The organism is Arcicella rosea, assembly GCF_014204325.1.
Classification (GTDB): domain Bacteria; phylum Bacteroidota; class Bacteroidia; order Cytophagales; family Spirosomataceae; genus Arcicella; species Arcicella rosea_A.
In genome coordinates, this window is sequence record NZ_JACHKT010000040.1 from 1 (window position 1) to 43147 (window position 43147).

Below are 43147 nucleotides of genomic sequence, written 5' to 3' on the forward strand. Positions count from 1 at the left end.
GCAACCTCTCCTTCAAGAATAGCAAATATAAAAATAATTATAATCAAATAATAGGATTTTAAGACAGTACCTCAAAGCTCATAACTCACAGCTAAAAAACTAAGCTGGCATCGTTGGGCGAACTTCTATTTTACTTGGTAAAGTTCTTGCAGGCATTTTAATTAAATCTGCTACAATCTGACCAATATCTTCTGGCTGAATCTTCCAAGCATCTTTTTCTGAAGGAGAATGTCCGTTGAAATTTGTTGCTACCGAACCCGGCATAACCGTTGTTACTTTGATTCCGTCTTTTCTTAAATCCATCATGATGGCTTGCGAGAAACCTACCACACCAAATTTACTAGCATTATATGCTCCACCATTTGGGAAAAAGTTAGTTCCAGCCAAACTCGAAATCGTGATAAAATATCCCTGAGTTTCTTTCAAAGCCAAGTAAGAAGCCTTAATACTATTGAAAGTACCAGTTAAGTTAATGTCAATCGTTTCTTGCCATTGTTCAGCAGTTAAATCTTGAATCGCTGCAAAATGTCCTACTCCAGCATTAGCAATTACGTAATCTAATCTTCCCCAAGTAGCAATAATCGTATCTACAGCACTTTGTTGAGAAGCTAAATTTCTTACATCCGATTCAATCCCAATGGCAAAATCTTCTTTGATTTTATTCAATTCTAATGCCGCTTCGTCTGCACTACTTTGCGAACGGCTTGTGATAGCCACTTTAATTCCTTCTTTGATTAATACTTCGGCAATGCCATATCCGATTCCTTTAGAACCTCCAGTAATAAGAGCAATTTTTGTCATGTTGATTGATTTTGAAATAAGTTTATATCACGGATTTTCAATCCGTCAGTAATAAATAAACGGATTGGAAATCCGTTATACTGTTCTTGTTCAACCTTTGAAAATATAAAAAAGTTTCTGAATGATGTTATCAGTACTTTATTGCTTGGAAATAGCGTAAATCATATTTCAATTCCATAATGATACAATTATATGAATAAAAAAACAGGTCAGAAGTTTTACGTCTGACCTGCTTAACTGTTTTTCTAAGGATTGGAAATCCGTTGTACTGTTTTTATGCTTTCTTTTTCCATAAATAGAAAACAGGAATTCCTAAAGCTACAATACCGACACCTGCCCAAGATGGAATAGGTTTGTAAATCAATAAATTCACACAAAGAGCAACGGCAAATAAAAGATAAATCGCAGGAATAACTGGATAGCCAAAAGCTTTGTATGGACGTGGTGTATTAGGTTGTTTTTTACGCAAAACGAATACTCCAACGATTGTCAAGATATAAAATACCAAAATGGCAAAAACGGTATAATCTAATAAATCCCCATAAGTACCTGTTAAACACAACAAACAAGCCCAGCCACATTGAATCCATAATGAAAAAGCAGGAACGCCTTTAGTGTTTAATTCGCCAGCCTTTCTAAAGAAAAGTCCATCTTTTGCCATGGCGTAATAGACTCTCGCCCCCGATAAAATAATCCCATTATTACAACCAAAAGTAGAAATCATGATAAAAATCGCCATAATGATAGTAGCAGGATTTCCGAAAATCATTTCAGCGGCAGCCGTCCCTACTCTATCATTCGTTGCAAACATAATTCCTCTTGAAAGCGTATCGGTAGCATTGGGATGTCCTTGTACTGGTAAAAGCATCAAGTAAGCAATATTTGCCAAAATGTACAAAGCACTTACGGTTAACGTTCCGTACAATAAACTTAATGGAATATCACGTTTAGGATTTTTCATTTCTCCAGCGGTATAAGTAACATTATTCCAAGCAGAAGACGAAAACAATGGCCCAATTAATGCTAAACCCATAGCCGACCATAAACCAATACCCGACAAATACTCATAATCTATGATTTTACCATTTTCCCAAATGATTTTCACTGGACTCCAGAAATCAATTGAGTTGATAGCCCACATTCCTTTTTTAGGATCAGAACCTACTATGATTCCGACGACAGCCAAGCCCAATAAAGCACCAATTTTAGTAACGGTAAAGATTAGTTGCACCAATTTAGCATTCTTTACGCCCTGAACATTTACGAAAGTCAGGAGTAAAATAAGAGCAATCGCTAAAAGTTGCTGCGTGTCAAAAAGAAGAAATTTATGTTCAGTACCGATATAATCAGGAAGGAGTACGCCAGTATATTTGGCAAAAGCAACTGCAACAGCTGCAATCGTACCGGTTTCGATAACCAAAAAGGTAGTCCAGCCAAAAAGGAAACCCGTTAAAGAATTATAAGCTTCTCTGAGATAAACGTATTGTCCGCCAGCGTTTGGCATCATACCCGCCAATTCGCCATAAGAAAGCGCTGAAATCAACGTAATTATACCTGTGATAATCCAAGCCAGTAATAAATAACCAGGAGAACCCAAGTTACGAGTAACATCTGCTGAAACGATGAAGATACCAGAGCCAATCATCGAACCAATCACAATCATGGTTGCATCAGTCAGGCTTAGTTCTTTTTTTAGTTCTTGTGAAGTAGTGGGAGAAGTATTTTTTTCCATCAAGGATTTATTGGTTAGTTTTGTTGATTAACAAACTTAACGAAAGACGGCTTGATTTCAAAATTTGGGGATTTATGATTAAGGCTGAATGTGTATGTGTAGTACTATTTCAATTCCATAATTGGTACGATTAGCATGTAGTCATTAAGTCTTCAAATCTTAAAGTCATTTAAAAAAAAATCCCCACAGCGTATAAATCACTGTGGGGATTTTTTTAAAAAACATTCTATAAGCCGGATTCTGTCGATTGAATTTTTCTTTGCAGAAATTTCCAAAAGTCTTATCATTTATCTCGAATAGTAGTCACCTACTACCTCTATCAACCTACCCACTGACACGAACGAGCCGTCCTTTACTTTGTTGTTGCCAACGCCGCTTGCCAGCCTATTTGGTCTTTCAACTCATGAGGTTTACCGATGCCTCGTTTGTCACCAACCGAGCGGTAGTCTCTTACGCTACCTTTTCACCCTTACCCTTGCGGGCGGTAATTTTCTGTGGCACTTGCTGTTACGGTTTCGTCTCCAAAACCGTACCTTCCCGTTAGGAAGCATGATGCTCTGTGTTGTCCAGACTTTCCTCCCCTGCTTTCACAAAGGCGATAAGACGAATGCTTTCTGGCACAAAGTTAGCTTTTAGTTTTTATAAACCATCTACTTTTATATCTAACTTTCCATTCGCATGGATTACCGCAATGATAGAATTTGGAGTTAGATATACTTTATCAGGTGTTAATTCACTAATATTTCCGTTCAAAGTAATGCCTTTCGCTACTTTATTATTGGTCAAGTTCGCTTGCATTTGCTTTTTCATTTCATCAATTTGTCCACCGATTTTAAACGTCAAAGCGTCTTTCATATTCTTGGCAAATTTTCCTTGAAAAAACCAGTTAGCAGTTCCTATCAATAAGTTTTTGGTTTTTAAATCATAATCAAAATTCTCTAAATAAACCGATTTTGTTGTTGGGTCGTAAGCTGGAACACCTTTATAATAAATACTTCCGTTGATACTTCCCTTCAAACCTGCTTTGATGACCATTTTTTCTTGGTCACCGTAAATATCAATTTCTGTTACTCCAACATTATACTTACCATCTTTAAAAGAAAAATTTTGTCCGATTAAAGTATCAGCTGTCAACTTTGCTGCTTCACGCAAAGGAATTTCAGCAATGATTCCCACTTTAAAATCATCTGCAATTTGATTAACCAATTTTAAATCTGGTACTGTATTAACTGCTTGGAAAGTTGGTTTTGTACCTGTTATCGTTTCAGTATAAGCCTGTATACCAATGGTTGCTTTTACTTTGTTGTTTACGGTAGTAAGCGGTGTCATTTGCAAACCAACTGGTGTTATTTTCAGCCAAGTACGGTATTTTTCAGAAAGTAAATAAGGTTGCATGGCTGTATTCCAAGCTTGTAACACATATTTTTTAATTTCTACATTTTTCTTTACAGCATCATCAACCGATTTCAATAAAACAGCTTGTTGTGAATTCAAAGCTCTTTCTACCAAACCTGTTACTGGTATTTCATAACCACCTAAACGCAAGGTTGGCTTTTTAATCCATTCATAACCCATCGGAAAACTCTGTACTGAAGCCGTCCAATTCGGAGAAATAGAGAATTTTGTGCCAAATTTCAGGTTGAAATCAAAAGATAATTCTTGTGGCGGAATAGAAATACCCATTACTTTATAACCCGCTCTTACCCATACTTTTAGTGGAACACTGAATAAAAAGGCTTCGTCTTTGGTCGTAACAGTAATGTTATCACGCTTGTTTACTTTACACATGAAGTTATCAAAATTGTTATCTTCCATGCTATTGTCTTCGTAAATCAAGTCTTTGATATTGGCATTGATTTGTCTTTCTACATCGCCCATTGTAATTTCAAAAGGGATTCCAATCGTCGAAAGACTTTTCTCTACTTGTTTTCCATTATACATATACGATTCTTTGGGTGCTTCAGGATTAGCAGTAGTATTTGTATTTTTTGAACTAGAACAGCCTTGAAGCAACATAAAAGCTATGAAGGCAAAAAGTATTTTTTTCATTTATGGTTATTTAAGTTATTAGCTTGTAGCTATGAGTTATGAGCTATGAGCTTTTAGCGTTTAGTTGTTATTTGAACAAAGAGCAAATTGCTAAAAACTCATAGCTCACAGCTGATAGCCTTTACAGCCATTATTTAGAATGTTTTTTACTTGAGAAAAGCAATTTGCTAAAAACTCGTAGCTCACAGCTCAAGGCTCACAGCTGAAAACTGAAAGCTGAGAACTATTTAATCTTCACATTAGTAGCTCCATAACCAAACTTTTCTTTCTGAGCATCTTCAAAGTATTTTACATTTTTATGTCCAGAAAGTTTTTTGTGAATGGCATCTCTGAGTACTCCATTTCCAACACCATGAATAAAAGTAATTTCATCCATTCCGTTAGCGATAGCTGCTTCAAACTGTTTATCGAAAGTAGTAATTTGCAAAGCTAACATTTCACGATTCGACATCGCCCATGAATCTGCTGATAATTTTTCGATGTGTAAATCAATCGAAACAGCTGGTTTTGACGGCAAAATGATAGTTGGTTCAGGTGCTTGCTTTTCAAACATTTGTTCCTTCAATTTTTCTACATCAATTTTTGTTGGAACAGGATTAACGGCATCTTCTGAATCCAATTGAAACAAATGTGCATCTTGATTAATAATCGGAGCTTTTTGTTTACTCTTGAAAAAAGTATTAACTCTAAATTTCAAACGTCTTACCAAAGGTTCTGGCAATTTCATAAATGCCAAACGATAGAAAAAAGCTTGAAACACAAATGTTCCCCATTCTTCAAAATCCTTTACCAAAACGTTTTGTACTTTGATAGAAGTTTTTGGTTTCAATGTTCCTGCTGCCAAACCTTTATGGTGTGGGTCTGAACCAACTGAAAGCATAAAAGGTAATTCCCAATCGGTATTATTGATAAGGTGTTGCGAAAGTTCACGGTCGTTTACAGGCACAAAAGCCATGTAAATACCTTTGTTTGCCAATATTTCTGGCGTTGTTGGTTGGCGACGCTCAATACTTCCTTGTGGTTCAAATGAACGAGAAGGTGCAACAGGTTTAAATGTTTTTTGTTCTAATTCATCAATAATTACTGCATCCGAACGCTTTACTGGAATGGTAAAACCGTCTTCAATTTCTATTTCAATAATATTATTCGACAAAATTTTGGTAACGATTCCTTCTTCTTTCCCACGTAATAGTCTTACTCTATCTCCTATATTCATTTTCTTAATTGTTAATTTGTTCGCAATTTAGGGCTTTGCTGTCGGTTATCAGTTATTTGGAATCTCTTATCTGGAAAAACTGTTATGCTTTTTTCAATCTTTTATCAAGAGAACTTAAAAAAGTTAAGACAAAGTTCAAAACATAATTTGTTTCAAAAATCATTTCCCCCTTTTGTAAGACCTTACTTTTCTTGTCTTGATACAAGAAAAGTAACAAAAGAAAATCAAGAAATTCCGAAACTCGCTTCGCTCAAACAGCGGAATTTCATTAAATGCTGACGCACGATTAATTAAAATAAAAGCTTACAGCTACTTAAACGCCACAACATTTTTTATATTTCTTTCCACTTCCACAAATACAAGAGTCGTTTCTGTTGATAAGTACTTCTGGTGAAGCATTTTTAGGATTAATAATTCCTTTTACATAAAACCATTTTCCATTTTCTTTTACAAAAGTGGAATGTTCATGATGAATTGACGTTTGTCCATGAGCGTTGTTAAAATAAGCTTTAAAAGTTACTTCTCCATTCACATCATTTACTTGTCCATTTTTAGTGTTTAGTATTTCTAATTTCTGCCATTGATTTTCGCTTGCCCAATCTGCTAAATCTTGTTTGCTAAACTTAGCACGTTCTGTAAAATACGTACTTAATAGTAAATAATCAGGTGCAACAGAGGCATAAGCTGAATATCTCGAACGCATCAATGACTCCGCAGTAAGTGCTTCTTTTTTTCCTAAAATAATTGGTTCACAACATTCGCTAAAAGCTAAGTTTGAACCACAATAACATTGTACTGACATCATAAAGTTTGGAGTTGTGAATTGCGAGTTATGTAGTGATTAGTAAAGATTGATTGGCGATTAGCATTATAGCAATATAATTAATTGAGTATATAAACCTATAAGGGTTTGAGGTTAAAACACTTATTATTAATCAATTATATAAATCCTTATAGGTATAATAAAATACTTCTGAATATTTAATATTTATATTTTGGCAACACGCAAAATCTTCTCCATTTTTCTACCTTTTGCCAATTCATCTACTAATTTGTCTAAATATCTTACTTGTTTTGTCAAAGTATTTTCTATTTCTTCTATTCTATAGCCACAAATTACACCTGTAATAAGCGACGCATTATGATTGAGATTAGCTTTCTGAAAAAATGTTTCAAACGTCACTTTTTCATCAATCAATTCATCTAGTTTTTTATCATCAAACCCCGTCAACCACGTAATTACTTGATGCAATTCCGCTTTTGTTCTGCCTTTACTTTCCACTTTTGTAAAATAGTGCGGATATACCGATGCAAAAGTCATTTTTGCTATTCGTTCATTGTGTTCAGTTGTTACTTTCATCATAATATTTTAAGGGAACACTTTTAACTATTTTCAAAGTAGATACAAATATAAATATAATTCCACATCTATAAAAAATCAGCAACACACTGATTTACAAATATATAAATACAATTCAACAGAAGAACACGCTCTTATTTTGATTGTATTCTGCATATTTCTATAAGGATACAAAGCTGTCCCATCCTAAAAAAGCTTGACAGCATAATATCACTTTGCTACCGCACATGCACAAATCACTACTGCATTTTACCAAGTAACTACAGGCTTTGCACAAATCACTACTGCACTTTACCAAGTAACTACAGGCTTTGCACAAATCACTACTGCATTTTATCAAGTAACGACAGGCTTTGCACAAATCACTACTGCACTTTACCAAGTAACGACAAGCTTTGCACAAATCACTACTGCATTTAATCAAGTAACTACAAGCTTTGCACAAATCACTACTGTGTCTCATCCTAAAAAAACAACTCAGTATTCATGCAAAATTAGTTGTTGTTTAGAGATGATTTATTTGAATGAAATATGGGCAAAATCATTGAATTCTCTCATTTATTCTCTCAACAAAAAACACATTCTCATCTATCTGTCGCCAAAATAACTTTTCACTCTTTCCTAAAATATTTACATACAAAGAGTAGGCGATTTTAAAGGTAATTTAAGTGCATGAATTAGCCAATCATAATACAGTTTTTATCATTATTCTTGTTGAATCTAAGTCCTTCTTAAATACCCCCATAAAAATACCTATATAAAACCACGAAGCAGTGCTTTATATCCGATTTCAAAAAGGGTTATTTTTCCTCTTACACAGTCCTCTTTCTTGTAGCAAATTTGTGTTATCAATAGCTTTTGAAAAGTGGAGTTCAGCTACCACTAAAAAAACGGGCTTACTTACCGAGGCATTTACGATAAGGGTGAAATCTGAAAAACCATAAGAGTAGGAGCATTTAAAAAACTAATTTTATGGCTAGTACAGACTTAATGACGTATCTAAACTACATGGCTACTTGGGATTCAGAAAGCGATGAAAATATTGGTAACATTATTACAGAGCAAAACCTTTTCTTGCAAGTAGATGATTATGATTCAGACCGTGTTGTGAATGATGAGTTTAACACCCTTTATGATTTGGCTTGCGAAGTTAGAAATCTGACAATAGCCGCCGATGCCACCCAAATAGCCGCCGATGCCGCTGCCATAGCAGCCATTTGGTCTTTTGGCTTAGGGATGGCGGCATTTGCTGCACTAGAAGCAGCCGAGATTATTGAGAAAAAAGTTATTTCTGACAAATCAAAAAAACTAAATAATAAGCTCACAACAGTAGATACCGATATTTCAGCCAATATCAATGATAATGTAAAAAATTACGTAGCCAAATATAAGTTAAATAACAATTTAATTGCCTCCAAAGCCCCAGTGGGCTTAGATACACGAACTTGTCGAGCATATCTAATGCAATTTACGGCTGAGGTGCAACGAAAAGCTGGAAAATTAGATGCACCCACTTTTAAACAATATGCAGAATCGGCAAGGCTTCTTTTTAATTGTGATGAAATCAACGGAGTATATGATGCCCTTGATGAACTAAACATGAGTGCCAAAACTGATGCTGATGTTAAAAAATTCATGAATGTTCTTGTGGGCTTTCAGCCACCTGAAGGTGTTGTAATTGCTAAAGATATTTTAATGGGGGCATCGATAACAATCATGTTCCGAAAGCTTAAAATAGCCAATGAAACTATTAGAACGATGGCTAGAGAAGCAGGTATCCCTGTTGAAGAAGTTAATACTAGCGCTTTCCAAGCGATGGATGCTGTTGGAAAGTTTGTAACTGTTGTGGCGGTTGTGATATCTGTGGTAGATATTATATTTAACATTCTTGACATTGTAAATGTAGTTGAACAATGTAATAAAATGTGCGACGAGCTACAAGGTCCAATAAAACAAAGTTATTTAGATTATTTTAATGGAATAAAAGAAGCTTCAAAACAATATAAGGCTGCCATAACGCCAAGTAAAATTGGGTGATGAAACCAAATGTTGCAGAATTTGAAGGTGCACCATGGGACAACCATATTATATCAACTTATTCAACAACTGTAGAGGCAGCCAAAAAATACGCAGAAGAGCATTCAAATATCACTTTTTTCTTCTATTGTAGAGAACACATGACTTTTGAACCTGAACCTCATCGTACTTTTGACCCTGGAACGGCTGTATTCTTTAGTGGTAAGCCATGGTACGGTACAGCACCCCAATGCGATGCTTATGAAAAGAATAAATAATAAAAATCTGCTCTTCGAGGTGTACGATACTTTAATTCACTTCAATTATTCTAGAAAATAGTAACTGTATAAATTTAACCCGTCAGTTTTTTAACTTGACGGTTTTTTTTGTGCTGTTCTCTCAACCAGTACCCATTATCTTCTCTTCATCATCAAAATTAGTTTTTCCAAAATAATATTGAAAAACTAACATCCAATTGTGTGATTAAGTAATTTTATACATAAATTATAAACAAGAATTAACTAATTTGTGGTTGGACTTGTCCGAAAACTAGCCACTGGTTAGCAACACAACTATAATATCAAACTTATCAACAAACCAAAATAATCAAATGAAAGAAAATAACAAACTCGCTGATTTAACATTAGAAGAACTACTAGTAAAACAAAAAAAGGCAAAAGCTGCTGTTATAGGACTCGGCATCGTGATGGCAATTGCTTTAATTATCCTAATTTATCTTGCCTTAAAAAATAAAAATTATGCCTTACTTGGTGTTGCAGGTGGTAGTGCTATCACGCTTTTACCAAGTTTTATTGCTCTAAAACAAATAGAAACTGAAATAAAATCACGAAAAAGCTAGATAGTATATTTTTCATTGCCTCATTGCTGTTGGTCGTATCTCAACAAAAAACCATTGTCTTTGTTTGTATCACTACGAACAATTTGATTAATTATTTACGAAGACACAAACAATGGCAATGGATAATTTTAAACATCATGAAACGATACAATAAAATACTTTTAGTATCTTTTTTATCCATTTTTTCACTAGTTGCAAAAGCACAAGCAGGCAAAACAAAACAGTCTCATAAATTTACCATTTATCAGCAACCTACAAAAACTATAATTGATTTCTTAAAATGGTATCGTAATAACTTAGGAATACAAGGAAATCTGTTGAAAACAAATCCTAATTTGCCAAAAGATACAGTAGCATATTATTCGGTTAATTTTTTGGAAACAGAGAAGTATTTATCAAAATTACAAAGTACAGGTTTCATCTCTGATAAATACATAAACAAATGGCGAGTATATTTTAAAAAGTGCGAGCAAAACTTGAAAGAAAATCCTCAACCCAATGATGGTCCAGCAGATGGCTTTGATTTCGACTTTATTATGTTAGGTCAAGAATATAATGATGACTTAGATATAATAGAAAAAGCCAAAATAAAATCATTAATTATTTCAAATAAGAATGCCATCATAAAATTATATTTTTCATTTGGAAATGAAATTATCTATAATCTTACACAATACGGCGATAAGTGGCAAATAGATGATATAACGAGAAAGCATCTTCCATCTACATTAAAATAGTCAATTGCAATAACTCTATTACCTTTATTTGTATCACTACGAACAATCAAATGAATTATTTGTAAAACACAAACAATGGCTATAAGCTTCTGTATTTTATAACCAACAAAAAAGCTAAACAAACTCCAAACCCTATTTAATGAAATTCTCAGAAAGCTTACAAAAGATACTTCCATTTGGTTATCTATTTCTTGTGGTAATGGGCATCTTGAAAGAGAGTGTCTTCTATTACCAAATCGGAATAAATATTTTGAAATACTCCACCATTATGGACATTTTGATAAGTCCGATTGCTACACTTACTGCACATCCAATCATATTAATAGCCCTAATCTTAGTAATTGTTTTTGCTTATGCTTTACCCACATTCTTGTCTAAACAAAGTCATAAAAGTTGGGTTCAAAAAATATCTGGAATAAAAAGTAAAGATGAAGTAAGTAGTGAAGAGCTTAGTGAAAACCTTACCAATTTATTTATCAAATATCTTACCATTGGCTTATTGGCGTTCTTTCTTGGAATAGGAATTGGTGAAGGCATCGGTTTATCTAAGAAAATAAAAAGCAATAATCTAGTTTATAAACACAAACTGAATTATAGTAGCGGAGATTCAGAGCAGGTTTACCTCATAAACACAAATAGTGTATATTATTTTTATCTAGCAAAAGGAAACAAAGCCATCAAAATTGCGCCAATCGGTGCAATAAAGAGCATTGAACTTACCGATAATAAAATGTTGAAATAAAATACTGCTATCAATCAGTAATGTAGCCCAATTAAACAAAAAATATAAATTGTATTTTCCTGATAAATCTCAACAATGACATTAACGATTAAACGCTATGGCTCTTTATCAGTTTGCTCCAAGCCCAAGTTTAACCGAATTTGTTCGGGTGTATAGAGTTGTTCATTTTGTTTTTGAAGATATTACAAACATTCCTTACAAACCTTATCCGCCTAAGCCTGAACATTGTCTTAGCTTTTATCCTCGTGATACCGAAACCGTTCAATTTGCTAACAAAGGAACGAAAATCAATAACCTAAAAACAGTTTTGATTGGGCAACAAAGTGAAGTAACCAATAGATTTGTCGGAAAAGATTTTTTGGTTTTCCAAGTAGTGTTTAGTCCTGGTGGTTTGTTTCGTTTGACGGGGATTCCCGCCCAAGAACTCAACAATTGTTACATTGATGCCGAAACTATTTTCGGGAATGCCCTCAGAGAAGTAAATGATAAATTGAACGACGCTCTTAATTTCACGCAAATGGTTCAAGTAGTTGAATCATTTTTATGGAAACAAGTAAATAGCGGCGTGAAAGACTTTCATCGACTAGACCACGTGAGTAATCTAATCCTGAAATCAGAAAAAGGCTTGAATATAGAATGGCTTGCCAATGAATCATGTCTTAGTTTACGCCAATATGAACGAAAATTCATCGAACGCATGGGTATTTCGCCACGATATTTCAGTAAAATTGCTCGCTTCGAAAATGCCTTTAGAATTAAAAATAAAGAACCTCATTTAGATTGGCTTTCTATTGCCATGCGTTGTGGTTACTACGATTATCAGCACTTGGTAAAAGACTACAAAGAGTTTACCAACCAAACACCTACTGGTTTTCACTTGTTGGATAGTGGCTCTCCCGAAAGAAAATTTGGAGAATCCGACACCTATTAAAATGTCGTTTTTTTACCACCAAGCTCTTGGCTGTTCTTGTGAGATTTGTATGGTTAATTAAACAATACAAACATGAAAAGAAAGCAATTTTTATTAACAAGTGCTGCGGCAATCCCTACCATCTTGATGAACAACAATGTACTTGCTCAAAAAGTAGAACGTCCCCAAAAAGGTTTCGTCGTAAAGGCAAACGAAAGTAGATTTGGCGAAAAAACATTAGTCGGTGGTAAAAGTCCAAACAATATCAAGGTATCTCAAAAAGATACAAACAACGACTTAACGGTTTTTGAGTATATCGGAAACGAAAAAGGTGGTCCTCCGCTTCATGTACATCCTAATCAAGACGAAATATTTTTTATTGTAGCAGGAGAATACCTCTTTCAAGTTGGGGAAGATAAGCATACTTTAAAAGCAGGCGATACCATATTTTTACCAAGAACTATCCCTCATACTTTTGCACAGCTCTCAGAAACTGGTAAAATGTTCTTTCTTTTTCAGCCATCGGGCAAAATGGAAGATTTTTTCAGAGCACTCGGAAATTTAACTGCTCCACCCAGCCCAGAACAGGGAGCAAAAATATTTGCAGCACACGATATGCAAGTGGTTGGGCCGCCATTACAATACTAATATCCCCTCCCATTTCGCTTCTTACACAAAATGAGGCTGAACCCAAACACAGCACCACTAAATCGCTTTTAGGAGGCTAATATTTTAGGTTCAGCCTCATCGCTACAGCATAATATCACTTTGCAACCACCTTTACACAAATCACTACTGCATTTTATCTATTAACTACCACCTTTACACAAATCACTACAGCATTTTATCACGTAACTACAGCATTTGCACAAATCACTACAGCATTTTACCAAGTAACTACCACCTTTACACAAATCTCTACAGCATTTTATCACGTAACTACAGCATTTGCACAAATCACTACAGCATTTTATCAAGTAACTACAGCATTTACACAAATCACTACAGCACTTTATCAAGTAACTACCGCCTTTGGACAAATCACTACAGCACTTTATCAAGTAACTACCGCATTTGCACAAATCACTACAGCATTTTATCTATTAACTACCACCTTTGCACAAATCACTACAGCATTTTATCAATTAACTACAGGCTTTGAACAAATCACTACTGCATTTTATCAAGTAACTACCGCCTTTGCACAAATCACTACAGCACTTTATCAAGTAACTACCGCCTTTGCACAAACCACTACAGCATTTTATCTATTAACTACAGCATTTGCACAAACCACTACAGCATTTTATCTAGTAACTACCACCTTTGCACAAATCACTACAGCACTTTATCAAGTAACTACAGCATTTGCACAAATCACTACAGCACTTTGTCAAGTAACTACAGCATTTTTACAAATCACTACAGCACTTTATCAAGTAACTACAGCATTTGCACAAATCACTATAGCATTTTATCTAGTAACTACAGCATTTGCACAAATCACTACAGCATTTTATCACTTTGCTACCGCCTTTGCGCAAATCACTGTTATCTATGTAAAATTGGCAACTAATTAAAGTTGATGTTTTTTTTGAATTGAAGAAAAGACAAACCCTATCGTATTTTTATTATACGGTAGGGTTTGTTTAGAGAACTAAAGAGACAGGGATAATTATTCCACTAAAGTCAAAGTCAATTAAAATGAATTTATTTTTTTCCGATTTCTCATAAAAAGTCAATAAAGTGGTTTTTAAAATAGGGTCGGTTACTTTATTAATAAAACTTTTCAATTGATCTGTAGTTTGAAATAATTCATTTATAAAACCCCCAAATCTGTATTTACCATTGTATTTAACAATATTTTTTTCAAAAAAGCCTATTATATCATGCTCCAAAGCAAAACTCTTTACTAACTCATTCACTCTTTCATCACAAAAATCTCGCCCATGCTCGTTTACAAATATACATAATTTGTATAAGTCCCAAAGCTCTTTATTGAAAACGAAGTTGGCATTACAAAAGTCATTAAAGAAATAAAAAAGTAAATCTAAAATATTTTGTTCGTCTATAGGGAAATTGTAACTCTGCCCCTCAGCTTTCATCACAACATGAAGGAACTCCGCTTTGAAAATTGAGTTATATTCATCATCCTCAAAAATTCTTAAGATTATTTTATTGTACTCATGTTTTGCAGTCAGTTCATCATTTTGATAAAATTCAACAATATTTTTGAAATTATTTTGTAGTTTATTGCGAAGGACTTGATACAAATGAAATCTATCAAATTTTTCTAGTAAAAAAAGGTGTTGCCCAAGCTCTAACATTCCTTTTATAATTAGTTCAAAATCTTCAAGGCTATCATAAAGATTGGTTATCTCGAATTTTAAAATCAACTCATCAATTAGATTTTTATCAATCCAATTCTTTATGGCTATTTTAAAGTCATTAATATTTTCCGATTTCCTAACATTTTTAAAATCTCTTTCACTTAAGACTCCTTCTGTTAGTCTCATTGAGGAATAAATATAAAAGTTTGAAGGACGTCTTATTGATTGAATATTTTCAGTATTGATTAATTCATCATTTTCAAAATAGAAAGTTAAAGGTGTTTTTTTAGGTTGGAAAAAAATTTTTGAAACCAATGAGTTTATTTCTTCAATATTATCTGTTGTAATCTTTAATTTAGACGCATTTGATTTTAAATACTCTTTAAATTTAGTCTCATCAAGATATAGAAAATTTAATTTAGAGTTATTGTTGCTTAAAACATTGGACTTATAAATTGAGAGAAAATACTTATTTTCTTCAAACAATACAGTGTAAATGGTATGATATTTCAATTTAATTAGTTCCACATTAAAAAAATCTGCAAAAAGGACATCTTCAGCTACTTGTTCAAAATTTATACAAAAAGGATTTGTAAAAATAGTAACATCACGTAATGTATGAATGCATCTCTCAAAAATTTCTAAATGTGATATATCGGAGAAATATTTATCTATCTCAATGTGATAATTATTATTAAGTTTACTTTTCAATTTTTCAATCATTATACTTCTAAATCGATTTTTTTCAAAAGTTGGCAAGGGAAATTCTGCTTGAAATATTTTTTCAAGAAACCTTTCTTTTTCGTGTGGATTGATTTCTGCAATAGCATTTATAACATATCCTTTATCAAAAGCTACTACAAAAACAGTATTTTTAAAGTTGGCAGAAATACGAATGAGTTTAATGATTTCAATAATTTCCTTGTTATCTAATCTGTCTAAATCATCAATAAATATCACTATTTGCTTATTAAGCCTTTTGATACTAGCGTTAATACGGTCAAAAATCTCTTGCGTTGATTGTGTTCCAAAAATAGTTTTCTGTAAAAAATCTATGGTTTTAAAATAGATGTTATCATCAACTGCTGTGAGTTGTTTTACATAAAGATTAATATGTTGTGATACACTTCCATCATTCAGTTCTGCTTTTAGTAAATCAAAAAAATCTGTAATTAGATTCTTTGTCTCATGACTATGCCAAGCATTAAAATCAACTATAATTGTATTTCCGTTTAGCTTCTTTTTGATAAGATGTAAAAAAGAAGTCTTCCCAGAACCCCATTTTCCAGTAATGCCAATAGCAAAAGATTCTTTAGGAAAGGAGTCATTAATTTGCTCTGCTATTTTTTGAGCATAATTACCTCTACCAAGTTTTTCATCACTTAATTCTTCAATTGGTTTATCTGTCTGAAAGCCTTTTTTTGTGTCTTCTTGATTTTCCGCTTGTTTTTGCAAAGTGCATCTTTTGATACAAAAGAAAATATGAGCGAGAGGTACAATAAGAAATATATCTAAATAAGATAAGATTGGCATAAACCAAAATCTACTATAATGCCATCCACCACTACAGCGATAAATAAAATACCAAAAGCCTATAACAATTACTAATGAGCTATCAAAAGAAGAAAAGTAGTGGTCATTTTTATATTTATAGCGATAGTAAAAAAAAAGAAGAATGGAGATAACTAAAAAGATAATATCGGAAAAGTAACTACTTTCAAGATTTTGAAAAATAGGTTTGCCAATGTACTCATTTAAAATACTTTCAAAGTATTTATTGAAAAGTATAGGTAATATAGCGACAGCACTCAGAAATATAATCTTTCTGTTACTTATAACTTCAAATAGGTATTTTTGGATAATGTCTTTTTTAAACTGAGGAAAAATCATTCTAAGTAGATTTTAAATTTCTTTTAAATATAGAACTTTTATTATTATTTCAATTGCCTTATGATAAAACTGATACTTAAACCTTAAAGATTGAGAAGCTTCACCAATTCAAACCCTCAATCAACCCTAGGCAAAGAAATATTCTTTTTTACAGCTAATAATCGGATTCCGACGATGATGAGAATGGTTAAAATGTCAACCAATTCATTGGGGAAGGTCAACTGTTTCATCAAGAAATACCCTAAACCTCCTACAATACAGGCAGTAGCATAAATTTCTTTTTTGAAAAGCGTCGGAATTTCATTCAATAAAGTATCTCGAATTACTCCTCCAAAACAAGCGGTAATTGTTCCTAAAATAACACAAGCAGCAATATCCAAATCAATCACCAAGCCTTCCTGAATGCCTCTTAAAGTAAAGAAACCCAAACCAAGCGAATCAAAAAGAGTAAGTGTTTTATCTAATTTGTCGATATGGTTTTTTAAGAAGATTGTCAGGATAGAAGTACCTGTAATTAAGAAAATGACCGAAGAATCTAACAGCCATCGCACTGGCAAATGACCAATCAACATATCACGAATCGTTCCTCCGCCAATGGAAGTAACAAAAGCGATAACCAGTAAACCAAAAATATCTAATTGTTTACGAATGCCTGCCAAAGTACCTGAAATGGCAAAAGCTACGGTTCCGCCTATATTGATGATTGTGAAAAATTCCATTTGAATAACGTAGTGATTAGTAAATAGTGATTGGCGATTAGTATTATAAAAGATTAACTATCAATTTGTTGCAAAAATGACTTGACGATTACTTATAAAAGTATTCATCAAGTCATTTTAAATATTGCTACAAAATTAAGCTATTTTGCTGGCACTTCGTGGAGTAATTCTAAGCCAACTGATGAACGTGGCGGAAAACCTGTCCAATTCTTTTCGTTGGAATTAGGTTGAAGCAATAAGTATTTACCAAAATCTTGATGCTTGAGTTGTATTCCTAAAAAGGCTGTAACAAAATGTTGATTGATATTATTGATATGGCGTTCGTTCCATGCAGGTTCTGAATAATGAGCATAATCTCTGGCACGTTCTGGTTTATAAGCTTCTGCTGGCGGAGGATTCGGCGCTACATTATGGCGAGCATTCAAATAAGTCAATAAATAACGCTCGCTATTGATAGTTCCTTTATAGATTGCTTTAATACCATCTTCATATCCAGAAATATCATCTTGGTTACCCGCTACAAAAAAAGTAGGCACTTTCAAACCTTTTAATCCTTCGGCATCCCAAACCCCACGTTGCATTCCCCATGGAGCAAAAGCTACAACTGCTTTAATACGATTGTCCTGCGAAGCGATATATTCAGGATTTCCTGCTGTTCGTACTTCAATGGCTTTACTTCCACCCGTCATGGTCGCAAATAAGCTTGCTGCTAGCTGACTATAACCAGCACCTGCGGCATTCAAAACACCATAACCACCCATCGAATAGCCTATCAAAGCAGTATTATTGGCATCTGCCAAACCTTCCAGAAAACTCTTACTCTTTGGTTTTGCCAGTTCAGCCATTTGATTGAGGACAAATAAAATATCTTTACCACGATTCAATAAAGTACTTTGAAAAGGTGAAGCATCACGATAAGTAGATTCCGTATGGTCTATTGCCACCACCACGTAACCTTTTGAAGCAAGGTTCTCTGTCAAATAAGTCATTAATAATCTAGAACCCAAATACCCATGTGAAACCACAATCAAAGGAAATGTACCAACACCTGTTTTGGGTTTGGCATCACGAGCAGCTCTTCCTGAAAACTGAAATGGAATCAAAGGTCGTTTTGGGTCGTTTGATACGCCAAATACTTGGTCATACGCAACGATTTCTTTTTCATTATCAGCTAAATTAGCAGGATACCAAACTTCTACTTTTAGCGGTCTGTCATAAATAGCATCTACGCCACCTTTAGATTTAAGCACATCTACTTGTCCTTTATGAACAAATTCAAGCGTCCTTACTCCTACTTTATATTCTCCTCGGGCTGATAATTCAGGAGCATCAGGTAGTGCATCGCCAAAAATATATGAATCAGGAAACTGAGCTTGTGAGTTGGTTTTGAAGACAAATAAAACCAATAACATTAATACAGCTGTTTTTAGCCGTTGAGGAGTAAATTTTTTCATAGTTTTTTAAGATGAATTGTTTTCAAAGATTGCATAAAAAAAATAAATTCAGCCCGACGTTGACTGAATTTATTATACATTTAATATCCTCCTAAATACTTTCGCATTACCCACTCTGCCGTGAGAAGCGTCAGAATTAAGAAAAATATCCAACGGAGATTTATCATTTCTTTTAGGTCTTCTGTAGCTTCTATTTTATCGGGTACTTCATGACTTAAAATCTTTTGTTTCAGCTTTTCAAAATCATTCTTTTGAACAAATAAAGCACCTGTTTTATTGGATAATTGTCGGAGTACATCAAAATCAGCGGTGAGGTTAATGTTCTCAATTTGTAAATCTTGAATCACAAATTCACCCGTTGATTGTTCCGATTTTCCCAACACAGTAGCACTCGCATTAAAAAGATATACACCAGCGGGTAAGCCACTGATTTCAAATTTTGTATTATCTGCCGAAGTGGAATAAGTATAATTTCTAGTAAAGCCTTTTTCGTCTTTGATAGTCAGTTTAATTGGCAAATTATACAGTTTCTCGTAAATGGCATTGTAGATTTCTGTTTCAAAAACTACTTTTTCGCCTAATGTCAGTGGTGTTTTTAAAGGATAAACTCTTAATTTTCGTTTATCGTCTTTGGCAGAAATATATTGTAATACTTTAGAGATAACATCATCAATCACTACTTGCTTTTCATTTAATTGATACTCCTCTAAACGCCAAGCCCAAAGTCCTTCTCCGGTAAAAATAGCAGATTTTTTAGCACCAATATTCATTGCCAAAAGTGGTTTCTGAGTCTGAACCGCCCCTACTCTTTGATACAACAATACTTCTGAATTAGGCAATAAAGTATAGTCACCAAAAGGCACTGAAATTTGTGGAAACTTGGTAATAATATCCATTTGTTCCGTTTCAAAATTCAGTACTTTAAAATTCTTGTTAAAAATTCCTGTTACTTTATCGTTTTCGCCAAAATCTGCATTGATTTGCATTACTTGGTTTAATTGATTCAAATTATTTACTCCAGACTGATTTCCCATTACAAAAAAAGTAGGAATTCCTTTGTCTAAAAGTGGTTTAAAAATGTTAGCATAAGTATTGTAAGCATCTGGCAATTGATGTAAAATCAGTAAATCGTAGCTTTTCGTAATTTCAGGATTCGCATTTTCGGTCAGGATTTTTACATCCAACTCATAATTTTCATTTTTTTCGATGATGCTTTTCAAAGCTTTTACATCTGGATGCGGTGCTAATGCCAGCAATAAAATTTTCTCTTTACCATCAATTACCTCAATATAAACTTCCTGACGGTTATTTCTATTTGAAAATTCTCCAGATAAAAAATCAACTTCAACTGTAAAATGCTGTACACCAATTTGTGTAGCAGTTGTATTGAAAGTAAGTGTTTTTAAATCTTCTTTTTGATTAAAAGTAATGGTTTGTTTTTCTAAAAACTTTGCTCCTTGTTTTAAATAAACGTTAGCTGTTTTTCCTTCAAAACCGAAAGACGTAATATCCGTTTGTACAGGAAATTTATTACCCAAATATGCTATTTTATTAGCATAGACAGTTTTAACAGCAAGGTCTTTTTTAGGAATGGTATCGCCCAAACCAACAGTATACACTGGAAATTTAAAGGATTCGGAAGCGGGAGCTATTCCTTCATTGACAATTCCATCAGAAATCAAGACGACATCTGTTAGATTTTGGTCTTCAAAAGTATTTTTAATTCCTGAAAGTAAATTTGAAAGGTTTGAAGTTTTTTGGTTGAATTGAAGTTTTTCTAGGTTCGTAGTATTCTCTTCATTGAAAGTAGCAAAGGCTACTTCATAATCTTTTTCTTGAAGGCTTTCTTTTAAATCATTCAGATTTTTTTTCAAGTCTTCCAATACTTTTACTCCGACAACATTCATCGATTGTGAATTATCAATTGCCAGAACCACCGTTTTCTTTTGAATTTTCTGACTTACCTGTCGGATTAGAAAGCTCAACAAAAGCATACTTAGAATACTTACAGCTAAAAATCTGAAAGCAGCCATTAAGTAATTTTGCGTTTTCGTCCAGTTTGCGTTTTTCTGATATAACACAAAAGCATACAAACCAGCCAATAAAAAACAAAGAGGAATAAACCAAGGGGAAGATTGAAAGAGAAAATCGAATTTCATCATGTGCGTTGTTTGTTGTCTCTTATCAAAAATGGTATAGAAGGATTAGTTGTGAATTAGTGAATTAGTGAATTTAAAGTCTATTTTTAAAAAGAAAGTTCTCAAATATCATTTTACTTTTCCAAAATAATTCACTAATTCACTAACTCACAACTAAAAAACCACTAACTCACTCAATCACTAAAAAACTAGGTAAGCATTCCGCCATCTACTTGCAATACTTGTCCTGTAATATATTTTGACATATCCGAAGCCAAGAAAACACAAGCATCAGCTACTTCTTCTGGTTGACCACCACGTTTTAATGGAATAGATTTTTTCCATTCTTCTGTAGCAGCAGCATTCAATTCGCCAGTCATTTCAGTTTCAATAAAACCAGGAGCGATAGCATTTGAACGAATATTTCTTGAGCCTAACTCTAAAGCAACTGATTTAGTAAAACCAATAATTCCTGCTTTAGATGCCGCATAATTTGCTTGTCCAGCATTTCCACGAATACCCACTACCGAAGTAAGGTTGATGATAGAACCAGCTTTGGCTTTCATCATTGGTTTGGTCGCTGCTTTTGTTAAGTTGAAAACAGATTTCAAGTTTACTTGGATTACAGAATCCCATTGTTCCTCTGTCATTCTCATTAATAAACCGTCTTTAGTGATACCTGCATTGTTAATCAACACATCGATTCCACCAAAATCAGCAACAACTGAATTCATCAATTCTTCAGCTTGCTTATAATCAGAAGCATCCGAACGATAACCAATTGCTTTTATTCCTAAAGCAGACAACTCTGCTTCTAAAGCCTGTCCTTTTTCTACAGATGAAAGATAAGTAAAAGCAACATTTGCCCCTTCTTGAGCCATTTTGAAGGCAATTGCACGACCGATACCTCTTGAAGCACCCGTTACCAACACTACCTTGTTTTGTAATAAAGCCATTTATTTTGAATTAATTGTTATTTCCAAAGTTCAAAAATAACATAACGCCCCAAGACCGCAAAATTATATGCTTATCTTTCATATAATAAAGTCGGTGCAGTAGTTACACTTCCTTGTTTAAACTTATTGAAAATCATTTTGGCTTGCTAAAAGTGCTAAGAATTGTTCTTCATTGATGATTTTAACTTTATGAGTAGAGGCATCAACTTTTTTAGGGCAAACCTCATTAGCAGCAGTTTCTCCTGCTATAAAGAAATCTGTTTTGGCAGTAATATTTTTTACATAAATTCCACCTAAAGCTCTTATTTTTTCTTTGATTTCATAATGCTTAAAATACTGAAAAGCTCCAGCTACAGCTATGTTTTTACCCAGTAATGGGCTTGCACCTAACTTGATACATTTACTTTGTTGGACATTAATAGAATTGTTAAAAACTAATTTATCCTTCGCCTTTTTTAATTTCAAAAAGACATTTGCACACAAGTAAGCATCTTTGAAAACATTTCCTTTTTTTACTGTTAAATGCAAGTGTTTTGCAAGCGTGGTTAATTGAAAATCAGGTAAAACCCAAGTTTTTTTTGAATTGAGATAAGTACAGTAAGTAGAAAAAGAAGGGATGGGCAAATTAGCATGATTGAGTGCTGATTTAAGAGCTCCAATATTAAAATCAATAAAATGAGCTACCAATTTTTGATTGGAAATATAAGGGTTTAGTTCTTCCCAAATTTCTGCAAACGAGCCCGCATCCTCTAAAATTTGTTTTGAAAAATAAGGGCTTTGATAATAAACAGGGTTTATATCAAAAGGATTAGGACGAACATACCAATGTTTTTTTTCAAGAATCTTATCATTTTTGATGGCAATAATCGCAATTGAAAAAATGCTATTCAATTGAACATTGGCTGTTTTAAGATCAAAAACCACATAATCAAATTCATAAGATTTTGGTTTTTCGGTTAAAGTGTTGGAAACAACAATCGGTTTTTCTAAAGATGTCTTAGATTCAACTTTCTTCAGGAGTGCGAAAACTTTATCAAGGAATGTCATAGAATTATTGATTAAGATAAGCGTATGATTTTCAAGTATTAACTTCAAAAATAGCATTCATCCTAAAAAAACAAAATACTTTGACAACTATCTTCATTTCAAGTGCTTAAAATTTATTATTCGGTAGCTTTATGAATGTTTTAGGGTAAAAATCAATGAAATATTTTCTTTAAAACAAAAAAAGCGACAATCCATTTAAGAATCGTCGCTTTGAATATTTGATTAAATTTCAGGCTAAACTGTTTTCACGTAACTTCCCAACCATTTGATTTCGGAAGCGTGTTTTGCCATGATTTTCTGAACACTTTCGTCTAAAAAGTAACCATCAAATTCCATCAAAAACCAGAAATTAAATTGTTCTCCTTCTTTTACAGGACGACTTTCAATTTTCAAAAGATTGATTCCTTGACTTTCAAACTCTTGCAAGAAACGAACAAGTGTTCCAGGTTTTCCATCTTCTGGTAATTTGGCAATGATTGTCGTTTTATCATTCCCGCTTTTCTGATTAATAAAATCTTTACCAATGATGAAAAAACGAGTACGGTTTTGGGCTGAGTCTTGAATATTATCAAATAGAATTGGCACATCAAATAATTTTGCAGCGATATGCGAGCAAATTGCTGCCGAATCAGTTTCTAATCCAGCCAATTTAGCAGCTTTAGAAGTTGAATCTACTTGTACAAAAAAGTCGTCTTCTTTACCTCCGAAGTAATCATTCAAGAATCGCTCGCATTGACCAAAAGCAATGTCTTTTGAGTAAATCCTTTTAATATCCGATAATTTCTCAGCTTTAGTTGCAAAAGTAAAGTGTACAGAAATGACTACTTCTGAAACAATTTTCAAATCTGTTTCATTGAGCAAATCAATCGTTTCTTTAACAATTCCTTCCAAATTGTTTTCGATAGGCACAACACCAAATCTTGCACGACCCGTATCAACACTTTCAAAAACTGAACGAATATTGGGCAAAGCCAAGTAGTCGCTCATTGCACCAAATCTACTTTCTGCCGCTTGGTGTGTAAAACTGCCTTCTGGTCCTAAATATGCAATTCTTTCGGGTAATTCTAAATTGCGAGAAACTGCAAAAATTTCTAAATAAATCGCCTCGATAGCGGCTCTATTTAATAATCCATTGTTGGCAGCAGCGAGTCTATCAACAATTTGTTTTTCTCGTTCAGGACGATAAATAACCGTTTGAGTTTGTTTTTTTAACTCACCAACTTGTTTTACAACATCCATACGCTTGTTGAGAATTTCAAGCATTTGGTTGTCGAATGAGTCAATTTGATTTCTTAATTCTTCGAGAGACATTTTTGACAGTATTAAATTGAGAATGTTAGGATTGTGTGAATCGGTCAATAGAAAATTATCATTCACACAATCATTAGTACACGCTCTTTCTTTTAATTTAAGCCGCTAATTCGGCTGGATCTTTTTCAATAATCAGGTTTTCAATAATAAATTTCTGACGGTCAGGAGTATTTTTTCCCATGAAGTAAGTCAAAATTTTAGGTATCGTAGTATCTTTTGTTAGAATTACGGGTTCTAAACGAATATCATCATTGATAAATTTCCCAAATTCTTCAGGGGAAATTTCACCCAAACCTTTAAATCGAGTAATTTCTGGCTTTGGACTTAGCTTTTCGATAGCATTCAAACGCTCTTCATCAGAGTAGCAATAAATTGTTTCCTTTTTGTTTCTTACTCTAAACAAAGGTGTTTCCAAAATGTACAAATGCCCATTTCTTACTAAGTCTGGAAAAAATTGTAAGAAGAAAGTCATCATCAACAAACGAATGTGCATTCCATCGACGTCGGCATCAGTAGCGATAATGATTTTATGATAACGTAATCCTTCTAAACCTTCTTCAATATTCAGGGCATGTTGAAGTAAATTGAATTCTTCGTTTTCGTAAACAATCTTTTTAGTAAGTCCAAAACAGTTTAAAGGCTTACCTCTTAAACTAAATACCGCTTGACTTTGTACATTTCGAGATTTAGTAATTGAACCACTGGCAGAATCTCCTTCGGTGATAAAAAGCATAGATTCATATCGATTATCTGCTTTTTCGTCAGTCAAGTGAACTCTACAATCTCTTAATTTTTTATTATGCAAATTGGCTTTTTTGGCACGTTCGTTGGCAAGTTTTTTAATACCAGCCATGTCTTTGCGTTCACGTTCCGATTGTTCAATTCTTTTCTTGATAGCATCGGCAGTAGTTGGGTTTTTGTGTAAAAAATTATCAAGATTTATTTTGATAAAATCTCCAATAAAACTCCTAACCGACTGAGAACTAGAATCAGGCGACATATTATTTGAGCCTAATTTTGTTTTTGTTTGAGATTCAAAAACAGGTTCTTGTACACGAATGGCAATTGCACCCACGATACTTGCACGAATATCTTCAGGGGCGTAATCTTTTTTATAAAACTCACGAACAGCACGAACGATTGCCTCACGGAAAGCCTGTAAGTGCGTTCCACCTTGCGTAGTATTTTGTCCGTTCACAAAAGAGTAATATTCTTCTCCGTACTGATTCCCATGCGTCAAGGCTACTTCAATATCAGAACCTTTCAGGTGGATAATTGGATAGCGACGTTCTTCTTCGGCAGAATATTTACTCAATAAATCAAATAATCCATTTTGTGAATAATACTTTTGTCCGTTGAAATTGATGGTCAAACCAGCATTCAAATAAGCATAATTCCAAATAAGGTTTTCTAAATATTGCGGGATATAATGATAGTTTTTGAAAATCGTATTATCGGGTTCAAATATCACATAAGTACCATTTCTAGCATTGGATTCCGTTCCGTCTGGAGATTCCGCAATTAATTCACCTTGTTTAAATTCTGCCCATTTGGTTTTCCCTTCACGGAAGGATTGTACTTTGAAATAAGAAGAAAGTGCGTTAGTAGCCTTAGTACCTACTCCATTTAAACCAACTGATTTTTGAAAAGCACCAGAATCGTATTTACCACCTGTATTGATTTTAGAAACACAGTCGATTACTTTTCCTAAAGGAATGCCTCTACCATAATCACGTACTTCTACACGATGGTCGGTAATTTTAATTTCAATCGTTTTTCCATTTCCCATCATGTGTTCGTCAATCGAGTTATCCATGATTTCTTTTACTAAGACATAGATACCATCATCAATAGAGGAACCGTCTCCTAATTTTCCGATATACATACCCGGACGAAGGCGAATATGCTCTTTCCAGTCGAGAGAGCGAATATTATCTTCGGTGTATTGTACAGAAGTAGGGTTTGTTGACATATTCAAAGCAAGGGTTAATATTTTCTAAAATTTGCTATTAAAAACAACTTTTAGAAAAAACAATTAAAAAAACTAATAAACTTCAAAGAGTAATGTTGTCAAAAATTGTACGTTTCCTCTATTCAGCTTATCAGTGAAACAAAGCTACAAAAACATTAAGAATTTATAAAATTAGCATAATTTTATCTTAGAAGTGATAATTAATGTTAGAGGAGGTCGTTAGAAATTACTAAAAGTTGTTTTACTTTGCACTTTGTTTAGAATTAACTTCTATTGTCAATAAGATTAAATTGGTAGTCAAAGTAATCCTTTTAAACCCAAAGGCAACAAATTATATGTTCAAACTCATGCAAGCAAACGATTGCTCTAACAAGGTAAGCACACGATTGATTTCTTCACTCTCAAGTAAGTTTATTTTTTCTGCTCTTTTCCTGTGCCTCACTTTTTTATCAAATTATGGTAATGCACAAAACTTTACATTAGGAGACCTCCAAAACTTAGCACTTCCAATGCAAGGAAGTAAAATTTCTACCTCAACAACAAAATCTCCAAATGTTGACCCTAGAAAAGTAAACGATGCAACAAGTGCAAAATCAATAAGTGATTCTCTAAAAACTAAAGCTGCTGGCAATACTGTTAGCACTGCGGACTCAGAAAGTGCGGCATTTAGAAAGAAAATTTTTGGTATTAACATGTTTAATAATCCAAACATCACTTTCGAAAGCTCATTGAACATTCCAACGCCTAAAAATTATATTTTAGGAGCAGGTGATGAATTGGTTATAGACATCAATGGCTATTCTGAAGAACATTATACGCTTCCTATTACTCCAGAAGGTTATGTAAAAATTGCTAAAATAGGCAATGTTTTTGTAAGTGGTATCTCTATTGAAGAAGCAAAAAAAAGAATTATAGATAGGCTTTCTAAAATTTATGTGGGTTTAAAACCTTATGGAGGAGCACCAGCAAATACAACTGCGACTATCTCTTTGGGAAGTATTAAAACCATCAGAGTTTCTATTTTGGGTGATGTGGTAGCTCCGGGTACTTATTCTATTTCTTCTCTATCAAGAGTAATGAACGCCCTTTATCTGTCGGGTGGTCCTAGTGAAAGTGGTACTTTCCGTGAAATCAGAGTTATCCGAGACCGAAAATTAATCGCTCAGTTAGATTTATATGATTTGTTGACAACAGGAAATCTACGTCAAAATGTTGGCTTACATGACCAAGATATTATCCAAGTAGGTTCTTACAAATCAAGAGTAGAAATTATTGGAGAAGTTAAAAAACCAGCTGTTTTTGAAACGTTACCGAATGAAAGTTTAGAAAAAATCATTAATGAGTATGCTAATGGTTTCACTCCGATGGCTTATAAATCAGTATTAAAAATCCAACGTCTTACTGAAAAAGACAGTAAGTTAATTGATTTGAGCAATGATTTATTATCATCATTTTACCCTAAAGCAGGCGATATTATCACGGTTGAAAAAGTGTTGATGAATAGAATTGAGAATGCAGTAACTTTAGAAGGAGCAGTTTTCAGACCGGGTAAATTTTCTATTAACGACAGCCCAACGCTAACCAAATTGATTAAAAGAGCTGATAGTTTCAGAGAAGATGCTTTTTTAGGAAGAATCTCAATCGTAAGACTTCGTGATGATTTAACGAAAGAAAACATTTCTGTCAATTACAATGACATTTTATCTGGTAAAAGCCCAGACATAGCACTTCATCGTGAAGACATTGTTACAGTTTACTCTGTAGTTGAATTAATGGAAAAATACACGGTACGTATCCAAGGTGAGATTAATTTGAAAGATGATGCACCCCTAACAAGTGCCATTGAAAAAGGTTCAACGGCTGTTTCAGAAACGCCTGGAGAAAGTCCTAACAATGAATCACCTATAGGTACTTTTCCATTCTTGCATAACATGACGGTGGAAGATTTAGTTGAAAAAGCTGGTGGTTTAAAAGAATCAGCCGCAACAGGTAGAATTGAAGTAATTAGAAGAAAGAAGAATATTGGTAAAGATGATCCTTCACAAATTACTTCTACAATTGGTGAGCGTTTTAATTTTGCGATTAACAATAATCTTGCAATCGACCCAAGTGCTTCAAAATTCATTTTAGAACCATTTGATGAAGTATTCGTTCGCTCTTCTCCTAACTACGAAAAACAACAATTTATTTCAATAGAGGGACAAATCACTTTCCCAGGAGTTTATGGTTTAGAGAGAAAAAATGAGCATATTTCTGAAGTTATTGCTCGTGCAGGAGGTTTAAATGCTCAAGCTTATCCAAAAGGAGCTACTTTGGTTCGTAAGTTCAAAATAAGCAAACAAGAAGTTGATAGAAAAAGTGAGCAGATGAGTGAATTATCTGATAATACAACAGAAGCAACGGTAAAAGTAAAGTCGGTAAAAGAAGAAACATCTGAATCAATCGGCATTGATTTAGTGAAAGCTTTGGAAGAACCAAATTCTTCTGCTGACATGCTCTTACAAGATGGTGATATTATTAAAATTCCGAAAGAACCACAAACTGTAAGAATGCAAGGAGAAGTATTGTATCCAACATCAACAAGATATATTGAAAACTTACCATTCAAACATTATATTTCAGAAGCTGGTGGTTATACGGAATTATCATCACGCAAACGCTCTTATATCATTTACGCCAATGGGTCGGTTGATAGAACTAGAAAGTTTTTAGGGTTGATAAATATCTATCCAAAAGTTCAACCAGGTTCAGAAATCGTTGTACCAAGCTTGAATATCAGACAAGGTGCTTCACAACAAGCATTTCAGATGATTCAAACCCTTACGATGGGTTTAACAAGTGTTGCTACTCTTTTTGCACTTATCAGAACTTTTAAATAATATTATAATTCAGGATTTAAGATGTCAGCAAAACAACATACATCATTACCAGAAGATCAATTTTCACTTGAAGACATAGTTTTAAAATTCATAAAATTAAAACAGTTAATTGTAGCAAATTGGAAAATTGTCGCAATTGCCACTTTAATTGGGATGGCTTGTGGTTTATCATGGGAATTAATCACGAGAAAACCTCCCGTTTATACTTCCAAGATTCTATTCAATATGGAAAATGGCGGTAGTTCTCCATCAGGAGGATTATCAGATTTAGCAAGTGCTTTTGGGGTAAATACCGGAGCGGCTCCTTCTTCTAATTTGTTTGTTGGAGAAAACTTCAATGAACTTATCAGAACTAAAAATCTTTATAACCGAGCATTACTTACCAAAGTAAAAGTAAAAGGTAAAGATGAAATTTTTGCCAACTATTTCTTACGTAAAAGTGGTGTGCGTGAATTTGAATTGGAAGAAGATGAAGAGATTCAAAACTTCCAATTCAAACATAATAATTACAAAGAATGTACTGTTAAAGAACGAACGCAATTAAGAAAAATCCAAAACGTTTTGATGCCTTTAACAAATATCACAAATGAAAGTAAAAAAGCGTCTTTTGTTACATTAACAGTTATTACTAGAAATGACTCTTTATCATATATATGGTCATATCTTTATCTGAAAACTATTACCGATTTTTATATTGAAACCAAGACTAAAAAATCTAAAGATTTACTTGTATTGGTAGAGAATAGGGTTGATTCATTGAAAAAAGAATTGTATCGTACCCAAGGTGCTGCGGCAAGGTTTGCAGATCAAAACCAACAAGTAATTGTTCAGCAAGGATTGGTTCAACAACAACGCTTGGCAACTAACAGTTCACAACTACAAAGTCTATACTACGAAGCAGTAAGGAGCTTAGATAATATGAAGTTTTCGATGGTAAAAGAATCTCCACTTTACAGTATAATCGACGATGCTGAGTTACCTTTTCCAAAGGAGACGGATAGAATTACAAAAGGAACAATTATTGGAACAGTTTTAGGGTTATTACTTTCGATTTTATACGTTGTCTTTTCGAAAACAATGGGAAAAATAACGAATAAAGTAGAAAAGTAATTATTGAAAAATATGCAAGAAACAGTTATCGAGTCAGGTAGGTCAGAAAAATATTATTGGCAAGACTTGTGGAGGTTTAGAGAATTACTTTATATCCTAGCAATTCGAGATATTACCGTTAAGTATAAACAAACATTTGTAGGGGTTGCTTGGGCTATTTTCCGCCCAGTACTCACGGTATTAGTCTTTGTTTTTGCTTTTGATAAAGTAGCTAAAATTGAAAGCCATTCTACAATACCATTACAGATTATTATTTTTACTGGTGTTATTTTCTGGAATTTTTTCGCCATGTCATTCCAACAAGTAAGTAATAGTATTACTGGAAATGCGAATTTAGTATCCAAAGTATATTTCCCAAGATTATTGATGCCATTGAGTGCAGTAGCAGTGCCTTTACTTGATTTTATCGTCGGATTCGTAGTCATGATTCCATTTCTAATCTACAAAGGATATACACCAACACTTAATATTTTATTTGTACCAGTATTTCTATTTTTAGCATTTTTTGCTTCATTTAGTTTGGGCGTAATTTTTGCCTCTTTGAATGTTCAATTTAGAGATTTCCAGCAAATTGTTCCTTTGGTAGTTCAATATGGTTTTTTTGTTTGTCCAATAGCCTATCCAATATCATCGTTGAAAGATTTCTCTTGGTTTCCAATTTATCAATGGTTAAATCCGCTAGCAGGAATTATAGAAGGTTTTAGATGGTGCTTAATCCCAAATTATACAGATTTCGAATGGAATAGTTTTATCCCAACCATCATATTTATAACCATAACTACTACACTGGCAATTATTTTTTTCCGTAAAAAAGAAAATTCTTTTGTCGATTACATTTAACATTATTTGCGTAATGTAGAAAAACCCTTTAAAAATGACAGTAATTGAAGCTGAAAATATAAGTAAAAAATACATTATCGACCACATCAAAAGTAATGCGAAAGCCAGTACGCTTAGAGAGGTAGTTACAGATAAGTTAAAAAATATATTCAATAAAAAAACTGAAGAACAAGTAAGTCACGAAGAATTCTGGGCTTTAAAGAATGTTAGTTTTAATATTGAACAAGGTGACAGAGTTGGTATTATTGGTTCTAACGGAGCTGGTAAATCAACAATGTTAAAAATTTTGAGCAGAATTACTGAACCTACCGAAGGAAAAATTAAAATAAAAGGTAGAGTAGCCAGTTTACTTGAAGTTGGAACTGGATTTCATCCAGAGCTTTCTGGGCGTGAAAATATCTATTTGAATGGTTCAATCTTAGGAATGAAGCGTGAAGAAATCAAAAACCATTTTGATGCTATCGTAGATTTTGCTGGTGTAGAAAAGTTCTTGGATACTCCTGTAAAAAGATATTCTTCGGGTATGTATGTTCGCCTTGGTTTTGCTATTTCTGCACATCTTGAACCTGAAATTTTGATTGTGGATGAAGTATTAGCAGTGGGCGATGCAGAATTCCAAAGAAAATGTTTAGGTAAAATGAAAGATGCTTCTACTTCAGGTAGAACAATTTTATTTGTCAGCCACAACCTCACTGCTGTACAAGGACTTTGCAATAAGTCGATGTATATGCAAAAAGGGAAACTACTTGAAATGGGTGAAACCAACCAAGTGTTAGCTACTTATTTAAGTCATGTTCAAAAAACAGATTTAGAATCTAGTTGGACAAAACCAGAAGAAGCACCAGGAAATGATAAAGTTAGACTTAAGAAAGTAAAACTTACTCCCGACTATCAAGGTAATTTAAAACATATTGATGTCAGAACATCCTTCAAAATTCAAATTGAATTTTGGAACATGGTCGATAACATCAATGCTAATATAAGTTTACATCTAAATTCTTTGACGGGTGAATGTATTTTTAATATTGGTACACCATCGTTAGCACTTAGAAAAGGTGTAATTTATGCTGAATGTGAAATTCCTTCTGATTTTATGAATGATGGTTCTTATTCAATATCATTGATGATTGTTCAAGATAAATCAATTGTAATTCATAATTTCGGTGAAGTATTAGTTTTTGAAATTGAAGATTATCGTGAAGGCACAGCTTGGTACGGGAAATGGCCAGGTTATATTAGACCAAAAATTAACTTTCCTATTTCTCAACTTGAACTAGAAAATGTTAGCTAGGAAAGATAAAACTACAAAAATCTTTTCCTTTAACATCAACAAATGATAAACGTTACAAAAACATATTTACCTCCCATTGAAGAGTACCAACAATATGTACAAGGTATTTGGCAGAGAAATCAATTAACTAATAACGGCCCATTAGTTCAGGAATTAGAAAGTAAGCTTAAAGAATATCTTGGCGTAAAACATTGCTTTTATGTAAGCAACGGAACTATTTCCATACAAATCGCACTGAAAGTACTGAATATTACTAAAGAAGTAATTACTACACCGTTTTCTTATTGTGCTACTTCTCATGCTATTGTATGGGAAAATTGCACCCCTGTATTTGCAGATATTTCACCCGATGATTTTTGTATTGACCCTTCAAAAGTAGAACAATTAATTACTGAAAATACAGAAGCTATTTTAGCAACCCATGTGTATGGTAATCCTTGCGAGGTAGAAAAGCTGGCTGCTATTGCCCAAAAACACAACATAAAATTAATTTATGATGCTGCCCACGCTTTTGGCGTAAAAGTGAATGGTACTTCTTTGTTCAATTTTGGCGATATAAGTACTTGTAGTTTTCATTCCACAAAAGTATTTCACTCAACAGAAGGTGGTGCTATTTTTACAGATGATGACCAGTTAGCTTATTTGATTGATAGCTACAGAAGTTTTGGACATAAAAGCGATAACTATTACACCATTGGGATTAATGGGAAAAATTCGGAATTTCATGCTGCAATGGGTTTATGTGTGTTGCCTAAAGTAAAAGAAATTATCGAAGCCAGAAAAAACATTTTTGCTTTGTATGATAAACTTTTGAACTGGGATAAATTAACGAAACCTAAAGTAAAAATCCCGGTAGAAAGTAATCATGCGTATTATCCAGTTTTCTTTGAATCTGAAGAGATTTTGTTAAAAGTAAGAACTGCATTAGAAGCTGAAAACATTTTTCCAAGACGATACTTCTATCCTTCTTTAAGTACATTAAAGTTTGTAACTGCACAAAGTAATTGTCCAATTTCTGATGATGCTGCTCCAAGAGCAATGGCTTTACCGCTTTATTATGATTTAGCCCATACTGATGTTGAAAGAATTAGTACGATAATTAATAACACTATTTCATAAAGAATATGACTTTCTTGTATCCTATCATATTTGCCATTTTCATTGGTTTTGTATTTAGAGTATCGGCAAGAGTTTGTCAGAAATCATTAATTGATCTCATTATTATTGCCTATATCGTTTTCTGTGGAAGTGTTATTCTAACAGGTTTTACGCTTTCTGAAATTCATAAAATAAACGATAGAAGGTTTTGGGCAATCGGTGTATTCATTCCTGCTTTTATTTTCTACATTCAATTCACAAAATTTTTCGGGAAAGATAGAAACGAAAACTTTACTGTCTTTCAAATGATTGGTGGCCAAATTCAAGCAGTTTGGAATTGGTTTGGTAATCTTTCTGTATTTTTAAAATGGATTTTTGCTGGTCTTTTCATCAGTCTTGGTATTATTGAAATCACCAACTTCATTTTAATTTGCTATACTCCTCCTAATGAATGGGACAGTATGACAGGGCATTTGAATCGACTTCTGTACTATCTACAACACAATACGATGTCGCATTTCGGTGGAACAAACTGGAACATCGACAGCTATCCAAGAAGTGCTTGTACGATTCAAATTTATAATTATTTAATGTCTGGTAAAATTGAGAATTGGTTTAAAGCCATTCATCATACTGCTTATTGGATGATAGGTTTTGGCGTTTTTGGAATCGTTAGAAGTATCAGTAAAAATCTAACGGCTAGTTTCTTTTGTGCCTTAGTAATTCTTTTATTGCCTGATGTTCTAAGACAATCAATCACCACAGAATCCGATATTGTACTTGCTTCGTACTTGAGTTGCTTGATATATTTTTTATTTAGCTTTAATGAAAAAAAGAAAAGAAGATACATTTATTTGGCTGGAATTACTTTTGGGATTGCACTCGGACATAAAATCACTTTTGTATTTTCTCTTCCTCCTGTCTTTTTAATTTTACTTTATACGGTTTTCAAAGACGAACAGAAGCAGATTTTTGCAGGTTTTTCGCTCATTCATTTCAAGCATTTAGTCGTTGCTTTTGTACTTGGTTTTGTATTGTTTACATTGCCTTCTGGATATATTCCGAATATTCAAGAGTATCATCACCCGATTGGGCCACCAACAGCTTTACGTCACCAATCTATTGATAGAGCCGGACCAAAATCAAATCTTATCAAACAGGGGACTCGTAATGTTGCTCGTTATGCGATTGACATGATAAATCTTGATGGTTTACGCAACTGGGACGAAGCCGAAAAAGTAAACAGATGGATGAAAAAACCAATTATTTGGTTTGAAAAAAAGGTCTTAAAAGCTCGTTTAGAAGAAGAAACCAATTTTACCATTTTCCCTTTTGCTTATAACAAACGATTTGAATTTTATAATGGTAGTCCGTGTTGGGGAATTTTTGGTTTTGCCTTAATTATTCCTTTAGTACTCTTAGTACTCACTCGCATTATCAAAAGTAAAGAAGTTTATGTGTATTTGGGTTTAGCCTTTGTCTTTCATTTTGTGGCACTTTCCTACACAGCACCTTACGATGCTTGGAAAGGGCGATATATGATAAGTACTGCCGTTTTTGCTGTTCCATTTTTGGCTTTGTTATTTACAGGAAAATATTCGCTTGAAAAACCCAAGCATCTCATTTTAAAATCATACTTGAGTTTTGTCGTACTTATTGGCATTGCTTCTGCTCTTGTAGCTGTATTCTTGAATTATAGAAGTTTACCAATTAGAGCGTATGGACGTGTTTCAGCTTTTGAAATGACAAGAATTGAATTACAAACCGAGGCACGTCCCGATATTACAAAAGCCTACGAAAATTTCAATAAAATTGTGCCACAAAATGCTACTGTGGCTTTGGGAACAATCAACGATGACTATGAGTATCCGCTTTGGGGAGATAAATTGACACGTAAACTGATTGTTTTGAATCCTTTTGAACAAGGACTTCGCCCAATTCCGAAAGAAGCTGATTATTTATTCTTTGCCAAAAGTGTGATTAAACCTCAACCCGGTGACATCCGTTTAGGCACTGATACATTGATGAAAAATGTAATCGTAAGAGGTGAAGACTATTACCTCCGTAAATTACATTAATCACCTAAAAACCGTTTTTTATGAAAATTGCGATTATGCAACCTTATATATTCCCCTATATTGGGTACTTCCAACTGATTAATGCCGTTGATAAATTTATTATTTACGACGATGTGAGTTTCATTAACAAAGGTTGGATTAATCGTAACAGAATTTTGGTAAATGGCAAAGACAGCCTTTTTACCATTCCTTTGAAAGAAGCAAGTCAGAATAAATTAATCAATAGCATAGAAGTAAATTGGGACAGTGCTTGGAAAAGTAAATTTCTGAAAACCATTGAACAAAGCTATAAAAAAGCACCTTATTACCAGCAAATACTCCCATTAATTGAGGATTTATTGAATACGGAAAAAAGTATTTTTTCAGAAATTATTTTTGAAAACTTAACACAAATTTGTCAATATCTGGGAATAAAAACTGAAATTGTCCCGAGTTCAAGTATTTATCAAAATACAGCTTTGAAAGCTCAAGAACGAATTATTGATATTTGTGAGCAAGAAAAAATAGACACTTATATCAATCCTATCGGAGGTTTAGAACTTTACGACAAAGCCGCTTTTCAGACAATTGGTAAAGAATTATTTTTTATCAAAAGCAAAGCCATTTGTTATACACAATTCAAAAATGAATTTGTACCGTGGCTTTCAATTATTGATGTTTTGATGTTCAACAGCCTCGAACAAATATCAGTACTCCTAAACGACTATGAATTAGTATAAATCAATTCTTGATTTACAATCAACTTTCTAAAATACTTTCGGAAATGGCAAAAGTAATAATTTTCGGCACTACGCTTTCGGCAGAACTTGCACACTTTTATTTAAAGTACGATTCTGAACACGAAGTAGTGGCTTTCACAGTAGAAAAAGAATACTTGAAAGAAAAAGAGTATAAAAATCTTCCAGTAGTTCCATTTGAAGACATTAACGAAATCTATCCTCCAGAAGAATTTCAGCTCTTCGCTCCTATGACTGAACTCAAAATGAACCGAGTTCGTGAAAGAATTTACAACGAAGGGAAAGCAAAAGGTTACAAATTTATTTCATATATCAGTTCAAAAGCGACTGTTTTTCCTGAAGCTCAAATCGGGGAAAATTGCTTTATTTTGGAAGATAATACCATTCAGCCTTTTACAAGTATTGGTAATAACTGCGTACTTTGGAGTGGCAATCACATTGGGCATCATGGTGTTATCAAAGACCACGTTTTCTTTACTTCTCATGTAGTTTTGTCTGGAAGATGTGTAGTGGGTAATAATTGTTTTATTGGCGTAAACGCAACCATTCGTGATGGTGCAGTTTTGGGCGAAGGTACTTTGATTGCGATGGGAGCAAATCTTACAAAACAAAAAACAGAACCTTGGTCTATCTGGAAAGGAAATCCTGCTGTTGCTGCTAATATTTCGAGTAAGGATATTAAGATTTAATTGGCTTTCAGACATCTGTTATCAGCTATCAGATTACGGTTAAATTAGCTTTTCCCAAGTAGCTATTGTTTAATATAAATACAGATATACCGATAACATCTCTTTACTTAAATTTAAAAAAATCAAATGAATTGGATTAAGAAAGGACATATTTATACACCAGACGGGTCGATAAGTTGGAGTAAAAGCCATGCACAAGTACCGATTTGTGACTATGCTCCAGATGAAACTAAAATCAGAATTTACTTTTCTACTCGTGATGAACAAGGAAGAAGTAATCCAAATTTCATCGAAGTAGAAGCAAGTAATCCGCATAATATTCTTTTTGAAAACCGTGAACCATTCATTGAATTAGGTAAAAAAGGCACTTTTGATGATTGTGGAGTAATGCCTTCGTGGATAATTGATTACGACAACAAAAAGTACTTGTATTACATAGGTTGGAATGTGCGAAATACCATTCCATACCACAATGCTGTTGGTTTGGCGATTAGTGAAGATGGTGGCAAAACTTTCCAAAAGCTTTCAGAAGGCCCACTTTGGGACAGAGATTATATTGAACCGCATTATTCAGGTACTTCTTGTGTATTGATTGACGACAATGGTATTTGGCGAAATTGGTATTTATCATGTACTGAATGGCGAGAAGTAAAAGGAATTATGGAACCTCGATACCATATCAAATACGCTGAATCGACCAATGGCATTGATTGGATACGAAAAGGACGTGTGGCGATTGATTATAGAGACAACGATGAAGCGGGCATTGTAAAAGCTTCTGTGATTAAAGAAAACGGCATTTATAAAATGTGGTATTCGCACAGAAATTTCAATGATTATCGAATTGATGCTACCCAAAGTTACAGAATTGGTTACGCAGAATCTTCTGACGGTATCAAGTGGGATAGAAAAGATGAATTAATGACGATGGACATAAGCAGTAACCCAGCAGATTTTGATAGTATTATGTTGGCATACCCACACGTATTGCCTATCAATAATCAACTGCACATGTTTTATAATGGCAACGGTTTTGGAAGAACAGGAATTGGTTATGCTGTTTTAAATTAAAATACATCAAACAATGGTAAATTTTCAAGAATTTAAAGAAACTGGTTATCAGATTGTTAGAGGTCTTTTTGCCGTAGAAGAAATAGACAAAATTCGTGAAGACGCAAAGCAAATTTTTGTCAATCAAATGAAGTATTTAAATTATCCCGTGGATACAATTCAAACTGAAATTGATTTCAATAAGTTGTTATTCAAATTATTTGAAGAACATCCCGACAGATTAATGGCTTGTGGAAAACACATTCAGCATTTAATTTCGCTGCATAAACTTTCTTTAGATGACCGTTTGATTGATAATTTAAAAAAATTAGGCATCGAATTTCCGAATGTTTGTACTCGCCCAGTAATGTTTTTCAATGCTCGAAAATTAGCAAAAAAACAAGTTTATTGGAAAACTGATGCTCATCAAGACTGGCGAAGTATGCAAGGTTCACTGAACTCTATTGTAATTTGGGTTGCTTTAGCGGATATTGATATTTCGTTGGGAGCTTTGGAAGTAATGCCAAACAGCCATAAATTAGGACTTCAAGCCACAAAAATGGTGGATTCATTCGGTGTAATTCCTGATGAAGTATTGGCTCAACAGCAAATCGTTCAAGTAGAAGTAAAAAAAGGCGATGCTTTGTTTTTTTCTTCATTTTTGATTCATCAATCTGGGAATAATTCAACAGAAGATGGCATCAGGTGGTCTTGTCATTTTAGATACAACGATTTATCAGAACAAGCATTTATCGAAAGAGGTTATCCGCATCCCTACGTTTATTATCCAAATCCAGATTTGATAACGCCAGATTATCCGGAAGCAAAAGACATACTTAACTATTTTGTGAATGAATAAAGTACAGCCATCCTCACCCATTGAAGTAAGTGTTTTTATCACGGTTTATAATCATGGAAAATATTTACGTCAATGCTTAGATAGTCTTGTGAGTCAGATTACAAATTTCAAATTTGAAATTATAGTCGGAGAAGATTGTTCTCCTGACGATTCAAGAAGTATCCTGATTGAGTATGCTTCAAAATATCCAGCTTTAATAAAAGCCCTTCTTTGGGAGAAAAATCAAGGCACAAAAGAATGTCCGGGGAAAGGAAATTTTACGCAAACTTTCTACCAATGCACAGGCAAATATATTGTTTACATTGAAGGCGATGATTATTTGACAGATAATTATAAACTTCAAAAACAATATGATTTTCTGAATGCTCATCCTGAAAGCTCTGCTTGTTTTCATAATGCCATTATGTCTTATGAAGATGGTTCAGACATGGGGGAAAAGTTCATTAATCCGCCCGACCAAAAAGATAAAATTTATCCTGAAGATTTACTTACACAAAAGGAAGTTTGGTTTATGGCTACTGCCAGTGTGATGTTTAGGAGAAATTTGTTCGGCGAAAAACTTCCAGAATGGTTTTTAAAATCAAAAAGTGGAGATATACCCATTTATATATTACTCGCCAATCAAGGTTACATCGGCTATATTCCCGATGTTATGTGCGTTTATCGAAGACATCAAGGCGGTTTGAGTTATACGGATAGTAATTACAGTGAAGTATTTATCAAGAACAGAATGTTTATGTATTCTAATGTTGATAAAGAACTAAAATTCAAATATAATCATTTGATTAAGCCAATTCTAGGCGAATATTATTTATTACTTACTAATGTTTTTAAGCTTAAAAATCAGTACTTCCAAAGTATTTATTTTGCTTTTATTTCTTTGTATTTAACAAAGCCCAATTCAAAAAAACATTTAAAATCCGTTTTTCAAGATTTTATTATTCCAACAGGTTTGATGAAAGTTTATGCTAATGTAAAATGGAAGTTAGAAACTTTATTTAACAAAAAAGCCTCTCAATAATGTTGAGAGGCTTTTCTTTTGGAGTATTTCCTTACTAGGTTTTTTGCTTTTTCTTCTTTGCTGCGGGGAATAAAACATTATTCAAAATCAAACGATAACCAGGCGAATTAGGATGTAAATTCAAATCGGTAGGTTCTTCGTTTACATAATGTCTGTAATCTTCAGGGTCATGTCCGCCATAAAAAGTCCAAAAACCTTTTAAGAAAGTACCGTGAATATACCGAGCTTCATTCAGCGAACGATTTTCACCCAATACAATTACTTCGGGCTTCAATAAATCTTTTTTGTAAGAAGTGGTTTGTCCCATAAAACCATGAATGGTAGTTTCATGATTTTGTGTCAACATTGTAGGAATTGGATCCCATTTAGCAGAAAATTGGAAAAGATTGAAAAAATCATTTTCCTCTCCTACTGGTCTTGATTCGTTAGTATAAGCCTCAATATTTGAAAACTCAATTACTTGTGGATGAAAAATTAAACCAAAATTCTGAAAGGCAAAAGTTTTAGAGAAATCTAGTTTAGCATCTGCATTTCTATCATAACCATCTCCGTCATAAAAGGCATCCACAATATCAATTCCTTCAGCAGCTAAAGCAATATCATAAGTATCGGTTGCGGTACACATCGCAAACATGTACCCACCGCCAGCCACAAATTCTTGAATTTTTTTAACAACGCCCAATTTCAATTGAGATACTTTATTAAAGCCATATTTTTGTGCATTTTTTTTATCTTCACGCAATTGGGCTTGATACCAAGTTTGTCCACTCTGATTCAAAAACTTGCCCATCTGCCCTGTAAAATCTTCATGATGAAGATGTAGCCAATCGTATTCTGGTAATTTACCAGTCATTACCTCATCATCAAAAATCAAATCGTAAGGAATTTCAGCATAAGTCATTGCTAAAGTAACAGCGTCGTCCCAAGGTTGGGCAGTTTTAGGTGAATAAACGGCTACTCTGGGCGGTTTCTGGAGTTTTACAACATCCATATTTACATCTGGACTACTTACTTCTGCTCTGATTTGTGAGGCTTGTCCCTCAGAAATCACTTCATAGCTTACTCCACGAATTATCAATTCATTTTCAAATTTCTGAGCTTGTGGAAACATAAAAGCTCCGCCACGGTAATTCAAAAGCCATTCTACTTCAGTATCATGTGTTTTGAGAATCCAATAAGCTATTCCGTAAGATTTTAGATGGTTTTTCTGACTCTCATCCATTGGAATTAGAATCTGTGAAGCCCATAAGCGACAAGTAAACGTTAAGAATATGATAAACGGAAATAATAGCCTTTTCATTGGTGAAGTTATTTAAGTTCTCTGAACTAAATTTGTTATTCGTAAACGATAAACGAATTTAGTATATTATTAGTGCTAATCACAATTCTGATTACGTAAACATACTTCGTCTTGATTTATTTTGGTTTCAAATCGAATCCATTTCAATATCCACAACTATGAATTTATTAGAAAATATTCGTGAAGGATTACGCTCTATCAAAGCAAATATGCTGAGAACTACCCTCACAGCTTTAATTATTGCCATTGGTGTAACCGCATTGGTTGGAAGCCTTACTGTAATTGATGGTATTCAAAGCTCAGTTAACAATAGTTTTGCGGGTTTAGGAGCAAATGCTTTTGACCTTAGAAACAGAGATATTTTCAAAATCAGAAAGGACGGCGAAAAGGAAAAAAATTACCCTCAAATTGATTATCGTGAAGCAAAAATGTACAAAGAAAAATTTGGACATTCAGCCATTATCGGATTGAAAGTAAATGTTAGTTTTTCAGTTGAGGTAAAACACGATTCAAAAAAAACAAATCCTAACTCAAGAGTTATCGGAACGGATGATAATTTTATGGATATAAAAGGCTATAAAATTGACAAAGGAAGAACTTTCTCAGCAAATGATTTACAATATGCTGTAAATGTTTGTATCATCGGCACTGATATTGTTGATCAACTTTTTGAAAAAAACACAAATCCAATTGATAAAGAAATTAATATTCTTGGACAGAAATTTAAAGTAATCGGTTTGTTAGAGAAAAAAGGTAGCATGATGGGAGGCGGTGATGATAGAGTAATTTTTATGCCTTTAGAATCTGGCAGAAAAATGGCTCAAGGCAAAACACTTACTTTTGATATTGTTACTTCTGTTCCAAATATTACTGATATTGACAACGTAATTGAAGAAGCTAGAGGAGTCATGAGAATTATCAGACAAGACCAAATTGGTGAACCAGATTCATTTTCAATAGAACGTTCAGATTCATTAGCCAAACAATCTGAAAGTATTACTGGAATTTTAAGAGTCGCTGGTTTTGGTGTAGGTTTTATTACTTTACTAGGTGCAGCCATTGCCTTGATGAACATTATGTTAGTTTCAGTAACAGAAAGAACGCAAGAAATTGGTATCAGAAAATCTTTAGGAGCAACACCTTATCTTATTCGTTTACAATTTCTGATTGAAGCCGTTGTAATTTGTATATTAGGCGGTTTAGGAGGCATCTTTTTAGCCATTTTGATTGGTAATCTATTTGCACAATTATTAATGGGTGGTACTGCAAGTTTTATTATGCCTTGGTTCTGGATGTCAATCGGAATTGGCGTTTGTGTTGTGGTAGGATTATTTTCTGGAATTTACCCCGCATACAAAGCTTCAAAGCTAGATCCAATAGAATCATTGAGATATGAATAATTTTTTTCATTTTTTTTGAATCTATAACCAATCTAATAATCAGAAACTTACAAGAACACTTACAAAAAAGTTTCAGATTAATTAAATGTTAAGGTTGTGTAGTCCAAAAACATCACTTATCTTTGCATCAAGTTTGAGAAATCAAATGCCCAGATGGCGGAATTGGTAGACGCGCTGGTCTCAAACACCAGTGTCTTCACTGGCATGCCGGTTCGACTCCGGCTCTGGGTACATTAGCGGAATATGTAGATTTCAAGTCTATTATTCCGCTATTTTTTTGTCTAAAATCAGCCTTTAGACCTCTTAGAAGCACTATAAGTTGGTTTTCTCTATTGGTTCGACAAGTATTATTTTCGATAGTAAACGATTCTGGGAAAATTGTAGTTAATAATTTCTTCTTATTTTCAATTCCTGCTCTTTCATAATAGAAGTCAATATTTTTCAATAAGTTGATACCGTAATTTAGGCTTCCCTTTATGAGTGTAATCTTTTAATAATCAATATATTACCAATAAAATAACCCCGAAAAAGTGTCAATACTGGCAAATTTCGGGGT

The 43147-nt window shown here is 33.6% G+C and carries 34 protein-coding genes, 1 tRNA gene and 1 other RNA gene; 20 read left to right on the forward strand and 16 right to left on the reverse strand.

The genetic code is table 11. From position 1 onward, the window contains the following. Positions 1 to 99: 99 nt before the first annotated feature. The 7 genes from HNP25_RS19220 to HNP25_RS19250 form a co-directional block, all read right to left on the reverse strand. Positions 100 to 801: an SDR family oxidoreductase gene (locus HNP25_RS19220; RefSeq protein WP_184136948.1), complete on the reverse strand. Its 702-nt coding sequence runs from the start codon at positions 799 to 801 to the stop codon at positions 100 to 102. A gap of 274 nt (positions 802 to 1075) precedes the next feature. Next, the gene (locus HNP25_RS19225) at positions 1076 to 2533 is read right to left on the reverse strand and encodes an APC family permease (RefSeq protein ID WP_184136951.1); all 1458 of its coding nucleotides are present in this window, start codon (positions 2531 to 2533) and stop codon (positions 1076 to 1078) included. Between the two features lie 213 nt (positions 2534 to 2746). After that, positions 2747 to 3148, reverse strand: an RNA gene (gene rnpB, locus HNP25_RS19230) — RNase P RNA component class A. A gap of 24 nt (positions 3149 to 3172) precedes the next feature. Further along, positions 3173 to 4582, reverse strand: coding sequence for a DUF4403 family protein (locus HNP25_RS19235; RefSeq protein WP_184136953.1), 1410 nt, complete (start codon positions 4580 to 4582; stop codon positions 3173 to 3175). A 223-nt stretch (positions 4583 to 4805) separates the two neighbouring features. Next, the gene (locus HNP25_RS19240) at positions 4806 to 5798 is read right to left on the reverse strand and encodes a DUF2027 domain-containing protein (protein ID WP_184136955.1); all 993 of its coding nucleotides are present in this window, start codon (positions 5796 to 5798) and stop codon (positions 4806 to 4808) included. Positions 5799 to 6111: 313 nt separating this feature from the next. Next, positions 6112 to 6603: a YchJ family protein gene (locus HNP25_RS19245; protein WP_184136957.1), complete on the reverse strand. Its 492-nt coding sequence runs from the start codon at positions 6601 to 6603 to the stop codon at positions 6112 to 6114. 183 nt (positions 6604 to 6786) lie between these two features. Next, positions 6787 to 7158: a DUF2200 domain-containing protein gene (locus HNP25_RS19250; RefSeq protein ID WP_184137010.1), complete on the reverse strand. Its 372-nt coding sequence runs from the start codon at positions 7156 to 7158 to the stop codon at positions 6787 to 6789. Between the two features lie 972 nt (positions 7159 to 8130). On the opposite strand from HNP25_RS19250, the gene HNP25_RS19255 reads away from it, so the two are divergent. From HNP25_RS19255 to HNP25_RS19285, 7 genes are all read left to right on the forward strand, one after another. Further along, a complete protein-coding gene (locus HNP25_RS19255; protein WP_184136959.1) occupies positions 8131 to 9195 on the forward strand; it encodes a hypothetical protein in 1065 nt (354 codons plus the stop codon). Then, positions 9195 to 9452 (forward strand): hypothetical protein, encoded by a 258-nt coding sequence (locus tag HNP25_RS19260; RefSeq protein WP_184136961.1) that lies wholly within the window; start codon positions 9195 to 9197, stop codon positions 9450 to 9452. The genes HNP25_RS19255 and HNP25_RS19260 overlap by 1 nt, the downstream gene beginning before the upstream one ends. Positions 9453 to 9784: 332 nt before the next feature. Then, complete coding sequence (locus HNP25_RS19265) at positions 9785 to 10033, forward strand: hypothetical protein (protein WP_184136963.1); 249 nt, start codon at positions 9785 to 9787, stop codon at positions 10031 to 10033. Positions 10034 to 10170: 137 nt separating this feature from the next. Then, positions 10171 to 10770 (forward strand): hypothetical protein, encoded by a 600-nt coding sequence (locus tag HNP25_RS19270; RefSeq protein WP_184136965.1) that lies wholly within the window; start codon positions 10171 to 10173, stop codon positions 10768 to 10770. Positions 10771 to 10909: 139 nt separating this feature from the next. Continuing rightward, on the forward strand, positions 10910 to 11512 hold the full coding sequence (locus HNP25_RS19275; protein ID WP_184136967.1) for a hypothetical protein: 603 nt from the start codon (positions 10910 to 10912) through the stop codon (positions 11510 to 11512). A 97-nt stretch (positions 11513 to 11609) separates the two neighbouring features. Then, on the forward strand, positions 11610 to 12443 hold the full coding sequence (locus HNP25_RS19280) for a helix-turn-helix domain-containing protein (protein ID WP_184136969.1): 834 nt from the start codon (positions 11610 to 11612) through the stop codon (positions 12441 to 12443). 72 nt (positions 12444 to 12515) lie between these two features. Further along, a complete protein-coding gene (locus tag HNP25_RS19285) occupies positions 12516 to 13070 on the forward strand; it encodes a cupin domain-containing protein (protein WP_184136971.1) in 555 nt (184 codons plus the stop codon). A gap of 1001 nt (positions 13071 to 14071) precedes the next feature. Here the strand turns inward: HNP25_RS19285 and HNP25_RS19290 are convergent. From HNP25_RS19290 to HNP25_RS19325, 8 genes are all read right to left on the reverse strand, one after another. Further along, the gene (locus HNP25_RS19290) at positions 14072 to 16642 is read right to left on the reverse strand and encodes a KAP family P-loop NTPase fold protein (protein WP_184136973.1); all 2571 of its coding nucleotides are present in this window, start codon (positions 16640 to 16642) and stop codon (positions 14072 to 14074) included. A gap of 116 nt (positions 16643 to 16758) precedes the next feature. After that, positions 16759 to 17361: a trimeric intracellular cation channel family protein gene (locus tag HNP25_RS19295; RefSeq protein WP_184136975.1), complete on the reverse strand. Its 603-nt coding sequence runs from the start codon at positions 17359 to 17361 to the stop codon at positions 16759 to 16761. A 140-nt stretch (positions 17362 to 17501) separates the two neighbouring features. After that, positions 17502 to 18815: an alpha/beta hydrolase family protein gene (locus tag HNP25_RS19300; protein WP_409012533.1), complete on the reverse strand. Its 1314-nt coding sequence runs from the start codon at positions 18813 to 18815 to the stop codon at positions 17502 to 17504. A gap of 80 nt (positions 18816 to 18895) precedes the next feature. After that, entirely contained in the window at positions 18896 to 20977 is a 2082-nt protein-coding gene (locus HNP25_RS19305; protein ID WP_229202911.1) for a VWA domain-containing protein, read from the reverse strand. A 185-nt stretch (positions 20978 to 21162) separates the two neighbouring features. Further along, positions 21163 to 21909, reverse strand: coding sequence for a 3-oxoacyl-[acyl-carrier-protein] reductase (fabG, locus tag HNP25_RS19310; RefSeq protein WP_184136978.1), 747 nt, complete (start codon positions 21907 to 21909; stop codon positions 21163 to 21165). 123 nt (positions 21910 to 22032) lie between these two features. Next, a complete protein-coding gene (locus HNP25_RS19315) occupies positions 22033 to 22956 on the reverse strand; it encodes a BRCT domain-containing protein (RefSeq protein WP_184136980.1) in 924 nt (307 codons plus the stop codon). Between the two features lie 234 nt (positions 22957 to 23190). Beyond that, the gene (gene pheA, locus HNP25_RS19320) at positions 23191 to 24267 is read right to left on the reverse strand and encodes a chorismate mutase (protein ID WP_184136982.1); all 1077 of its coding nucleotides are present in this window, start codon (positions 24265 to 24267) and stop codon (positions 23191 to 23193) included. A gap of 97 nt (positions 24268 to 24364) precedes the next feature. Next, positions 24365 to 26239, reverse strand: a complete 1875-nt coding sequence (locus HNP25_RS19325) for a DNA topoisomerase IV subunit B (protein WP_184136984.1) — start codon at positions 26237 to 26239, stop codon at positions 24365 to 24367. A 347-nt stretch (positions 26240 to 26586) separates the two neighbouring features. Between HNP25_RS19325 and HNP25_RS19330 the strand changes: the two genes are divergently transcribed. The 11 genes from HNP25_RS19330 (at position 26587) to HNP25_RS19380 (ending at position 39891) form a co-directional block, all read left to right on the forward strand. Beyond that, a complete protein-coding gene (locus HNP25_RS19330; RefSeq protein ID WP_184136986.1) occupies positions 26587 to 29118 on the forward strand; it encodes a polysaccharide biosynthesis/export family protein in 2532 nt (843 codons plus the stop codon). 21 nt (positions 29119 to 29139) lie between these two features. Continuing rightward, positions 29140 to 30228 (forward strand): hypothetical protein, encoded by a 1089-nt coding sequence (locus HNP25_RS19335; protein WP_184136988.1) that lies wholly within the window; start codon positions 29140 to 29142, stop codon positions 30226 to 30228. 12 nt (positions 30229 to 30240) lie between these two features. Further along, a complete protein-coding gene (locus tag HNP25_RS19340; protein ID WP_184136990.1) occupies positions 30241 to 31068 on the forward strand; it encodes an ABC transporter permease in 828 nt (275 codons plus the stop codon). A gap of 34 nt (positions 31069 to 31102) precedes the next feature. After that, positions 31103 to 32359 (forward strand): ABC transporter ATP-binding protein, encoded by a 1257-nt coding sequence (locus HNP25_RS19345; protein WP_184136992.1) that lies wholly within the window; start codon positions 31103 to 31105, stop codon positions 32357 to 32359. A gap of 42 nt (positions 32360 to 32401) precedes the next feature. After that, positions 32402 to 33478 (forward strand): DegT/DnrJ/EryC1/StrS family aminotransferase, encoded by a 1077-nt coding sequence (locus HNP25_RS19350; RefSeq protein ID WP_184136994.1) that lies wholly within the window; start codon positions 32402 to 32404, stop codon positions 33476 to 33478. A gap of 5 nt (positions 33479 to 33483) precedes the next feature. Then, positions 33484 to 35535: an ArnT family glycosyltransferase gene (locus HNP25_RS19355; protein ID WP_184136996.1), complete on the forward strand. Its 2052-nt coding sequence runs from the start codon at positions 33484 to 33486 to the stop codon at positions 35533 to 35535. Between the two features lie 20 nt (positions 35536 to 35555). Further along, complete coding sequence (locus HNP25_RS19360) at positions 35556 to 36254, forward strand: WbqC family protein (protein WP_184136998.1); 699 nt, start codon at positions 35556 to 35558, stop codon at positions 36252 to 36254. A gap of 44 nt (positions 36255 to 36298) precedes the next feature. Beyond that, positions 36299 to 36961 (forward strand): acetyltransferase, encoded by a 663-nt coding sequence (locus tag HNP25_RS19365; RefSeq protein ID WP_184136999.1) that lies wholly within the window; start codon positions 36299 to 36301, stop codon positions 36959 to 36961. A gap of 126 nt (positions 36962 to 37087) precedes the next feature. Next, positions 37088 to 38032, forward strand: coding sequence for a glycoside hydrolase family protein (locus HNP25_RS19370; RefSeq protein ID WP_184137001.1), 945 nt, complete (start codon positions 37088 to 37090; stop codon positions 38030 to 38032). A gap of 13 nt (positions 38033 to 38045) precedes the next feature. Further along, complete coding sequence (locus HNP25_RS19375; protein WP_184137003.1) at positions 38046 to 38870, forward strand: phytanoyl-CoA dioxygenase family protein; 825 nt, start codon at positions 38046 to 38048, stop codon at positions 38868 to 38870. Beyond that, positions 38863 to 39891 (forward strand): glycosyltransferase family 2 protein, encoded by a 1029-nt coding sequence (locus HNP25_RS19380; protein ID WP_184137004.1) that lies wholly within the window; start codon positions 38863 to 38865, stop codon positions 39889 to 39891. The genes HNP25_RS19375 and HNP25_RS19380 overlap by 8 nt, the downstream gene beginning before the upstream one ends. A gap of 34 nt (positions 39892 to 39925) precedes the next feature. Here HNP25_RS19380 and HNP25_RS19385 read toward each other — a convergent pair whose 3' ends face one another. Then, on the reverse strand, positions 39926 to 41191 hold the full coding sequence (locus tag HNP25_RS19385) for an asparagine synthetase B (RefSeq protein ID WP_184137006.1): 1266 nt from the start codon (positions 41189 to 41191) through the stop codon (positions 39926 to 39928). A gap of 158 nt (positions 41192 to 41349) precedes the next feature. Between HNP25_RS19385 and HNP25_RS19390 the strand changes: the two genes are divergently transcribed. Continuing rightward, positions 41350 to 42591 carry an ABC transporter permease gene (locus HNP25_RS19390; RefSeq protein WP_184137008.1) on the forward strand — a complete coding sequence of 414 codons (1242 nt, stop codon included), beginning with the start codon at positions 41350 to 41352 and terminating at the stop codon, positions 42589 to 42591. 147 nt (positions 42592 to 42738) lie between these two features. Continuing rightward, positions 42739 to 42822: transfer RNA gene (locus HNP25_RS19395), tRNA-Leu, on the forward strand. Positions 42823 to 43147: the final 325 nt, after the last annotated feature.

Bases quoted from the DNA above. Each gene is read 5' to 3' on its own strand.
- HNP25_RS19350 (WP_184136994.1), top strand. From the start codon at position 32,402: ATGATAAACGTTACAAAAACATATTTACCTCCCATTGAAGAGTACCAA.
- pheA (WP_184136982.1), bottom strand. From the start codon at position 24,267: ATGTCTCTCGAAGAATTAAGAAATCAAATTGACTCATTCGACAACCAA.
- HNP25_RS19250 (WP_184137010.1), bottom strand. From the start codon at position 7,158: ATGAAAGTAACAACTGAACACAATGAACGAATAGCAAAAATGACTTTT.
- HNP25_RS19335 (WP_184136988.1), top strand. From the start codon at position 29,140: ATGTCAGCAAAACAACATACATCATTACCAGAAGATCAATTTTCACTT.
- HNP25_RS19365 (WP_184136999.1), top strand. From the start codon at position 36,299: ATGGCAAAAGTAATAATTTTCGGCACTACGCTTTCGGCAGAACTTGCA.
- HNP25_RS19305 (WP_229202911.1), bottom strand. From the start codon at position 20,977: ATGATGAAATTCGATTTTCTCTTTCAATCTTCCCCTTGGTTTATTCCT.
- HNP25_RS19235 (WP_184136953.1), bottom strand. From the start codon at position 4,582: ATGAAAAAAATACTTTTTGCCTTCATAGCTTTTATGTTGCTTCAAGGC.
- HNP25_RS19325 (WP_184136984.1), bottom strand. From the start codon at position 26,239: ATGTCAACAAACCCTACTTCTGTACAATACACCGAAGATAATATTCGC.
- HNP25_RS19330 (WP_184136986.1), top strand. From the start codon at position 26,587: ATGCAAGCAAACGATTGCTCTAACAAGGTAAGCACACGATTGATTTCT.
- HNP25_RS19375 (WP_184137003.1), top strand. From the start codon at position 38,046: ATGGTAAATTTTCAAGAATTTAAAGAAACTGGTTATCAGATTGTTAGA.
- HNP25_RS19225 (WP_184136951.1), bottom strand. From the start codon at position 2,533: ATGGAAAAAAATACTTCTCCCACTACTTCACAAGAACTAAAAAAAGAA.
- HNP25_RS19275 (WP_184136967.1), top strand. From the start codon at position 10,910: ATGAAATTCTCAGAAAGCTTACAAAAGATACTTCCATTTGGTTATCTA.
- HNP25_RS19220 (WP_184136948.1), bottom strand. From the start codon at position 801: ATGACAAAAATTGCTCTTATTACTGGAGGTTCTAAAGGAATCGGATAT.
- HNP25_RS19345 (WP_184136992.1), top strand. From the start codon at position 31,103: ATGACAGTAATTGAAGCTGAAAATATAAGTAAAAAATACATTATCGAC.
- HNP25_RS19245 (WP_184136957.1), bottom strand. From the start codon at position 6,603: ATGATGTCAGTACAATGTTATTGTGGTTCAAACTTAGCTTTTAGCGAA.
- HNP25_RS19385 (WP_184137006.1), bottom strand. From the start codon at position 41,191: ATGAAAAGGCTATTATTTCCGTTTATCATATTCTTAACGTTTACTTGT.
- fabG (WP_184136978.1), bottom strand. From the start codon at position 21,909: ATGGCTTTATTACAAAACAAGGTAGTGTTGGTAACGGGTGCTTCAAGA.
- HNP25_RS19370 (WP_184137001.1), top strand. From the start codon at position 37,088: ATGAATTGGATTAAGAAAGGACATATTTATACACCAGACGGGTCGATA.
- HNP25_RS19340 (WP_184136990.1), top strand. From the start codon at position 30,241: ATGCAAGAAACAGTTATCGAGTCAGGTAGGTCAGAAAAATATTATTGG.
- HNP25_RS19295 (WP_184136975.1), bottom strand. From the start codon at position 17,361: ATGGAATTTTTCACAATCATCAATATAGGCGGAACCGTAGCTTTTGCC.
- HNP25_RS19285 (WP_184136971.1), top strand. From the start codon at position 12,516: ATGAAAAGAAAGCAATTTTTATTAACAAGTGCTGCGGCAATCCCTACC.
- HNP25_RS19265 (WP_184136963.1), top strand. From the start codon at position 9,785: ATGAAAGAAAATAACAAACTCGCTGATTTAACATTAGAAGAACTACTA.
- HNP25_RS19355 (WP_184136996.1), top strand. From the start codon at position 33,484: ATGACTTTCTTGTATCCTATCATATTTGCCATTTTCATTGGTTTTGTA.
- HNP25_RS19290 (WP_184136973.1), bottom strand. From the start codon at position 16,642: ATGATTTTTCCTCAGTTTAAAAAAGACATTATCCAAAAATACCTATTT.
- HNP25_RS19260 (WP_184136961.1), top strand. From the start codon at position 9,195: ATGAAACCAAATGTTGCAGAATTTGAAGGTGCACCATGGGACAACCAT.
- HNP25_RS19255 (WP_184136959.1), top strand. From the start codon at position 8,131: ATGGCTAGTACAGACTTAATGACGTATCTAAACTACATGGCTACTTGG.
- HNP25_RS19280 (WP_184136969.1), top strand. From the start codon at position 11,610: ATGGCTCTTTATCAGTTTGCTCCAAGCCCAAGTTTAACCGAATTTGTT.
- HNP25_RS19300 (WP_409012533.1), bottom strand. From the start codon at position 18,815: ATGAAAAAATTTACTCCTCAACGGCTAAAAACAGCTGTATTAATGTTA.
- HNP25_RS19380 (WP_184137004.1), top strand. From the start codon at position 38,863: ATGAATAAAGTACAGCCATCCTCACCCATTGAAGTAAGTGTTTTTATC.
- HNP25_RS19240 (WP_184136955.1), bottom strand. From the start codon at position 5,798: ATGAATATAGGAGATAGAGTAAGACTATTACGTGGGAAAGAAGAAGGA.
- HNP25_RS19360 (WP_184136998.1), top strand. From the start codon at position 35,556: ATGAAAATTGCGATTATGCAACCTTATATATTCCCCTATATTGGGTAC.
- HNP25_RS19315 (WP_184136980.1), bottom strand. From the start codon at position 22,956: ATGACATTCCTTGATAAAGTTTTCGCACTCCTGAAGAAAGTTGAATCT.
- HNP25_RS19270 (WP_184136965.1), top strand. From the start codon at position 10,171: ATGAAACGATACAATAAAATACTTTTAGTATCTTTTTTATCCATTTTT.
- HNP25_RS19390 (WP_184137008.1), top strand. From the start codon at position 41,350: ATGAATTTATTAGAAAATATTCGTGAAGGATTACGCTCTATCAAAGCA.